The following is a 55,769-nucleotide window of genomic DNA, read 5'->3' as shown; positions in this document are numbered from 1 at the left end:
CCGTCATTTCGCCGATGCGGAGGCCCAGTACTCCTTCGAGGGCACCCGCGAGGTGAACACCCTGATCCTCGGGCGCGCCATCACCGGCATGCAGGCTTTCGTGTGACGGTGCGAGACTGGCGGCGTGAGACTCGTCCAGGTCGCCCAGCGGGCGATTGATCTCGACCGCGCGGAGGACTTCTACGCCCGGCTCATCGGGATGCGATCCATCGCCCGCTTCGACGAGGCCGGGCTGCTGTTCTTCGACCTCGCGGGCACGCGCCTCCTGCTCGACCGCAATGCCCCGTCGACCCTCGTGTACCTGCAGGTCGACAATGTGCACGAGGCGCTCGAGCGCGTCGGCGCCGAGGTCGTCTCGCCTCCGCACGTGATCTTCCACCACGACGACGACGCGCTCGGCCCCGTGGGGTACGACGAGTGGCAGGCGTTCATCCGCGACTCCGAGGGAAACACGATCGGCCTGATCGCGTTCCAGCGCCCCTGAGCGCCGGCGACAAGGCTGCGGGTGCGCCGCCGTCCGGGCGGCGCCGGAGACCGGCGCACGTCTGTCGGCGTCGGGTGTTCGCCGTGCGCGAAGAGAGGACGAAAGTCATTAGCACTCGGGGATGGAGAGTGCTAATCTCTCTCTAGTTGAGTCGAGAGGGCTCAACTTTCAGACCAGAGTCCGAAACAACCGACAGAAGGAGACGACCATGGCAACCTATGACCCGTTCCGCGACCTCGACCGACTGGCTTCGGGACTCTTCGACGCCCGCCGCGGCCCGCGCCGCATGCCGATGGACCTGTACCGCGACGGTGACCACTACGTCCTCACCGCCGACCTTCCGGGCATCGACCCCGGTTCGGTCGACATCGACGTCGACGGTCAGCTGCTGACGATCCGGGCCGAGCGCACGCTCACCACGGGCGAGGGAGTCAAGTGGATCACCCGCGAGCGCGAGGCGGCGAGCTTCATCCGCCAGCTGAACCTCGGCCAGGGCATCGACACCGACCGCATCGCCGCGACCTACAGCAACGGCGTGCTGAGCGTCACGATCCCGGTCAGCGAGAAGGCCAAGCCGCGCAAGATCGAGGTGTCCACCGAAGAGGGTGCGCCGGTGATCAAGGCTCACGAGTCGACCGAGGGGCCGCAGCCTGTCGACCAGTGATCGCACCGACGCCGTGAGAGGCTGCTCGCAGCGCAACCGGATGGCGCGCCCCTTCGCGTGAGGGGCGCGCCATCCGGCGCGTGGGAGCATGGGACGGATGCGGCATCGATGCCGCTCCGCGCCGACGAGTTCTGGGGAGGAAGCGGTGAACGCCGACGTTCTCGCGCACGCCGGCGCACGTGCACGCCTGGCGACGACGATCGGGATCCCGCTGTACACGGTGTTCGGCGGAATCGGCCTGTGGGCGGCGACCGCCCTGTGGAACCGCGTCGTGTGCGACGACGTGCTGGCACCGTCGGTCCTCGGCGGGCCGACCGCCGCGATCGGGGCGGCCAGTGCCGTCGCCGCCGTGGTCGGCATCGCGGGCGTGTCGTCGCTGTCGCGGAGCGTGTTCCCCCGCATCGGGACGACGCCGGTGCGCCGCGTCGCGCTCGGTGCCGCGCTGGGCGCCGCGGGCGCGCTCGTCCCCAGCATCCTCATCGTGATCGGATGCCTCCACCCGGCTGCCGGGATCGCCGCGACGATGCTCGGCCTCGTGCTCCCGGCCGCCCTCACGGGAGCGGTGGGGGGCGCGCTCGTCGGCCGGGTCGAGCACTCGAGCGTGCTCATCCGCCTGTTCGTCGCCGCGAAGTGGTTCGCCGTCGTCGTCGTCGGCCTGTGGGCGGTGCTGGCGTTCGCGCCCCTGGACCGCTGGACGCTGCTCGCCTGCGCCGTCGGCTGAGCTCCATAGGGCATGATGAGCAGGCACCCGGCGACCGAGGAGGACGCGATGAGCGAGCAGGCGGTGGCGGCCAGGACCGCATCGGGGTGGACGGCTGCGACGGTGGGCATCCCGCTCTACACCGTCTTCGGGGCGCTCGGCCTGTGGCTCGGCTCGCTGGCCTGGACCGCGATGGCCGCGGACGAGGTCGAGCATCCGACCGTGCTCGCCGGGACCATGGTCGCGACGGCGATCGTGTCGGTCGTGACGGCCGTGATCGGAGTCCCGGCCGTCGCGCTGATCCTTGCGCGGCCGCTCGCAGCATCGGCGCGGTACCCGCGCAGGGCCGCCGCCGTGTTCACCGTCGTCGGCGCGGCCGCCGCGGTCATTCCGGGCGTCTTCATCGCACTGGGCAGCGGCCACGTCGGTGCCGGCGCCACCTTCGCCCTGCTCGCGCTGATCCTCCCGGCGGCGCTGACCGGCCTGCTCGCGGCGTTCCTCCTGCCGGCCGTCGCGGCGTCCCGGGCGGTCGCGACGGTCTTCGCCGTGGCCGCGCTCGCGGCGGTCGCGCTCGTGGTCGTGTGGACCGTCGTCCAGCTCACCCCGATCGGCGGCTGACCCGCCGTCCGGACCGGCTCAGTCCCCGTCGTCGCGCAGCTTCGCCGTGAGGGTGTGCAGCTGCGACAGCTCGCCGTCGCTGAGCTTGGACATGCGCGCCGCGATCGAGCGGCCGTGCTGCGACGCCACCTTGCGGAACGCGACAGCGCCTTCCTCGGTCGCCGTGACGAGGGAGCCCCGACCGTCGCCCGGGTCGGCGCACTTGGTGAGCAGGCCCCGCGCCACCATGCGGTCGACCAGGCGCGACACGCTCGGCTGGCTGATCAGCATCCGCGCGGTGACATCGCGCAGCTTCGCGGTCATCTCGTCGGCGCGCGTCACCGTCAGCAGCACGTCGTATTCGCCCTGCGACAGCTCCGCTCCGTCGAAGTCGGCGCTGATCTCGGCGAACACCTCGTGCTGGGCGCGGAACAGGCTCTCCCACGCGTCGATGGCGAGGCGGCGGTCGGTCATGTCCACCAGAGTAGAGCGAACCGGCGGGTCATAGGCTCTTGCCATGGGGAGCTTGGTGGGGAATGCACGTCGTGCGGGCTTGTCGGCGGGGAAGCGGATGCCGGGACCGGCCCGCATCCTGATCGTGATCGCCGTCGCGGCCGGGTCGATCTTCGCCGGTACCGCGCCGGCTGTTGCCGCGCCGGCCCCCGAGTCGGTGCCGAACGCCATCGTCACCGCCGGGGTGGACGACTTCACGTTCGCGAGCATGGACGTGGAGTACACCCTCGGCCGGGCGGAGGACGGCGCGAGCACCCTCACCGTCGTCGAGACGTTCGTGGCGCAGTTCCCCGATTTCGACCAGAACCGCGGCATGCGCCGCAGCATCCCCGACTCGTACCTGGGCATCCCGCTGTTCCCGCATCTCGTGTCGATCACCGACGGCGAGGGCAACCCCCGGGCGTCCGAGGTCGACAGCTCCGACGGCTACTACTCGATGACCTCGCGCGCCGACGACTACGTGCTCGGGACGCAGACGTACGTCTTCACGTACACGCTCCAGAACGTCACCCGGTTCTTCTCCGACACCGGCGTCGACGAGTTCTACTGGGACGTCAACGGCGAGGAATGGCGCCAGCCGTTCGGCCGTGTCTCGGTCGCGCTCGTGGTGCCGCCCGACCTCGCGGCGGCGCTCACCGGCGACCGGGCCTGCTACGCCGGCTACACCGGCTCGACGGACACGTGCGACATCACGGCTGATGCCGCCGAGGACGGTTCCACCACCATCCGCGCGTCCGTGTCGGACGTCGGCCCGTACCAGACCCTGACGATCGCCGTCGCGTTCGAGGCCGGCACGTTCACGCCGTTCGACACGTCGTACTTCGCCTCGGTGTGGGGGTGGCTCCAGGCGATCGCCGCGGCGGGCGTGGTCGCCGTGCTCGCGATGACGATCTGGGTGCGCCGCCGGTTCCTGCGCGACGAGCCCGGTCGGCCGACGATCATCGCCGAGTACACGCCGCCGGCGGTGATCGACGCGCTCGAGAGCGCCGTGATGCTCGGCAAGACCAGCAAGGCGATCCCCGCCGAAGTGCTCGAGCAGGCCGTGGTCGGCAGCATCCGCATCATCGAAGGCCCGCCTCGCTGGTTCGGCAGCGCTCGCCTGAGCGCCGAGCTCATCGACCCGTCGCGGGCGGACGGCGACGGGCGGATGCTGCTGTCGGCGCTGTTCCCCTACGGGCGGCCGGGTGAGGTGTTCGAGTTCGGCAAGAGCGACAAGCGCCTGTCGTCGGCGGCCCAGCGGATCCTCGCCGCGGCCACCAAGGAGCTCAAGCGCCGCGGGCTGCGTCGCAGGGTTCCGGCCGGCGCACGGGCGTGGCCGATCCTCGGGATGATCGCGACCGGTGCGCTCGTGGCGTTCTTCGGCTTCATCGGCATGGAGAACGGCATGAGCGGGCTCGTCCCCTTCGCCGTCATCGTGGGCGCGGCGATCTCCGTGCTCGTGGTCATCACCCTCGTGTCGCGTCAGCCGCTGACGGCGAAGGGCGCCGAGACGCGCGACCACCTCGCGGGCCTGAAGGTCTTCATCGAATGGGCCGAGGCCGACCGCATCCGCATGTTGCAGTCCCCGAAGGGCGCCGAGCGGGTGCCGGTCGACGTCGACGATCCGCGGCAGATGCTGAAGATCTACGAGGCGCTGCTGCCGTACGCGGTCGTGTTCGGGCAGGAGAAGCAGTGGTCCGAGCAGCTGGCGGTGCTGTACGGCCCGAACAACGGCCCGAGCTGGTACGCGGGGCGCAGCGCCTTCAACGCCTACGCGTTCTCGCGCGGCATCTCGAGCCTGTCGGCGAGCACGTCATCGTCGGCCTCGACGTCGGGCGGTTCGGGCGGCGGCGGCTCGGCCGGAGGAGGAGGCGGCGGCGGAGGCGGCGGCGGGGTCTGAGCCCGGCTGCGCGCGGGCAAGAGTAAGGGCCGGTCGGAGAGGCTCCCGACCGGCCCTTGTCCCTTGCACCAAGAGTGTCCTGCAATCACATGCCGGTAGCTGCCACAGCAAAACAACTACCGTGCAAGCACTCTATAACGGATAGATAACGGCGGCAAGGGTTTGTCGTTATCTTTCTGTGATTCTTTTGCGGCTCATAGGAAGCGGTCAGACAACGGCCCGGTGTCGGCCCGTTTCGGTGGTCTGCGCCGTGGCGGAACGCGCCGAAGTCAGGGGCCGACAGCCGTGCCCGGGCGCGCGGACCGGATGCAAGACTCGTCGCATGACCCCGCTGCGCCTCGACATCGCCGGCCTCGCCAACGCGCGCGATCTCGGCGGGCTGGACCGGGCCGACGGGACGACGACGCCGACCGGGGTGTTCTTCCGATCCGAGGCCCTCGATCACGTGGACGACGGCGGGTGGGCCCGCCTGCGCGCTCGCGGAGTGGCGACGGTGATCGACCTGCGTCGGCCCGAGGAGCGCACCGACGATGTGCCCCCGGACCTCGACCGCATCACGGTGGACCTCGACGGCGGCATGAACCGCCGCTTCTGGGAGCCGATCGAAGCCGACGGGCGCTGGGGGACGCCGCTGTACTACCTCGACCATCTCGCTCAGCTGCCGGAGCGGATGCGTTCGGTGCTGGATGCCATCGCGAGCGCGCGCGACGGAGCGGTGCTCTTCCACTGCGGTGCGGGATGGGACCGCACCGGGTTCGTCTCGGCGGTGCTGCTGCGGGCGCTGGGCGTCACGACCGAGGCGGCCACGGCGGACTACCTGGAGTCGTTCGCGAACGCCGAGGCGATGGAGGCGCTGCGGGGGAGATCGTCCCATGTCGCCGAGCGCATGGCGGTGCTGGAGCGGTTCGGACACACGCCCGCATCCGCCTTCGTATCGATCTACGAGGGGATCGACGTGGACGCGTGGTTCGCGGCCGCGGAGGTCGCAGACCCTGCCCGCGCGGCGGTGCGCACGTGGCGCGGGGCGGCGGTGCAGACGACGTGACGACGGCCGACGCCGGGCCTATCGACGCGCGCGCCGGGCTGCAATAGGCTCGCGGCCAGGGGGAACGACGGCGCTGTCGGAACGGCCTTCGGGCCGCTGCCGACGCCTCATCGAAGGAGTGACGTCCATGGCTGAGAGTCCAGCTGCCGACATCGTCGAGAAGGTCGGCGGGGCCGGCAACATCCAGAGCCTGACGCACTGCGCGACCCGGCTGCGATTCCAGCTGATCGACGGATCCGCCGTCGACAAGGGGGCCGTCGAGGCGATCCCCGGCGTGATGGGAGCCGTGCCGCAGGCCGGCGACCGCTACCAGGTGGTCATCGGCGGCGGCGTGCAGAACGTCTACAACGACATCATGGCGCTGCCCGGCATGGGCGGCGGGGGCGGCGGCGAAGAGAGCGCGGCCGACATCAAGGCGCGCGAGCGGGCCAAGGGCCCCCGCGGCAAGGTCGCGTGGATCGACGGGCTGTTCGAGTTCCTGTCGGACTCCTTCCGCCCGATCCTGGGCGCCCTGCTCGGGGCGTCGTTCTTCATCACGTTCATGGCGCTGATGTCGACGCTCGGCGTCATCGGGAACTGGGCCGATCCGCGCACCGAGCTGCCGCCGTCATGGCAGTTCGTCAACCTCATGTGGCAGTCGGTGTTCTTCTTCCTGCCGCTGCTGGTCGCCTACAACGCCTCGAAGAAGGTCGGCGCCGACCCGTGGGTGGGCTTCGCCGTCATGGCCGTCGTCATGCTCCCGGGGTTCACGGCTCTGGCCAGCAACCCCGAGGCGAGCACCATCGTCGCCTTCGGCAGCGAGGTCATCGTCATCCCGATCTTCGGCGTTCCCCTGACGATCTTCGACTACGGCTCCCAGGTGTTCCCGCCGCTGCTGATGGCGGCCGCCCTCGGGCCCCTCTACAAGGGCCTGAAGAAGATCATTCCCGACAACCTGCAGCTGATCTTCGTGCCGTTCCTGGCGATGCTGGTGATGATCCCGCTCACGGCGTTCCTCATCGGCCCCATCGGCGTGTACGTCGGCGCGTGGCTCGCGCAGGGGCTGGCCGCCATCAACACGTGGTCGCCGTTCGTCTTCGCGATCCTCATCCCGCTGGCGTACCCGTTCATGGTTCCGCTCGGTCTGCACTGGCCGATCAACGCGATCATGCTGCTGAACATCCAGACGCTCGGGTACGACTTCATCCAGGGCCCCATGGGCGCGTGGAACTTCGCGTGCTTCGGCGCCACCGCCGGCGTCCTGGTGCTCGCCTGGCGCGAGCGCGACAAGCAGATGAGGCAGACGGCGACCGGTGCGCTCGCCGCGGGACTGTTCGGCGGCATCTCGGAACCGTCGCTCTACGGCATCCATCTGCGGTTCAAGCGCATCTATCCACGGATGCTGGTCGGCTGCGCCGTCGGCGGCATCATCATCGGCATCGGCGGTGGTGTGAAGACCCAGGCGTTCGTGTTCACGTCGCTGCTGACGATCCCCGCGTTCGACAACATCCTGCTCTACACGATCGCGATCGGCGCCGCATTCGCGACCTCGATGGTCCTCGTGATGCTGTCGGGCTACAAGCCCAAGGAGGCCAAGGAGGTCGCCGCCGCCGGCGTCACCGTCGCCGACATCGCCTCGCGTCAGGGCGGCGAGAGCTCGGACACGATCATCGCCGCGGCCGCTCCCCGCACCGTGAACCCCGCCGACGTCGCGCTCCACGTGCTGTCACCGCTCGAGGGCCGCGTGGTCCCGCTCTCGGACGTGCCCGATCCCGTCTTCGGCTCGGGCACGATGGGGCCGGGCGTCGCGATCGAGCCGACCGGCGACACCGTGTACGCGCCGGGAGTCGGCCTCGTGGCCGCCGCCCAGCCGACCGGTCACGCTTTCGGCCTCGTCCTCGACGGGGATGTGGAGCTGCTCATCCACGTCGGCATCGACACGGTCAACCTCAAGGGCGAGGGCTTCACCGTCCACGTCAAGAACGGCGACCGCATCGAGGAGGGGACCCCGCTCGTGACCTTCGACCGGAAGGTGATCGAGGACGCCGGCTACCCGCTCATCACGCCGGTGATCGTGCTCAACGCCGAGCAGTTCGGCGATGTGCGGCCGGCGATGTCGGGCAAGGTCACACCGGGCGCGCCGCTCATCGAGGTGATCGCCAAGCAGGAGGCGCCCAAGGTCTGAGCTCCGGGTCGGCCGGCACGCGGGGGCAGTGGCCGGCCGACCCGTCTCGGCTCAGTACCAGTCGGTGGCGACCGAGTGGCTCCACGCCGCGCACGGCGAGCCGTAGGCGGCGGCGATGTAGCCCAGGCCCCACGTGATCTGCGTGGTGGCGTTGGTCTGCCAGTCCGCGCCGGCGGTCGCCATCTTGCTGCCGGGCAGCGACTGGGGGATGCCCGTCGCGCCGCTCGAGGAGTTGTAGGCCTGGTAGTTCCAGCCGGACTCCTTGGTCCACAGCGAGTCCAGGCACGAGAACTGGTCGGCACCCCAGCCGTACTTCGACGCGGCGAGGCTGCGGGCGGTCGACTTGGCGCCCTCGACGGTGTTGCCGGCCGCGAGCGCCTTGGCGGCCTCCTCGGCCTTGCGCTTGGCCTCGGCGGCCTTGCGGGCGGCCTCCTCCTCGGCGGCCTTCTTCTCGCGGGCCTCCTCGAGGCGCTCGGCCAGGTCGGCGACGCGCGCCGTCACGACGGCGGTCTCGGCCTCGGCCTCGGCCGTCGCCTCCGGCAGCAGCAGCGCGGGCATGATGTCGAGGTCCGACAGGCCGGCGATCGTCGCGCGCAGCGATTCGGTGTCGATCGAGGTGTCCTCGACGCCGAGGTCGAGTCCCTCGGCGCGGATGTCCGACGCCAGCGCGGCTGCGGCCTCGACGGCTGCGCGTGCCGACGTGAGAGCGTCGTGCGCGTCGGTGGCGATGGTCTCCACGGCCTCGGGGGTCGCCGTGGCGACCGGCGAGGCGGTGAGCGTGAAGCCCGCCTGCGGTGCGTTGGTCGCGGCGGCGAGGGCGGGCGTCGCCGACACGAAGCCGGTGGTCAGGAGGATGCCGACGGCGGCGCCGCCGGCAACGAGCGCGGCGGAGACGCGGCGTCGCGGACGGCGGGCAGGCGTGAGCGTCTGAGTGGAGGGCACGATTCGGGGGATGTCCTTCGGTTGGATCGGCGTCGCGGACGCGCGACGCGTGCGCCCTCGGGAAGGACGCGAAGTCACGAGTCTCACCCGCCCGTCTGGACGAAATCCCCTGTTCCACTGGGTATTCGATCAAAGGAGACCGGGTGTCCCATGCGTGAATCCGCAGGATCTCCTGCCCGCCTAGGCTTGAGAAGGAGGTTCCGCATGCCCTTTCCCTCGCCCGACCTGAAGCTCATCGCCGTCGACATGGACGGCACACTCCTCGACGGCGAGGGGAACGTCCCGGCCTCGCTCTGGCCGCTTCTGCAGCGCCTGAGCGGGCGCGGCATCCTGTTCGTGCCCTCCAGCGGCCGCCAGCTCGCCACGCTGCGGCGGACCTTCGACGGGCACGATTCCGACATGGTGTTCATCGCCGAGAACGGCGCGTACGTCGTCCACGGCGACGCGGAGATCAGCACGGATGCCGTGGACCCGGCGTTCGCGGCATCCGTCGTGCGTCGCGTGCGCACCCTCGTCGCCGACGGCTCGGACCTGGGGCTCGTCGTGTGCGGCAAGCGTTCGGCGTACATCGAGCGCACCGACGACGCATTCCGCTCCGAGGCCGACCGCTACTACGCCGCGCTCGAGGAGACCCACGATCTGCTGACCGTCGACGACCAGATCCTCAAGCTCGCGATCTTCGACTTCGACGAGGCCGCGCGGACCGCCCCCGACCTCGAGGACTGGAAGGCCACGCACCAGGTCGTCGTGTCGGGCCACCACTGGATCGACGTCATGAACCAGGGCGTCAACAAGGGTCTCGCCCTCGAGCGGCTGCAGTCCGCCCTCGGCGTGACGCGCGACCAGACGGCCGCCTTCGGCGACTACCTCAACGATCTCGAGCTGCTCGAGGCGGCGGGGCTGTCGTTCGCGATGGCCAACGCGCACCCCGACGTGCTCGCCCGCGCGCGCTTCCGCGCGCCCGCCAACACCGAGAACGGCGTGGTCGCGACGGTGGAGCGGATGCTGGGCTGAGCCCGTTCCGGCGCCGGCGGAGCCCCACCGGCGCCGAGCGCCGTCACGTCCGGTCGGCGGCGACGATCGACTCGGGCGACAGATCGAGGCGGCGCAGCAGCTGGGCGTTGAGGGCCACCACGATCGTCGACAGCGACATCATGATCGCGCCGACCGACATCGGCAGGACGAACCCGATCGGGGCGAGGATGCCGGCGGCCAGGGGCACCGAGATGAGGTTGTAGCCGGCTGCCCACCATAGGTTCTGCGTCATCTTGCGGTACGACGCGCGCGACAGCTCGATCACCGACAGCACGGCGCGCGGGTCGGATCCGGCCAGGATCACGCCCGCCGACGCGATCGCGACGTCGGTGCCGGCGCCGATCGCGAGACCGACGTCCGCCTGCGCGAGAGCGGGTGCGTCGTTGACGCCGTCGCCCACCATCGCCACGCGGCGCCCCTCGTCCTGAAGCTCCGTGACCTTGGTCGCCTTGTCCTCGGGGCGCACGCCGGCGAAGTGGCGATCGATGCCGAGGTCGCGTGCGACGGACGCCGCGACCGCCTCGGCGTCGCCCGTGATCATCACGACCTGCACGCCGCGAGCGTGGAGTGCGTCCACGGCCTCGCGCGACTCGGGGCGGATCTCGTCGGCGAGCCGCAGCGCGCCGGCCACCGAGCCGTCGACGAGCACGTGGAGCACCGTCGCGCCCTCGTCGTGCCAGTCGGCGGCGACGGGGAGTTCGGCCGCGTCCTCCTCGGACAGCAGGTGAGGACCGCCCACGCGCACGGTGCGCGCGCCCACGCGCGCGGTCACGCCGACGGCGGGGGACGATGCGAAATCGGCGGAGGCCGGCACCTCGAGACCCCGCTCGGCGGCCGCCGCGACGATCGCCCGCGCGAGCGGGTGTTCGGAGTCGGACTCGGCGGCCGCGGCGAGCGCGAGCACCTCGTCGGCATCCCGGCCCTCCGCCGGCTCGACCCCGGTGACCGCCGGCGCACCCTTCGTGAGGGTGCCGGTCTTGTCGAACAGCACGGTGTCGACCGTGCGCATGCTCTCGAGCGCGAGGCGGTCCTTGACGAGCACGCCCGCCTTCGCCGCCCGCTCGGTCGCGATCGAGACGACGAGCGGGATCGCCAGCCCCAGCGCGTGGGGGCACGCGATCACGAGCACCGTGATCGTGCGGACGACCGCGTCGTCCGGCAGGCCGAGCGCGCTCCACGCGGCCGCCGTGATCGCGGCGCTGCCCAGCGCGAACCAGAAGAGCCACCCGGCGGCGCGGTCGGCCAGCCGCTGGGCGCGCGATGATGACGCCTGCGCGTCCGAGACCATGCGCTGGATGCCGGCGAGGGCGGTCTCGTCGCCGACCGCGGTGATGCGCACGCGCAGGCCGGAGTCGGTCGCGACGGTGCCGGCGACGACCGCGTCGCCCTCGGAGCGGCGGACGGGGCGGGACTCGCCCGTGATCATCGACTCGTCGACGCTCGCCGAGCCCTGCACCACGGTGCCGTCGGCCGGCACGCGACCCCCGGGCCGCACGACGACGACATCGTCGACCCCGAGGTCCGTCGGGGAGACCGTGACGGTCGTGTCACCCTCGACGCGCTCGGCTTCGTCGGGAAGCAGCGCGGCCAGCGAATCCAGCGCCGACGTCGTCTGCGCGAGCGACCGCATCTCGATCCAGTGCCCGAGCAGCATGATGACGATCAGGAGCGCGAGCTCCCACCAGAACTCGAGCTGCTCGTGCAGGATGCCGAGCGTCGCGCCCCACGACGCCAGGAACGCGACGGTGATCGCGAGTCCGACCAGCAGCATCATGCCGGGCTTGCGGCCGCGGATCTCGCTCACCGCGCCCGTCAGGAAGGGGCTGCCGCCCCACACGTACATGACGGTGCCGAGGACCGGCGCGATCCACGAGGCCCATGCCGCATCGGGAAGGGAGTAGCCCAGCAGCATCGCGAACATCGGCGAGAAGCCCACGACCGGCAGCGCGATGACGAGCATGATCCAGAACAGGCGCCGGAACCGGGCGACGTGGCCCATGTGGTCGTGGCCGCCGTGGCCGCCGTGCCCGCCGCCCGTGTGCCCGTCGTGTCCGGCGTGCTCGTCGTGCCCCGCGTGGGTGGAGTCGGGGTCATGCCCGCCCTGGTGCGCGTGGGCGTCGTGTCCGGCTGTGGCGGCGTCGCCCACGTCCGGCTGCTCCGAGGAGTGGTCGTGCGGGGCGGTCGGGCCCGCGTGCTCGTGGTGACCGTGTCCGGTGCTCATGGTGACTCGAACATACCCCTAGGGGGTATCTATTCCCGGGTCCGACACATGCCGGATGCCGTCGATGACGGCGCGGTGCGTGCTCGCCGACCCGAGCAGGCGGAAGTGCCCCGGCGAGGGCACCTCGATGTTCATCGCGCCCTCGAGGCGGCTGCCTTCGGGGATGTGCGGGTCGTAGGGGCCGAACACCGAGACGATGCGGGCGTTGACGGCCAGCTCGACACCGAGTGTGCGGATCGTGGCGTCGTCGGGGCGGAACTCGCGGATGCTGGGATCCAGCGGCAGCAGGCGCGCCATCCACGAGCCGGCGAACGGCGTCGCCACCGCGACGAGACCGCGCAGTCCGAGGTCCGCCGGCGCGGCCCCCCGACGCCCGCGCCCGGTCTCCGCGGGCAGGGCCGCCGCCGCGGCATCCGCGTCCAGGAGCGCCCGCTTGCCGATGAGACCGCCCTTGCTGTGCGCGACGAGCACGCGGCCCGCCGGCGGCACCGGATCCTTCGCGAGGGCGCGCGTGAGCCGCGCGGCGGTGTCGGGGACGCTCCGCCGGTTCATGCCGAGGCCGTGGATCACGCGCACGCGGTACCCGGCGTCGGCGATGGCGCTGCCGAGCGGGCGCAGGAACGTCCAGTGCTCGTACACGCCCGGCAGCAGCACGATCTCGGGCAGTCCGGGGTCGCCGGTCCGCCACGCCGGGGGCGTCGGACGCGGCAGGCCCACCGTCCACGGCAGGGAGAGCACCGCCAGCTGATGCCGCCCGGCGTACAGGTAGTCGGCGGCCCACCACAGCAGGCGCCGGATGGGGTTCACGCCGCCACCCTAGTGGTTCGGCCATCCGATCAGGCTTTTCGCGCCCGGTAGACTGACCGGCACGGCCTCTCGGCCGCCACACCCCACACCAGACCGAAGCCCCGACTTCGTGCGCACCGGTGCGCGCGGAGCCCGCCCGATCCCGGGCGGACCCGAGACCCCGGAGTGCTGCATGACCGCCGTCGTCCCCACCCAGGACCCCGCCGCCCGCTACCGCATCGAGCCCACGGTGCTCCAGGCGCTGCGGAGCCCCCGCATCCTCACGCGCGAGGTGCTCGCCGGCCTCGTCGTCGCGCTCGCCCTCATCCCCGAGGCGATCGCGTTCTCGATCATCGCGGGCGTCGACCCGCGTGTGGGCCTGTTCTCGTCGTTCGTGATGGCCGTGGCGATCGCGTTCGTCGGCGGACGCCCCGCCATGATCACCGCCGCCACGGGCGCCATCGCCCTCGTGGTCGCGCCGGTCGCACGCGAATACGGCATGGACTACCTCATCGCGACGGTGATCCTCGGCGGCATCCTGCAGATCGTGCTGGCCGCGCTCGGCGTCGCCAAGCTCATGCGCTTCATCCCGCGCAGCGTCATGGTCGGCTTCGTCAACGCTCTGGCGATCCTCATCTTCATGTCGCAGCTGCCGCAGCTGATCGACGTGCCGTGGCTGGTGTACCCGATGGTCGCCGTGGGTCTGGTCATCATCGTCTTCCTGCCGCGCCTGACCAAGATCGTCCCGGCGCCACTGGTGTCGATCGTGCTGGTCACCGCCGCCGCGGTCGTCTTCGGCCTGTCGGTGCCGACGGTCGGCGACCAGGGGGCCCTCCCCGAGAGCCTGCCGGAGCTGTTCATCCCGAACATCCCGTTCACGCTCGAGACGCTCGGCATCATCGCGCCGTTCGCCCTCGGGGTCGCCCTCGTCGGCCTCATCGAGTCGCTCCTGACCGCGAAGCTCGTCGACGACATCACCGACACCCACTCGCGCAAGTCGCGCGAGGCCTGGGGTCAGGGCGTCGCGAACGTCCTGTCGGGTGCGTTCGGCGGCATGGGCGGCTGCGCCATGATCGGCCAGACCATGATCAACGTGAAGGTGTCGGGAGCGCGCACGCGCATCTCGACGTTCCTCGCCGGCGTGTTCCTGCTGATCCTCGTGGTCGTGCTCGGCGACATCGTCGCGATCATCCCCATGGCCGCCCTCGTGGCCGTCATGATCATGGTCTCGGTCGCGACGTTCGACTGGCACAGCATCCGCCCCTCCACCCTCAAGCGGATGCCGTGGAGCGAGACCAGCGTCATGCTCGTCACCGTCATCGCGACCGTGTGGACGCACAACCTCGCGATCGGCGTCGTGCTCGGCGTCCTGACCGCGATGGTGCTGTTCGCGCGCCGCGTCGCCCACTTCACGTCGGTCAAGCGCGAGATCTCGAAGGACGGCGAGACGGCGCACTACACGGTGAACGGCGAGCTGTTCTTCGCCTCGAGCAACGACCTCACGACCCAGTTCGAGTACTCGCACGACCCCGACACGATCGTGATCGACATGTCGAACTCGCACATCTGGGACGCGTCGACCGTCGCGGCGCTCGACGCGATCGTCACCAAGTACGAGCACCGCGGCAAGAGCGTCGACATCCAGGGCATGAACGAGGCCACGATCGACTTCCACGGCCGCCTCTCGGGCAACCTCGGCGGCGGCCACTGACGCAGGGGCCCGGGCGAGTGCCGCGTCCCGGTGCCGAACGGCGGGTCTGCACGGCGACACGCCGTCGCGGACGGACGGGCGCGCGGCGTGTCGCGCGGGATCCCCGCCGTTTCGAACGGGGTCCCGGCGCCGCGGACCCGTCGGCTCAGGGGAGTTCGGGCGTGCGGGGCGGGACCGTGCGCCGCGGGCTCAGCGCCTCGAACGCCAGGGCCCACGTGAGCAGGTCGCGGTCGGCGTAGGCGGGACCGGCGAAGGTCAGCCCGACGGGCATCCCGATGTCGGCCATCGTGCCCATCGGCACCGTCACCGTGGGGATCCCCAGATGCCGGATCGCGAGGTTGCCGTTCGCGACCCACACGCCATTGGCCCACGCCGTGTCGGCGGACGCCTCGTTCACGTCGGCATCCGCCGGGCCCACATCGGCCATCGCCGGGAACACCACCGCATCCAGGCCGAGCTCGCCCATCCACTCCTCGAGGTCGAGGCGTCGCGTCTGTTCGAGCCCGCGCAGTCCCTCCTCGAGGTGCGGGATATCGGCGAACGAGCCGTACGGATGCTCGCGCACCTGCGCCGGGTAGGTCACGATGTCGTCGTCGAAGCCGGTGTAGCGGTCGGGCAGCGCGCCCTCGGGCTGCGGGAAGATCGTCGCGCCGTCCACGCCGTCCAGCCGGTCGAGGTGCGGGTCGCCGTTGGCCCGCAGGAAGTCGTCCCACGCCCACGCCGACAGGTCCACGATCTCGGAGTGCAGGAACTCCGGGCTCACGAGTCCGCGGGTCATGAGGGTGGGAGCCCCGGCCCGATCGCCCTCGTAGTTCGTCACGACGGGGAAGTCGACCTCGACCACCTCGGCGCCCGCGACCTCGAGGTCGCGGCGCGCCGCCTGCCACAGTTCGATCACGGACTCACGCGTGACGATGCGCTCGCCGGTCGAGCCGCCGATGGTCGTGCCGGTGCCGGCATCCGCATCGGCGTTGATGTACATGCGCGGAATGCCGAAGCGCTTGCCGCGCAGAGAACCGGATGCTGCATCCGCGAGCGCCGCGAAGGGCTGGTCGCGCATCGCCGACGCCGGGGGAAGCTCGATCCACGGCTGCGCGCGCCAGAAGTCGCCGCGCGTCTCGGGATCGTCGGCGACCATGACGTCGAGGATCTCGAGCATGTCGGCCATCGTGCGCGTGTGCGGCACGACGACGTCCATCGTCGGGACGAGCGGCCAGTTGCCGCGCACCGAGATGACGCCGCGCGAGGGCGTGTACGCGCACAGGGCGTTGCACGACGCGGGGGCGCGCCCGCTGGACCAGGTCTCCTCGCCGAGCCCGAAGGCCGCGAACGACGATGCCGTCGCCGTGCCCGAGCCGTTGGACGAGCCCGATCCGAACGCCGACGTCAGGTAGCCGGCGTTGTAGGGGCTCTCGGCGCGGCCGTATACCCCGCGCTGCATACCTCCGTTGGCCATGGGTGGCATGTTCGTGAGTCCGAGCAGGATGCAGCCAGCCGCGCGCAGCCGCGAGATCGAGAAGGCATCGTGCTGGGCGACGAGATCGGCGAAAGCGGGGGAGCCCGAGGCGACCGTGAGCCCCTCGGCCATGTACGAGTCCTTCGCCGTGTACGGAATGCCGTCGAGCGGGCCGAGCGCCTCGCCCGCGGCACGGCGGGCGTCGGAGGCCGCGGCCTCGGCGAGGGCCTCGGGGTTGCGCACGACGACGGCGTTCAGCGCCGTCCCGGTGCCGGGCGCGTCGTACGCGTCGATGCGGGCGAGGTACGCCTCGACGAGCCCCACGCTCGTGACCGCGCCCGACTCGAGCGCCGCCCGCAGGTCGGCGATGGTCGCCTCGACGACGGAGAAGCGCGCGCTCATCGGGCGACCGCCTCGGTCGACGCATCCGTCGTCCCACGCACGGAACGGCGGGGATCGTGCCGGACACGCCGGGTGACGGATGCCGGAACCCCGCGTGTCGCGCAGGATCCCCGCCGTTCGGTACCGGTGCGGCGCGCCGGCGGGACGCGGAAGCCGCCGCTCATCGCGCGCCCGCCGTCGGCTGCTGCTGCGTGATGCAGTGGATGCCGCCGCCCCGCGCGAGGATCGGGCGGGCGTCGATCGTCACGACGTCGCGCCCGTAGGCCTCGCGCAGGATCGCTGCGGCGCGCTCGTCGGCCTCGAGCTCGCCGTAGCCGCACGCGATGACGCCGTCGTTGACCACGACGTGGTTGACGTAGCTGTAGTCGACGAAGTTCTCCTCATCGCGAAGCGCGGCCGGGGCCGGCAGCTCGATGATCTCGAGCGAGCGGCCGGCGGCATCCGTGGCGTTCTCCAGCACGGAGCGGAGCTCGCGCGACACGGCGTAGTCGGGGTGGGCGGGGTCGTCCTGCCAGTGCAGCAGGACGGTGCCGGGCTTCGCGAACGTCGCGACCATGTCGACGTGTCCGCGCGTGCCCCAGCCGGCGTAGTCGCGCCACAGGCCCTTCGGCAGCCAGATCGCGTGCGTCGCGCCGATCGTGCGCTCGAGCTCCTGCTCGACGCGCTCCTTCGTCGCGTACGGGTTGCGACGCGGATCGAGCTGCACCGTCTCGGTCACCAGCACCGTGCCCTCGCCGTCGACGTGGATGCCGCCGCCCTCGTTCACGAGCGCCGACACCAGGTGGCGCGCACCGGCCCGCTCGCCGACGAACGACGCGATGCGGTCGTCGCGCGTCCAGGTCGCCCACGCGTTCGCGCCCCAGCCGTTGAAGGTCCAGTCGACCGCCCCGAGGCCGCCCGCCTCGTCGATCACGAACGTCGGGCCGATGTCGCGCATCCAGAAGTCGTCCAGCGGCGCCTCGACGAGCTCGACCTCGGAGGACAGGCGCGCGCGGGCCTCCCCGACCGCGGAGGGGTCGACGACCATCGTGACCGGCTCGAACCCGACGGCGGCGTTGGCGACGGCGGCCCACGTGTCGCGGGCCTCGTCGGCGGAGGCGGGATCGTCGCCGAGGGTCTGCCCCACGCGGGGGAAGGCCATCCACAGGCGGTCGTGCGGCGCCCACTCGGGCGGCATCATCCAGGTCATCGGGAGCTCCGGTCACGGGGTTCGAGGTCTATTGATCATGCGATCAATAACGACTACGGTAGTGACCGGAGGGGATCGATGTCAACCACTCGGGCGCGCACCCGCAAGACGCCGCACGAACGGTCCGCCGAGATCGTCGCGGCGGCCACCGGCCTCGCCCGCGAAGCGGGGCTGGGCGCCCTCACGCAGCGGGCCGTCGCACAGCGCGCGGGCGTCGCGACGGGGCTCGTCGCGCACTATCAGCCCATGGAGGACCTGGTCGCCCAGGTCTACCGCGACCTCGTCGACGTCGAGCTGCGCGAGGTCGCGGCGACGCTCGCGGGGGAGTCCGATCCCGCCGCGCGCCTGCGCCTGCTCATCGACACCCTCGTCGCCGGCGACCGGGACGACCTCACCGTCGTGTGGGTCGAGGGCTGGGCGATGGCGCGCCGGAGCCCCGTGCTCGCCGAGACCGTCCGCGCCGAGATGGCCCGCTGGCAGGACCTCGTCCAGGACCTCATCGCCGACGGATGCCGGACGGGCGCGTTCGCGACGCGCGAGCCCGGCGAGGTGGCATGGCAGCTGCTCGGCATGATCGACGGCATCAACGCCCAGTCGCTGGCGCGGGGAGCGGATGCGTCGGCTTTCGCGGGCCGCGTCGCGCGCGCCGCCGAAGCACTCGTCGAGGCCGAGCCGGGCGCGCTGCGCCGCACGACCTGACCTGCTCCCACCCCGCCGCAGCCGAGGACCGAGCGCGGGCGATGACGACCGATCAGCGCTCGCGGGTGGCGCACACCCGCCGCACTGGAATACAACAGTGAACGTGGAGGGCTGGGGACTCGTCATCATCCTGGGGGCGCTGATCGCGTTCGCGCCGTTCTCCAAGCGCCTCGCGGGAACGCCGATCACGCCCGCCATGGTGTTCACCGGCGTGGGGCTGCTGCTGGGGACAACGGCGCTCGGCGTGTGGGAGCCGTCGATCGGGTCGGCCGGTCTGCGGGTCATCGCCGAACTGTCGCTCACCCTCGTGCTGTTCTCGGACGCCGCCTCCATCGACTCCCGCCGCCTCATGCGGCAGACCTCCCTCCCGGCGCGCCTGCTGCTGATCGCGCTGCCGCTGACGATCCTGCTCGGGGCGCTGCTCGCGATGCCGCTGTTCCCCGAACTGTCGGTGTTCGCCGCCCTCGCCCTCGCGGTCATGCTCGCGCCGACCGATGCGGCGCTCGGGCAGACGGTGGTGTCGGACAAGCGCCTGCCCACGATGCTGCGCCAGGGGCTCAACGCCGAGAGCGGGCTCAACGACGGCATCTGCGTGCCGATCCTCGTCACGGCGGTCGCGTTCGCCGAGGTCGAGGAGGCTCCGGCGTTCGAGGGCCAGATCCTGCTCGATCTCGTGCGGGAGCTCTCGATCGCGCTCGCCGTGGGCGTGGTCCTCGGCCTCGCGGTGGTGGGGATCGTCCGCCTCGCCGACCGCCGTGGGTGGATGAGCGACGACTGGGCGATGATCGTCGCGGTCGCCGCAGCACTGCTCACCTACTCCGCGACGAACGAGCTGGGTGGCAGCGGGTTCATCGCGGCCTTCGTCGCCGGCATCGTCTACGGCCGCGGCGTCGGGCCTCGCGCGGTGACATGGATCCACCTCGACGAGCGCGTCGGCACGATGCTCAGCGCCGCGACCTTCCTGCTGTTCGGCGCGGTCATGGTGGGCCCGGCGCTCGCCGACCTCGACGTCTGGATCGCGCTCTACGCCGTGCTCAGCCTCACGGTCGTGCGGATGCTGCCGGTCGCCTTGTCGCTGCTGGGAAGCGGCGCGTCGGCGCCCACCACCCTGTTCGCCGGCTGGTTCGGTCCACGGGGGCTCGCGACCATCGTGTTCGCGTTGACGATCGTCGACGAATCGGGGCTCGCCGAGGCGCCCCTGATCACGGACGCCGCGACCGTCGTCGTCGTCCTCAGCATCATCGCGCACGGGCTGTCGGCCCCGTGGCTGACGGCTCGATACGCGCACTGGCTCGACGGCCACCGCGACGTCCTGGCCCACCGCGGCGAGGCGCAGCGCCCGGTCGACCCGTAGGGGCGGCGCGCACCGGGTCGGCTCGTGGGAGGCCGCACGCGGCGACGAGGGAGATCGGTAGCGGGATGCCGTCGCTCGCGCAATCCCGCCCCGCAGGGGAGGCGGCAGGGCCAGGATGGAGACATGCTGACGATCCCCACCGTGACCCTCAACGACGGCATCCGCTTCCCCGAGCTCGGGCTCGGCACCTACAACCTCCGCGGCGACGAGGGCGTCGCCGCCATCGTCGCCGCGATCGACTCGGGCTACCGGCTCCTCGACACCGCTGTGAACTACCAGAACGAGACCGAGGTCGGCGAGGCGGTCCGCCGCAGCGGCATCGACCGCGACGAGCTGCTGGTGACCTCGAAGATCCCCGGTCGCGAACACGGCTACGACGAGGCGATCACCAGCATCCGCGGCTCGCTCGAGCGGCTGGGCCTGGACCGCATCGACCTTCAGCTCATCCACTGGCCGAACCCGAGCGTCGGCAAGTGGGTCGACACGTGGCGCGGCATGATCGAGGCGCGCGACCAGGGCCTCGTCCGGTCGATCGGCGTGTCGAACTTCACCGAGGACATGATCACGCGACTCGAAGGCGAGACGGGCGTCGTGCCGGCGGTCAACCAGGTCGAGCTGCATCCGTACTTCCCGCAGGCGGCGCTGCGCGCCTTCCACGCCGCCCACGGCATCCGCACCGAGAGCTGGAGCCCGCTCGCACGCCGCAGCGAGCTGCTGAACGAGCCGCTCATCGCCGACCTCGCCGAGACCTACGGGGTGACGCCGACCCAGCTGGTGCTCCGCTGGCACGTGGAGCTCGGCACCACGCCGATCCCGAAGTCGGCCGACCCCGACCGCCAGCGCGAGAACGCCGACGTGTTCGACTTCTCGCTCACCCACGACCACATCACGGCGATCTCGCGCCTCGAGCGCGGCCGCCTGTGGGGCGCCGACCCGCTCACGCACGAGGAGATGTAGGCCCGGCCCCGGTCGGGGCTCTCACTCCCGCGCCGAGGAGGGCACGGGACCGCGCGAGCCCTCGGCCTGCGGCGGCAGCGCCGAGAGCCAGTCCGCGAACGCGGGCCCCGTGCGCTCGGCGGTGTCGTCGGGCAGCACGAGCCCGGCCCGCATCGCCCTCATCTGGCCGCCCGGAAGGCTCACGCCGGGCATCCAGCCGCGGTGGCCGATGTGCCGTGCGTAGGCGCGCACCATGTCGTCGAGCCTCTCCTCGCGCGGCCCTGCGACGTCGCGCACGCGTCCGGCGGCGGGGCCGGCGGCGAGCGCCGCCAGCCTCTCCGCGGCCGTCTCCGCCGCCACCGGCTGCACCCGCGCGCGCGGCGCGACGTGGAACGGGCCCGCCGATGCGGCCGCGAAGATCTGTCCGGCGAACTCGTGGAACTGCGTGAGCCGCTGGATCGTCCACGGCACGCCGGACTCGCGCACCGCCTTCTCGTGCGCGAGCTTGCCGACGTAGTAGCCGCGCGGAGCCCGGTCGATGCCGACGATCGACGGCACCACCAGATGGGCCACATCCTGCCGCCCTGCCGCGGCCGCGAGGTTCGCGGTCGTCGCCGCGAAGAAGCGCGTGGTCTCCTCGGCCGACAGGGTCATGACATTGACGGCGTCGATGACGGCGTCGACGCCGTCCAGGGCGGCATCCAGGCCCGCACCCGTGGTCAGGTCGACGCCCGTCGCCCGCGCGAGCACGACCGGATCGTCTCCGCGCGCCCGCACGGCCCGGACGATGTGGCGGCCGAGTGTGCCGGTGCCGCCGGTGATCGCGATCCTCATGATGGGTCCTTCCTCGTGTCCCGCGTCCTGCCTCATCGACGACGCGGCGCGGCAGAATGTGAGCAGGCTCACAATCGGGCCCCGATCGTCGTCGTCTCTGTGAGGGGGTGCCCGATGGAGGTTCTGTCCGATCTCGCCGGGGAGCGCAGCGGTCTGATGGCGCTGGCCTACCGCATGCTCGGAACGGTGGCCGATGCCGAGGACGCCGTGCAGGAGACCTACGTGCGCTGGTACCGGCTGTCCGAGGACGAGCGTGCCGCGGTCGAGAATCCGGCGGCCTGGCTGACGCGCGTCGCGAGCCGCGTGTGCCTCGACGTCCTCGGCAGCGCCCGCGTGCGACGCGAGCAGTACGTGGGGGAATGGCTCCCCGAACCGGTGCCGGCGGCGTCGCCGGTGGCGGCCGCAGCGCCGCCCGATCCGCTCGACCGCGTCACCCTCGACGACTCGGTGAGCACGGCACTGCTGATCGTGCTCGAGGCGCTCACGCCGGCGCAGCGGGTCGTGTTCGTGCTGCACGACGTGTTCGGGATGCCGTTCGACGAGGTCGCCGAGGCCGTCGGCCGGACGCCGGCGGCGTGCCGGCAGCTCGCCACCGCCGCGCGCCGGCACGTCCGGGACGGTCGCGCTCGTCGCGCGTCGAGAGCTCTGCACGATCAGCTGGTCGCGGCGTTCGCGGACGCGTGCGCGACGGGCGACCTGGACGCCCTCACGACGGTGCTCGCCCCCGACGTCGAGCTGCGCTCGGACGGCGGCGGCAAGGTGTCGGCGGCGCGCCGCCCGGTGCGCGGGGCCGACGACGTCGGCCGCTTCCTCCTCGGTCTCATCCGCCAGCGGCCCGAGGCGACGATGTCGCCGATCCAGACGGCCGACGGCCTCGGCTTCATCGTGCACGACGCCGGGATCGTCGAGGCCGTCATCACCGTCGGCGTGGCGGACGCGGCCGTCACCGACGTGTGGATCATGCGCAACCCCGACAAGCTCACCGCCTGGGAGTGACCGCGTCCCAGCGCGCGGCCACGCCGGGTTAGCGTGGAGGCCATGTCCGACACCCCCTTCGACTCGCTCGACGACTGCTTCGCCCTTCCCCGCGTCGAGGCGCTGGCGCTCTCACCCGACGGCTCCCGCGCCGTCCTCACCGTCGCCACCCTGAAGAAGGACGGCACCGGCTACGAGCGCGCACTGTGGACCGTCCCCGCCGACGGCTCGGGCGCACCCCGGCGCCTGACGCGATCGGCGAAGGGCGAGGCCGGCGCCGCGTTCACGCCGGCGGGCGACGTGCTGTTCGTGTCGGCGCGCGCGGATGCCGAGGGCGACGCCACGGACGAGTCGGCGCAGCTGTGGCAGCTCCCCGCCACCGGCGGCGAGGCACGCCCGGTGACGCGGCTTGCGGGCGGCGTGGACGGCATCGCGGCGGTCGCCGAGCAGAGCGGTCAGGTCGTCGTGGCGGCATCCCTGCTCCCGTCGGCCGACTCCGTCGAAGCCGACGCGGCGCTGCGCACGAAGCGCAAAGAGGCCAAGGTCGCCGCGATGCTGCACGAGACCTACCCCATCCGCTACTGGGACCACGACCTGGGTCCCGCGCAGCCGCATCTGCTGGGCCTCGACCTTGCCGGCTTCGCCGACACGATCCCCGCACCGGAGGACACGGCGACGGATGCCGGCGGCGAGGACGACTCCGCCGACCCGTCGCCCTACCCGCCGACGCTGCCGCGGCCGATCGACCTCACCCCCCAGCCGGGTCGCTCCGTCGACAACGCCGAGGCCGCCCTGACCCCGGACGGGCGAACGCTCATCGCCGCGATCACGCAACCCGAGGAGCGCGGCGGCCGCAGCGTGCTCGTCGCGATCGACACCGCCACCGGTGAGCGGACGACGCTGTTCGACGAACCGGGCTTCGACATCGGCTCGCCGGTCATCAGCCACGACGGCACGGTCCTGGCCTTCGGCCGTGCGGCCCGCAGCACCCCGGCCGGACCCTCCGACGAAGAGGTGTGGGTGTCCGCGCTCGACGGCGCCGGCGCTCGCCGCATCGCCCCGGCGTGGGACCGGTGGGCGACCTCGCTCGCGTTCGCCGCGGACGACACCGCCCTCATCGCGACCGCGGATCAGGACGGCCGCGGTCCGGTCTTCCGCCTGCCGCTGGACGGCGGCGAGCCCGAGCAGCTCACACACGACGACTTCACGTATACGCACGTCGGCGTCGACCGTGCCGGCGGCGGGTACGTCGCGCTCCGCTCCTCGTACATCGCGCCGCCCCATCCCGTGCGCATCGCGCCCGACGGCGCCGTCACGCCGCTGGCGAGCCCCGCGCCCCTGCCGGACGTCCCCGGCACCATCGTCGATGTCGAGGCGACGGCAGCCGACGGCGCGCGCGTGCGCGGTTGGCTGATGCTCCCCGAAGGCGCGTCCGCCGACATCCCCGCTCCGCTGCTGCTGTGGATCCACGGCGGCCCCGTCGCCAGCTGGAACGCGTGGAGCTGGCGCTGGAACCCCGCGCTCGCCGTCGCCCGCGGGTACGCGGTGCTGCTGCCCGACCCGGGCCTGTCGACCGGCTACGGCCTCGACCACATCGCGCGAGGCTGGAACGCGTGGGGCGCCGAGCCGTACACCGACCTCCTGGCGATCACGGATGCCGTCGAGGCTCGCCCCGACATCGACGAGACCCGCACCGCCGCGATGGGCGGCTCGTTCGGCGGCTACATGGCCAACTGGGTCGCCGGACACACGGACCGGTTCCGGGCGATCGTGACGCACGCGAGCCTGTGGGCGCTCGACCAGTTCCAGGGGACGACCGATCACTCCGTCTACTGGCAGCGCATCTTCACGCCCGAGGCGATGATCGAGCACTCGCCGCACCGCCACGTCGAGAGCATCCGCACCCCGCTCCTGGTCATCCACGGCGACAAGGACTACCGCGTGCCCGTCGGCGAGGCGCTGCGGCTGTGGAGCGACCTCGCCGAGCACCATGCGGCAGAGGACGGGACCATGGCGCACCGGTTCCTGTACTACCCGGACGAGAACCACTGGATCCTGAAGCCCCAGCACGCGAAGGTCTGGTACGAGACCGTGTTCGCCTTCCTCGACCAGCACGTGCTCGGCGCGGACTGGGTGCGTCCGCGGCTGCTCGGCTGAGCGCGCTCAGGCGCGGGCGGCGACGATGGCGTCCCAGAGGGCGTCGGCCACCTCGCGCTTCGACCCCGAGGCGCGGGCGACGACGGCATCGGCGGCGTCGATCACGACGAGGGTGTTGTCGGCGGTCTCGAAGCCGGTCGTCCAGCCGACTTCGTTGACGGCCAGCAGGTCGACGCCCTTGCGCCGGCGCTTGCGGATGCCGCGCTCGACGAGATCCTCGCCCTCGGCGGGGGTCTCGGCGGCGAAGCCGACGATCGTCTGTCCCGCGCGGCGGGCGTCGACGAGCCCCGCGAGGATGTCGTCGTTCTGGACGAGCTCGAGCGTCAGCCCGGGGCCGGCGGCATCCTCTTTGGCGAGCTTGCGGTCCGACACATCGGCGACGCGATAGTCGGCCACGGCGGCGGCCATGACGATGACGTCCGCGTCGGTCGAGGCGCCGGTCACGGCCGCACCCAGTTCGGCGGCCGTGCCCGCGGGCACGACGTCGATGAGCGGATGCCGCACGGCCGGGTCGCCGATGCCGCTGTCGAGATGCGCGGCCACGAGCGTGACCCGCGCGCCGCGGTCGGCGGCGGCGAGCGCCACCGCGACACCCTGCCGGCCGCTGGAGCGGTTGCCGAGGTAGCGCACCGGATCGATCGGCTCGCGCGTGCCGCCGGCGCTGACGACGACGCGCACGCCGGCGAGATCGCGCGGTCGCTCCACGAGGGCGAGGGCGCGCGCGAAGACGTCGTCGGGCTCGGTCATGCGGCCGGGTCCCACGTCACCGCCGGTGAGGGGCCCGTCCTCGGGGCCGATGATCTCGACGCCGCGGTCGCGCAGCGTCTGCACGTTCGCCTGCGTGGCGGGGTGCAGCCACATCTCGGTGTGCATCGCGGGCGCCACGGCGACCGGTGCCGTGGTGGCCAGTAGGGTGGTGCCCAGGAGGTCGTCGGCGAGACCTGCGGCCATCTTGGCGAGGGTGTTCGCCGTGGCCGGCGCCACGATGACCAGCTCGGCCGCCTGCCCCAGGGCGACGTGGCGGACCGTGGGGACGTCGTCGTGGACCGACGTCGTCACGGGGTTCCGGCTGATCGACTCCCATGTGGGCAGTCCGACGAACCGCACGGCATCGTCGGTGGGGACGACATGGACGTCGTGGCCGGCCTGGACGAGCAGCCTCACCAGCTGCACGGTCTTGTACGCGGCGATCCCGCCGCTGACTCCCACGACCACGAACACCCCACGATCTTCCCACGACCGCGCGACGACCAGGAGAGGAGCCCGACATGTGCACCGTGATCCTCCAGGTGCCCGACGGCGGCGGGCCGGTCAGGATGCTCGCGGTGCGCGACGAGGATCCGGCGCGCCCGTGGAACGCTCCGGGCCGGTGGTGGCCCGACACGCATCCGGAAGTCGTCGGCATCCGGGACGTGCGCGCCGGGGGAGCCTGGCTCGCCGCCGACCCCGCGCCGTCGCGCCTGGCGGTGCTGCTCAACCGCATCGACCTGTCGGATCGCGCGGACGACGAGGTCGTCTCGCGTGGGGGAGTGGTGCTCGACGCCGTCGCCGGCGTCGAACCCGCAGACCCTCCGCCGACGCGCGGCTTCAACCTCGTCCAGGTCGGCGCGGGCGGCAGTCGCGTCATCACGTGGGACGGGCTCGCCCGGCGCGACGTGCCGGTGCCGACGGGGATCCACATGATCGCGCACGACGACCTGGACGATCCGGGCACGGCGCGCATCGGCGCGTGGCTCGACGCGTTCCGTGCCGAGGCGCCCGACCCGGATGCGCCCGCGAGCGGTCCGGATGCGTGGTGGCGCCCGTGGATGCGGCTGCTCGACGAGCGCAGCCGCCGGATGAGTCCCGACGACGACCGGGCGATCATCCGCGACAATCGCGCGCACGGCTTCCCGACGCTGTCGCTGCTGGTGTGCGCGGCATCCGTCGGCGCCGGAGAGGTCGACCTCGCCTACGGCGAGCTCGCCGAGCCGGGACGCTGGAACACCCTCGTGCTGGAGTGACCAGCTGGAGTGACCCGGGCCCGCGTGTCAGTGGGGAGCGTGGTACTCCGTCTCGCCGCGCTTCCAGTAGCCGCGCACGGCGATGTGGTCGAGGTCGAGACCCCAGCGATCGAGCAGGAGCGCCCGGGCGGGCTTGACGATCGCGTGCTCGGCGGCGACGAAGCCGAAGACCGAGCCATCCGGCCGGTCGGCGGCGCCGAGGGTCTCGATCCGGTCGATGAGGGCGGCACCGGACGGTCGCATGTGGCGGTGCACCTGCTCGACCACCACGCCGGCCGGAGCCGCGATGAGCAGTTCGTGCGCCCGGTCGGGCACCTCGACGAGGACGCGGCCCACGGCGTCGGGATCCATCAGCCCCACCCACCGGCGGATCGCGGGGACCGCCGTCTCGTCGCCGGCGAGGAACCACGCGTCGGGCCGCCCGACGAGCACCTTCGAGCCTCGCGGGCCGCCGACGCCCGCGGGCGAGCCCAGCGGTGCGGTCGCCGCCCAGGGAGCGGCGACGCCTTCGTCGCCGTGGATCGCGAACTCGAGGTCGAGCCAGCCGTCGCCCCACTCCAGCGGCGTGTACTCGCGGCTCGGGGCGGCGCGCAGCTGCTCGACGGAGTCGACGTCGCCGTCGGGGAAGAACATGCGGATGTGGTCGTCGGCCCCGAGCGACTGGAAGCCGTGCAGCTCGTCGCCTTCGAGGCGGATGCGGACGTAGCCGGGTGTGAGGAACTCGCGCGCGGCGAGCCGGACACGGCGGAACCGCAGCTCGAGCATGCGCCGCTCGAGGCGGAAGTCGTCGTGGGTCGCGGCGGCGGTCGGCGTGGTCATGAAATGAGGTTAGCCTAACCTGACGCGGGTGGGCGCCTCGGGGCTACGCGGACGCGCTGTCCGCGTGCCGGATCTCGCAGTCGCTCCCGGGCGCCAGGATCGCCTCGTGGCCGTCGTCGTAGCGGACGACGAGCAGGGGCGGATCAGAGTCCTTCCGGATGCCGATGACCTCGCCGGTCTTCTCGGCGGCTCCGACGGTGCGGCCGTGGATGATCACGCGGTCGCCGACGCTGGCATGCATCATCCTCACCTCCTGATCGCCACCATACGACGCGGCCGGGCGGCGCGATAGGGCGAGGGCGGGTCAGAGCTGGGCGCCGTCGTCGTCGCGGTCGTAGATGCCGACGCTGCGGCCGCGGGACGACTCGTAGGCGATCAGCCAGCCGATCGAGACCGCGGCGGCGATGATGAGACCGAACCACACGTTGCCCCAGATCAGCCCGAACAGGATGCCGAGGGTGAACAGCAGCGCCGTGCCGAACGCCCAGCCCGTGTGCCCGCGGGTCCATCCGCCCTTCGAGTCGCTCATGGCACCAGCGTACGCGCCGTACCGCCCGCGCGTGCGGATCCGTAGGGTGGAGTCGAACCGCCGAGGGGAACCGCATGCTCATCGACCTCAGCCCGGTCACGCTGGGCACCTCCGCGCTCGGGCGGGGCACCGCGCCGGGAAGCCCGGAGGAGGCGGATGCCGTCGCCGGTGCGACCGCGCTCTTCGACAGCGGCCACGCGCTCATCGACACGTCGAACAACTACGCCGACGGGCGCAGCGAGCAGGTGCTCGGCCTCGCGATCGCCCAGCGCGGCGGGGACTCCGCACGCCGCGTCGTCACCAAGGTCGACCGCGACCCCGCCACCGGCGCCTTCGATCGCGACCGCGTGCTGCGCTCGCACGAGGAGAGCCTCGCGCGCCTCGGCATCGACCGCGTCGGGCTGCTGCACCTGCACGACCCGTACACCGTCTCGTTCGACGTGGCGGACGGGCCGGGCGGTGCGATCGAGGCGATGGTCGAACTGCGCGACTCGGGGGCGGTCGATGCGATCGGGATCGCCGCCGGGCCGGTGCCGATGGTCCGCCGGTACGTCGACACCGACGTCTTCGACGCCGTGCTGGTCCACAACCGCTACACGCTCGTGGATCGCTCGGCGGAGCCGCTGTTCGCCAACGCGCGCCGCCGGGGCATGCTCGTGTTCAACGCCGCCCCGTTCGGGTCGGGCCTGCTCGCGGCCGGAGCCACCGACGGCGCGATGTACCACTATCAGCCCGCCGCCGGCGACCTGCTCGAGTGGACCCGGCGGGCCGAGCGCGTGTGCGCCGAAGCCGGGGTGTCGCTCACGGCGGCGGCGCTGCACTTCTCGCTGCGCGGACCGTTCATCGACTCCACGATCGTGGGCGTCACCAACGCGCGCCGGGTCGCCGAGCTCGACGCTCTGCTCGCGACCGAGATCCCGGTGGAGCTGTGGCACGAACTCGAGGACCTCGGCCCCGCGCCGTCGCCGATCGACGACAGCGAGTTCGAGTGACGACCGTCCGGGGGCGCTGACCGCGCCGGCCGGTGGGCTCAGTCCTCCGCGGGTCCGGCCGCGGCCCAGTCGATGGCGTCGCGCTCGCCGCTGGTGGGGAAGAACCGCACCTCGCCCGGGAAGAGGAACGCGAGGCCGTGCACGATCTCGGCGATGAGCGCATGGTCGGTCACGAGGGCGATCCGTCCCCATGCCTGGCGCGGCTCGCGCTCGAGCTCGGCGTCCTGCCACATGCCCCCGAGCGTGTACCGCTCGAAGTCGTCGCCGAGGACGAACACGATGTTGACCTTGCCGTCCGCGGCCACGACGGCGTCGATCGCGGGATCCATCACCTGGCGGTAGTCGTCCGACGTGACCTCGCCGACGGCGCGGAATCCGAGAACGCCATCGGGCAGGTCCGGAAGCTGCTCGATCATGGGGCCATCCTGGCGCGCCGGGGGTCGGGCGTCCAGCCCTTCGCCTGCGTGTCAGCGGTCGCGGTGGTCCTCGGGGTGCAGTCGCGGCGCGCGTCGGGGCTCGCTCACGCCGCTCGCGCCGATGAGCCGGATGACGCGCTGCCGGTGCCCCGCCCACGGTGCGAGCAGCTCCAGCATCCCGTCGTCGTCGGTGCGGGAGCCGGTCAGGGCGTACCCGACCTCGTGGGCGAGGTGGAAGTCGCCGACGCTCACCGCGTCCGGGTCGCCGAGGGCGCGGATGCGCGTCTCGGCCGACGTCCACGGGCCGACACCGGGCTGGCTGATGAGCGCGCGGTCGACGGCTTCGCCGTCCTGGGCGCGGTGGACGGCCCGCACGAGCGAGGCGCCGCGGGCAGCCGCCCGCACGACGGTCTTCGCCTGCGGCGGCTCGAGCCCCGCGCGATGCCACACCCACGACGGGATGCGCCGCCAGCCGTCGACCGTGGGCGGCGCGAACAGCGGCACGGGCGTCGGGCCGGGTGCGCGCTCGCCGTGCCACGTGACGATGCGTCGCCACGCGGCGAACGCCTGCATGCCCGTGATCTTCTGCTCGAATATCGCCACGGCGAGGGCATCGAAGACGAGGCCCGTGCGGCTGAGCCGCAGCCCCGGATGGCGTCGGTGCGCGTCGGCGATGAGCGGATGCCGGTCGGCCTCGAACCCGGCCGGATCGTCGGCCGAGCCGCACAGGGCCGGCAGCTGGTCCAGCGCCCACTCGGCGCCCGGCCCCCACGCCGCGCCGCGGACCACGCCGGGGTGCGTCTCGCGCAGCGCGAGCGTCGCCACGCCGTGCGGAGTGCGGCTCGCGCGCCAGATCACCGACGCGGTCGCCGCCATCGTCGGGTCGTTCCGCCCCCGCCGCTGGAACAGCACGGTGCGCCGCAGGTCGAGCGGGCGCCGCGGGCGGTATTCCGTCTCGAGCGGCCGCCCGTGATCCGGTCGCGGGTCGCGCGCGACATCCGTCCTCGTCCCCTCGGGCGCCCTCAGGCGCTGCGCGACCTCCATGCGCTCACCCTACGCGCGCGCCGCGACATCCGTCCCTCATGCTCCGCGGTCCGCGATTCCCGCCGGGAAGGGGGGAGGGGTCAGAAGCGGTCGGGGGAGGGGGTGCCGTGGCCGTAGCGGATCTGCACGTCGGCGTGACGGTCGAAGCGGTAGCCGACGCCGCGCACGGTACGGACGATGTCCTCGTAGCGGCCGAGCTTGGCGCGCAGGCGCCGCACGTGCACGTCGATCGTGCGCTCGCCCGGGACCTCCTCGTCGGTGGCGCCCTGCCACAGCGATCCGACCAGCTCGGTGCGCTCGATCGTGCGGCCCTCGCGCAGGACGAGGTACTGCAGCAGCTCGAACTCCTTGTAGGTCAGCGCGGCGGACTCGCTGTCGATGAGGACGCGCTTGCGCGAGATGTCGACGATGACGCCGCGCGGTGCGCGGTCCTCGTCCTCGGGCTCGTCCTCCTTCGCGCGGGCGATCGTGGACGGCTCGTGCAGCGCGCGGCGGACGACGTCGACGTCGCGGCCGCCGGCGCCGACGGGCGCGAGGGCGACGGTGGCGTAGGTCTCGGCCTCGGGCGCGAGCTCGGCGATCGTGCGGCGGAGCGCGTCGACGAGGACGCCCAGCGAGACGCCCGCGGCGGCGGCCTTGGCCTCGTCGAGGCCGACGTACAGTCCGAAGCCGCGCGGGGCGGTGCCCGGGGGCAGCGCGTTGGCGGAGCGGGGGACGTCGGCGGCGGGAGCCTGGGGCGCCGGGGCTTCGGCGGGCGCGGCCGGCTGCGGCACAGCGCGGAGGGTCGGCGCCGGGGCGGCCACGGCGCGGAGGTGGTTGGGGCGCTCGAGGAGGGCGGTGTTCGACATGATGATGGTCCTAGTGGGAGTGTGAACCCTGGCCTTCTCGGCCCGGAAAGGGTTCGGGAGGTGCTGCTTTCTGGCCCCGGTCTCACGGGGCGGGCTCGAAGGGAGCGGGCGAGCGTGGTCGACGCGCGGATCCGGTTCTTCGGGGGACTCGCTCAGGTGGACGCTCGGGCTGATCAGCCTCTGCGCACGAGTCCGGCGGGGGTCACCGTGCTAGTGGCACATTCGACAACACATGACAACGCGGCCGGCCATCATCATGCCGGCAGTCCCGTTCGCCTCCCAGGCGGACAGAGAACGCGCGATTTTCGTCATGCGGCCGATTATGACGGACTGCGTCGCAGTGAGTCAAATCGCTCGATCCGGCGGTTCGGCGCGTGACGGAATGTGACAGATTGCTCAATCGGATCGACTGAGACCCGGTATCGCGCGCCCTGCGCCCGCGTGCCGCTCCCTGAGCGATCTCCCACAGCGTGGGCGCGGCGGCCCGCGCCGGGTCGCGCCGGGGTTAGCCTGTCGACGTGGCCGAATTCACGCTCGTGCACGAACCCGATGCATCCCGCTATGCGCTGATGCACGGCGACGCGCGCGTCAGCATCCTGGACTACCGCGACGACGGCCGCTCCCTCGCCCTCACGCGGGCGTACACGGTGCCGACGTTCCGCGGCCACGGCTACGCCGGCGAACTCGTCGGGCGCGTCATCGCCGAGCTCGAGGAGCGCGGCGACCGCACCGTGATCCCGGTGTGCTGGTACGTCGCCGACTGGTTCGCGGCGAACCCGGGCCACGAGACGCTGCTGCACCGCCGCCGGAGCGCGTAGGCGGCAGGCGATGGCGATGGGCGGCGCGAAGCGCGCGTGGCTCGCCTTCGTCAATCACTCGCTCAACCACGTCACGCGCGCTCTCGCCCGGTGGGGGCACGGCCCCTTCTCGATCATCCGCACGATCGGGCGAAAGAGCGGCCGCACCTTCGAAGCCCCGCTGATCCTGGCGCGAGCGCCCGGGGGCTTCGTCGCCGAGCTCACCTACGGACCGGAGGTGAACTGGTACCGCAACACCCTCCACGGCGGGAGCGTCGTGCTGCACCGCCGGCGTGAGTACCGCGTCGTCGAGGTCGGCCCGTGCTCGGTCGACCAAGGGCTGCGTGCGTTCGGCCCGCCGGCGTCGGTCATCCTGAAGCTCCTGCGGCGCCGGGAGTTCCGGATGCTGACGACCGACCCGGCCCCGGACTAGCCTGGCGTCGTGGACATGGAGGACGCCTTCACCGCCGTCGCGATCGGCTTCGAGGCCGTCGGGGCGCTCGCGATGGTCGTGGGCTTCGTGATCGCCGTCATCCTCTCCCTTCGCTCGCTCAGCCGGGGGGACGGGGGAGGGGAGGCGTTCGTGGTGCTGCGCACCACACTCGGGGCGGGGATCCTGCTGGGGCTCGAAGTGCTCGTCGCGGCCGATCTGATCCGCACGATCACCTCGAAGCCCTCGATCGAGGATGCCGTCATCCTGGGCATCATCGTCCTGATACGGACCATCCTGTCGATGTCGATCCAGATCGAGATCAGCGGCGTGGTGCCGTGGAAGCGCGCGCTGCTGACGAGCGGAGGCCAGATGCTCGGCGAGGCCGTCGCGCGCGATCGGCGCGCGTCTCAGAGAGACGGGGAGTCGGCCGCGCGCGGTTGAGGCGGTCCGCGGCCAGCCTCGGACGCGATGTCGCAGGGCCCGCCTACCGTGAAGGCATGCGGATCCTGCACACCTCGGACTGGCACATCGGGCGGTCGTTCCACGGCCATTCCACGCTCCATGCGCTGTCTGGCGTGCTCGACGAGCTGGTTCGCCAGGTGCGCGACCACGCCGTCGACGTCGTGGTGGTCGCGGGCGACGTGTTCGACTCGGCGGCCCCGTCGGCGGCCTGCTATCCCGTGCTCACCGGCGCGCTGCGCGCGATGGCGGATGCCGGCGCCCAGGTCATCGTCACCAGCGGCAACCACGACAACGCCGCCCGCCTCGGCTTCCAGGCCGACCTGCTGCGCGAGGGCGTGCACGTCGTGACCGATCCGCTCACCGTGGGCACGCCCATCACGATCACGGACGCACACGGGCCCGTCCACTTCTACCCGCTGCCGTACCTCGAGCCGGCCCTCGTGCGTCACCTGTGGGAGGACGTGCCGCTGCGCACGCAGCACCAGGTGATCGAGCACGCGATGGGGCTCGTGCGCGCCGATCTCGCCGAGCGCGGCGGCCGATCGGTCGCGGTGTCGCACTGCTTCGCCGCCGGCGTCGAGGCGACGCCGGGCGTCGAGCGCGAGATCCGCCAGGGCACGCTCGACGTCGTCCCGCTGTCGGCGTTCGACGGCCCCGACTACGTCGCCCTCGGCCACATCCACGGGCGCCAGCGGCTGTCCGACCGCGTGCGGTACGCCGGGGCGCCGCTGCACTACAGCTTCGGCGAGGCCGACAAGCCGCGCGGATCCTGGCTGGTCGATCTCGACGCCGAGGGGCTGGCGGCGGTGGAGTGGCTGGATCTTCCGATTCCGCGCGCGCTCACGACCGTCCGCGGCACGCTCGACGAGCTGCTCGCCGACGCGCGCTTCGAGTCCGCCGAGGGCGAGTGGGTGTGCGCCCAGTACACCGATCCGACGCCGCAGCCCGACCCGATGCGGCGTCTGCTGGTGCGCTTCCCTCACTGCGCCACCGTGATGCACCAGCCCGAGGGCGCCCGTGCCGGGGACGGTCTGAGCTACGCGCGTCGCGTGCGCGCCGCGCGGTCCGATGCCGAGCTGATCGACTCGTTCCTCGTTCACGTGCGCGACGGCGAGGGGGCGACCGACCGCGAGGCCGAGATCATCCGCGACGTGATCGGCGAGCGCGTGGTCGCGGAGGCGAAGGCATGAGGCTGCACCGGCTCACCCTCGAGGGATTCGGCCCGTTCCGGTCCCGCCAGGAGGTCGACTTCGATGCGTTCGCCGACGACGGGATCTTCCTGATCGCCGGCCGCACCGGGGCCGGCAAGTCGAGCGTGCTCGACGGCGTCTGCTTCGCACTGTACGGCGGGGTCCCGCGCTACGACGGGTCCGAGAAACGGCTGCGCAGCGACCACTGCACCCCCGACGAGCCGACCGAGGTGTCGGTCGAGTTCACCACCGGCGGACGCCGGTGGCGGGTCACGCGTTCGCCCGAGTACGACCGCGCCAAGCGCCGCGGCACCGGCACGACCACGGTCGCCGCCGAGGCGCAGCTCGACGAGCGCGTCGACGGCGTCTGGATCGGTCGCGCGAGCGGCGCGCGTGCCGTGGGGCTCGAGCTCGACGATGTGCTCGGGCTGAACCAGCAGCAGTTCCTGCAGGTGATCCTGCTCGCCCAGAACCGGTTCGCCCAGTTCCTGCTCGCCCGCAGCGACGAGCGTCAGAAGCTGCTGCGGCGCCTGTTCGGCACGCGCACCTACGAGGACTATCAGAGCGCCCTCGACGAGCGCCGTCGGGAGTCCGAGCGCTCCCTCGAGGCCGCCGGCGAGGGGGTCGCGCTTCTGCTCGACGAGGTCGAGCGGGCGCTCGGGGCCGACGGCCTCGGCGCGCCGCAGGAGGTCGCCGAAGCCGACGAGGCCGCGGCGGACGCGCCGACCCGACTCGCGGCCGCCCGCGTCGGCGCGCAGCGTGCCGCGTATCGGGCCGAGACGCTCGCGCGCGAGCGCGACCACGCCGATGCCGCTCACCGCACCGCCGACGACGCGCACGCGAAGGCGAAGGAGCTGCACGAGCGCCAGCTGCGGCGGATCCGGTCACGCGAGACGCTCGACGCGCTCGAATCCCGCGCCGAGGACATCGAGCGGGACCGCATCGTGTTCGCCCGCGCCGGCGCCGCCGAGGTCCTGCGCGCGCCGATCGAGGCGGCGGAGCGCGCGGATGCCGACGTCCGCGCGGCGATCCGGCGCGTCGACCGCGCACGCGAGGACTTCGCGCTGCTCGACGACGAGCCCGTCGCCGATCCCGACGACGTCGAGACCCTGCGGTCGCGGGTGGACGAGCTCACCGGGCACCTCGCCCTGTGGACGAGCATGCTCGACCGCGAGAAGGACCTGGCTCGGCTCCAGAACGACATCGACGCCACGGCGCGATCGATCGCCGAGCACGAGACGGGACTGGCGGCGATCGCCGCAGCGGTGGCCGAGGTCCCGGCCAAGCGCGACACCCTGGACGAGCGCCTGACGGCGGCGCGCGCCGCCGCTGTGGCCGGTGAGGGGCTGATCGCCCAGCGTGACGACCTCACCGCGCGACGTGAGGCGGCGCGACAGGCAGCGGCGCTCGCCGCGCGGACGCAGGCGGCCGAGGCCGCCTATCTGGAAGCCTCGACGCGTCACGACGCGGCGCGCAGCGCCGTGACCGAGCTGCTGCGACGGCGACTCGCCGGCTTCGCGGGGGAGCTCGCCGAGAACCTCGCCGATGGCGAGCCGTGTCCGGTGTGCGGCGCCGCCGAGCATCCGCATCCCGCGGTCCGCTCCGACGACGCGGTCGGCGACGACGAGGTGGCCGCCGCCGAAGCGGCGCGCGATGCCGCCGCCGCGGCGGAGCAGACCGCCGGCGACTCCGCGCGCAGCGCACGCGAGGAGCACGCGACGGCCCGCGCTCGCGCGGGCGACCTGTCCGAGGGCGAACTCGCGGAACGGCTCGCGGCCGTCGTGCAGGCCGTCGAGGACGCCGACAGCGCCGCCCGCACCGTGGAGCGGCTGACCGCGGAACGAGCCGAGCTGGTCGCGCTCGAGGCGACGGCCCGCGACGAGCGCGAGCGCGTCATGGACGAGCTCCAGCGACTGCGGGAGTCGCTCGCGGTGAGCACGGCCCGGGCCGAACGCGACCGCCGAGCCGTCGACGAGGCGCGCGGCCCCTTCGCCACCGTCGCCGACCGGATCGCTGACGCCGAGCGTCGTCGCGCCGCCTCGCTGGCTCTCGCCGACGCCGTCGCCGCGCGCATCGCGGCCGAGGGTGCGGCGCTCGCGGCGGCGCGAGACCGCGACGCCCGCATCGCCGACACCGACTTCGCCGATGCCGCCGCCGCGACGGCGGCGCTGCGCGACGCCGCGGCCCGCGCGGCGCTGGATCAGGGCATTCGCGAGTACGAGGCGGCGGTGCGCGCCGAGCGCGACCGGCTGCGCGAACTCGAACTCGAACTCGCCGGCGAATCCGACGCGCCGATCGACCTGACGGCGACGCGGGAGGCTCTGGCGGCGGCCCGCGACGCGTGGAGCAGCGCCGTCGACGCCGCCGCGCACGCGACCCAGGTCGCCGGGACGGTCGCGGGGCTCGTCGCACGTGCCGACCGCGCTCACGAGAAGGTCGGCGCCCTCGCCGAGGACGCCGCGATCATCGCGCGGCTGGCCAACACCGTCGCGGGACGCGCACCGAACACGCACCGCATGACGCTGGAGTCGTTCGTGCTGGCCGCCGAGCTCGAAGAGATCGTCGAGGCCGCGAACGTGCGCCTGTCGGACATGTCGGCCGGCCGGTACAGCCTGCAGCACACCGACGCGCTCGCCGCACGTGGAGCCGCCTCCGGTCTCGGGCTCGAGATCATGGACGCGCACACCGGTCACGCGCGCCCCGCGCAGTCGCTGTCGGGCGGCGAGACGTTCTTGGCCTCGCTCGCGCTCGCCCTGGGCCTCGCCGAGGTCGTGACTGCCCGCGCGGGCGGCGTGCGCCTCGACACGCTCTTCATCGACGAGGGCTTCGGATCGCTCGACGAGGACACCCTCGACCTCGCGATGCGCACCCTCGACGAGCTTCGCGCGGGCGGCCGCACGGTCGGACTCATCAGCCATGTCGCCGCGATGAAGGAGCAGCTCCCCGCTCAGCTGCTCGTCGAAGCCACGCCTGAGGGTCCGAGCGTCATCCGCCACGACGCCCCCGCCTACGTGTGAGCGGGCAGGGCACCGGTCCCGCGCTCCGATGACGGGCCGCGACGGCCCGGCCCCTCGGCGACCGCGTACGCTGGAGCAATGACCAAGAGCACTCTGTGGACCGTCCTGGCCGTCGCCCTGGCGATCGTGATCGCGTGGGTGCTGGTCGACGTGATCTTCTCGGTGCTGTGGTTCGTCGTGAAGCTCGCGGTCGTCGCCGCGGTCGCCCTCGGCGTCTATCTGCTGCTGCGCAGCGCTTTCTCGCGTTCCGAGAACTGAGGTCCGCTGAGCGTCAGACGCCGTAGTCGACGCGCACGCGCTCGCGCAGTTGTGCCGAGCACAGCTCGACCATCTCGTGCCACGTGGCGTGGGCGTCGTCCTGCGCGCGGTCCGACACCGACTTGAGCACGCGGATCGGGATGCCGAACTCCTGCGCGACCCAGATGTACGCGTACGTCTCCATGTCGACCAGGCCCGCCCCCAGCGGCAGGATGATCGAGACGGCCTCGGCATCGTCGACGAAGTGATCACCCGTGGCGATCGTGACCTCGCCCGCTCCGAGCTCGACACGGGCGGGCAGTGACACGTGCTGGCCGACGATGCCGTCGATGTCGGTGACATCGTGCTGGATCGCCGCAGCCACCTCGTAGACCTCGTGACCGAGGCGTCGGTCGATCGCGCCGGCCGTGCCGACCACGAGCACCTCGTCATAGGAGCCGGCCTCGAGGGCGCGGGTGAGCGCGTACGTCGCCTGCAGCTTCCCGGGTCCGGTAACGAGCCGGTCGAACCCCGGCAGGTCTGCGGGGAAGGCGGCGAGTTCGGATTCGAGGGCGGCGACGAGGAGTTTCACCGTCCTATTCTGCCGGTGTCCGCCTGAGTCACTGCTGGAGGTGCGCCGGACGGATGATGACGCGGCGCCGGTCGCGCACCCACCGCACGCCGTCGCGGCGACGCTCCTCGCGCGTGGCGAAGCGGTAGCGGTATGCGAGAGCGCGCACGAAGCGCGGCCGGGTGCCGGCGAACGGATCGCGAGCGAGCAGCCGGAGCGTCGCCGGGTCGGCCTCGAGGAGCTTGCCGAGCAGCGGCACGAACCACTCGTCGAGGGGCTGGCCGAGCGGCAGGAACCACATCAGCCAGTCCAGGCGCAGGTGGTAGGGCGCGAACCAGCGCGGAATGCGCCGCACGTCTCCCGGCTTGCCCTTGAACCCGTACTCCTCCCACGTCGCCTGCTCCGGGTCGGCATCGCGCGTGCCCTCGACGACGATCTCGATGCGCTCCTTGGTCACCGTGCCGAAAGCCCCGTACGCGTTGGCGAGCTGCCACCGGTTGAAGGCGGCGTTCATGAGCTGGCGGTGCGCGAAGAGGTTCTTCAGCGGTGCCCAGCTGAGCGCGACGAACAGCAGCGAGACGGCCGATGTGACCACCAGCCACCACAGCGGGAGCCCGTCGATGATCCACGGCGGTTCGCTTGCGGGGCCGGTCGCCGCCGCGCCGACGCCGGGGATTCCGATGGCCGAGAACGCGAGCACGATCGTGGCCCAGTTCAGCCAGGCGAAATTCCCCGTCAGGACGAGCCACAGCTGCGTGCCGATGATCACGGCGGCCGCGGCCGCGCCGACGATCGCCGGCCACGGACCCGGGATCCACAGCCCCAGGAGCGGGGCGAACAGGAACCACGGCACGACCAGCTGCGCGAAATGGTTGCCGACGACCTCGGAGCGATGGAACCAGCGGGGGAGCAGGTGCGCCTGGCGGCTGAGGGGCCCCGGCATGGGCTGCGTCTCGTGGTGGTACATCAGCGCCGTGAGGTCGCGCCACTCGCGCCCGCCGCGGATCTTGATCATGCCCGCGCCGAATTCGAGCCGGAACAGCAGCCACCAGAACAGCACGATGACGGCGGTGGCGGGCGGCTGTCCGTTCGAGCCGAGGAACGCCGCGAGGAATCCGGCCTCGAGCAGCAGCATCTCCCAGCCGAAGCCGTAGAACGTCTGCCCGATCGACGAGATCGACATGTAGCCGAGCCACAGTGCCAGGAAGCACAGCATCGGCACCCACGGCGGCCCGAGCTGGGGGATGCCGGCCACCAGCGCCGCCGCCACGACGATGCCGCCGATGCACAGCGCCCGCAGGCGGGCGTCGGAGTACCGGATCCGGGCGAAGACCGTCGGGCGCAGCATCCGCTTTGTCCGCTTGGACCGCGTCGCCCACGCGAGCAGCTCGGGGGCCGGCAGCAGGCCCCGTTCGCCCAGGAGCGCCGGGAACTGGTTCAGCGTCGAGACGAGCGCGACGAGATAGAGCGCCGCGATGCCCCGCTGCAGCACCTGCCGCGCGAACTCGAAGTCGACCGCCCCGAAGCCGTCCATGTCATCACTCCAGGAAGATGTCCTCCAGATCCACCTGCACCCCGGCGAGATCGGCGAGGGCGAGCCGCGCGGCGTGCCAGCCGGGCATGCCGGTCACGCCGGGCCCGGGCGGCGTCGACGCCGACGCCAGGTAGACGCCGTGGGCGGGCGTGCGCCACGGCTCCGCCGAGACGACGGGGCGTCGCACCGCCTGCAGCAGCGTGAATGCGCCGCCGAGGATGTCGCCGCCGATGTCGGCGGGGTTGTAGGCCGACCGCTGCGCCGCCGTCATCGCCGCCGAAGCCAGGACGCGGTCACGGAAACCCGGAGCGAAGCGCTCGATCTGACGGGTGACAAGCTCGGTGGGGTCGAGGGTCGATGAGGGCGGGACGTGGATGTACGCCCACAGCGTCTGCGAGCCCTCGGGTGCGCGCGAGTCGTCGAAGATGCTCGGCTGCACGACGAGGACGTAGGGCCGCTCGCTCACGCGCCCGGCGGCGACGGCGTTCTCGCTGGCCGCGACCTGCTCCCACGTGCCGCCGAGGTGCACCGTGGGCGCCTCGCCGACGGCCGGGTTCTCCCACGGCACCGGCCCGTCGAGGGCGAAGTCGACCTTGGCCGAGGCGGTGCCGTACCGGTACGAGGCGACGGCGCGGATGTAGCGGGTGGGCAGCTCCGGGAGCGTCAGCAGCAGCCGCGGCGAGGTGTCGAGCATGAGCAGATCACCGGCCTCGGGGTCGCCCCAGTCCAGCTGGTCGAGCCGGTCGATGCGGCGCCCGGTCTCGATCTCACCGCCGTGGGCGACGAGATCGTCGATGAGCGCATCGGCGATCCTCGAGGCGCCGCGGCGGGGGTACGCCCACCCGTCGGCGGTGTGGCCGTGGGCGGCGAGGAACAGTCCGGACGCCGCGGATGCCATCGTCGGCAGGGCGGTGCCCGCGTGCGCGAAGACGCCGGCGAGGAGAGCCGCCGCCTCCTCGGTCGCGAACGTCGGGCGCGCGAGGCGCGTGCCGAGCTGAAGCATCCGCGCCGCGAAGCGCGCCATGACCAGCGGATGCCGCGGCACGCGCAGCAGCTGGTGCCCGGTCATGTCGACGACGGCGTCGAGGTTCTCCGACAGCGGCTGCACGACCGCGCGCCAGGTCCGCGCGTCCCGTCCGAGTTCCTCGGCCGTCCGGTCGAGGTCGCGCCACGCGATCGCGGCGCGTCCGTCGTCGAGCGGCTGCGCGTACGAAGCGTCGGGGACGATCCAGTCGACGCGCCGGCGCATGCCGAACGCACGGAAGAACGGCGAGCTCAGCGCGGCGGGATGGACCGCCGAGCACACGTCGTGGCGGAACCCGGGGAGGGTCAGCTCGGCGGTGCGCACGCCGCCGCCGGGAGTGTCGGCGGCTTCGAGCACCTGCACGTCGTAGCCGGCGCGCGCCAAGGTGACGGCGGCGGTCAGTCCGTTGGGTCCGCTGCCGACGACGGTCGCGCGCCTGGCCATGCGCCCATCCTGCCCGGTGGCCCCGGCGCGGGGAAGACGGCTCACCGGGCTCGCCGCGCGTGCGCTTCCGCCTCGACCGGGTGTCGGCCAGGATTGGAGTGCGGAGACCGTCCGCAGGAAGAGGGCTGACATGCAATCGGTGCTGCTGGAGACCCCCGACGGAATCGCCGCCAAGCTCGGCTGGGACCCCAAGATGAGCGAGCACGATCGCAAGCGGGTGCTCGCCCGCGAACTGGTCGCCGCGCACCTGAAGCGCGAGCTCAAGGAGGTGCGCGTCGAGCGTGAGTCGCCCGCGCAGTTCGGCTTCCACACCGAGCTGTTCGCCGAGGTCGACGGCGAGGAGGTGCCGCTGAAGATCAAGAACGCCAGCTTCCGCGGCGCGACCGTCGTCGCCGTCGCCGATCCCGCTGTCCCCCTCGGCATCGACCTGCGCGACGCGCACCCCGACGAGGCCCTGCTGCGCGAGATGCGCCGCCACTCGCATCTGTTCGACGAGAGCAACGTCGACACGCTGCTGGCCCACTGGACCCGCGTGCAGGCCGTGCGCGAGGCCGACGGCCGCGGCGCCCGCGTCAAGCCCGACCACGTGCGGCTGGACGCTCCGCTGACGAAGGGCTGGATCCCCGACCGTCGTGTCTACTACCAGCTCGCCGATCTGTCGCGCGAGGGGTGGATCATCACGCTGGCGTACGGCGCCGAGCCGCGCTGATCCGAATCGCCGCGAATCCTTCACGCGGCCGAAACAGGCTCAGCCGTACCCTGGAGCATGGCGCACATGGCATCGGGGGACTGGCTCACACCCGCCGGAACGGTCGTCGCGATCGTCGGCGACGGCGCCGCCGACGCGCTGACGGCGCTCGACGGCATCCGCGATGTCGAGACGATTCCGCTCGGCGACGACGACCCGTCGCTGGGCGCTCGCCGCATCGCCGCCGCCCGTTCGCCGTGGGTGGTGCACGACGCCGACCCGCTGGGACACGTCGCGTCGGCGTGGGTCGAGCTGTTCCAGGAGCGCTCGACGCTGGGGGTCCTCGAGGTCGAGGTGGATGCCGCGCTGTCGCGCTTCGAGGCCGGCGAGGCCATCATGCCCGACTACTACATCGTGCTCGAGCCGTCCGCGGCCGAGGACACGTGGCGGCACTGGTGGTGCGGGGCGCTCGGGCATCGTGCGCCGCGGCGCGTGCTGCCGGTCGATGCGCCGGCGACCTCCCCCGCCGACGCCGTCCGGCGCCTGCTGACGGCGCTGCCGTCGTCGCGGCCGTGGCCGGAGCCGTCCACGTGGCTGCCGAGCCTCAAGTTCGACATCCCCGACCGGGTCGGCGTTCGCGACACGGGTCTGTGACGGGCGTCACTCCTCGACGAGTTCGGGCAGCGCCGCCTTCAGTTCGGCCAGCCACGCCGTGGCGTTGCCGTCTGACGGGGCACGCCAGTCGCCGCGCGGCGAGAGCGACCCGGCGGGCGACACCTTCGGTCCGTTGGGGATCGCCGACCGCTTGAACTGCGCGAACGCGAAGTAGCGGCGCAGGAACACCTGCAGCCACGTCACGACGGTCGCCAGGTCGTAGCCGTAGCGGTCGACGTCGGGGAAGCCGGGCGGCCAGGCGCCGGCATCCGGATCGCGCCACGCGTGCTCGGCGAGGAACGCGATCTTCGACGGGCGCATGCCGTAGCGGAGCACATGGAACAGGGCGAAGTCGTGCAGCGCGTACGGGCCGATGCGGTCTTCGGTGGACTGCATCTTGCCGTCCTGCCCTGCGGGCACCAGCTCGGGCGAGATCTCGGTGTCGAGCACCGACTGCAGCACATCGCGCGCGTGATCGGACAGCCGGGCGGCGCCTTCGCCGCCGCGGTGGGCGATGACCCAGCGAATGAGGTGCTGGATGAGGGTCTTCGGCACGCCGGTGTTGACCGCGTAGTGGCTCATCTGGTCGCCGACGCCGTACGTCGCCCAGCCCAGGGCCAGCTCCGACAGGTCGGAGGTGCCGATGACGATTCCGCCGTGGTGGTTGGCGAGGCGGAACAGGAAGTCGGTGCGGATGCCGGCCTGCACGTTCTCGAAGGTGACGTCGTGCACCGGCTCGCCGTCGGCGAACGGGTGCGAGATGCCCTGCAGGATCTCGAGCGCGGCCGGGCGGATATCGATCGTCTCGATGCTCGCGCCGATGGCCTCGGCCAGTGCGATCGCGTTCGACTTGGTGTGGTCGCTGGTGGCGAAGCCGGGCATCGTGAACGCGCGGATGTCGCTGCGGGGGAGCCCCATCCGGTCCATCGCCCGCGCGACCACCAGCAGCGCGTGCGTGGAGTCGAGGCCGCCGCTCAGACCGATCACGGGCTTGGGGCGTCCGATCGCCTCGAGGCGCTGCACGAGACCCGACACCTGGATGTTGAACGCCTCGTAGCAGTCCTGCGCCAGCCGTTCGGGGTCGGCCGGGACGAAGGGGAACCGGTCGAGCGAGCGGCGCAGGCCGATGTCGCCGGTCGGCGGGTCGAGCTCGAAGTGGACGGTGCGGAACTCGCGCGCGCCCAGCGGCGCCTGCGTCGTGCGGCGGTTGTCGTCGAACGTGCCCTGGCGGAGGCGGTCCTGGCGGAGCCGATCGAGGTCGACGTCGGCGATCGAGGCGCGCGGGCCGGCGGGGAAGCGCTCGGTCTCGTCCAGCAGCAGCCCGCCCTCGTAGATCATGGTCTGCCCGTCCCACGAGAGGTCGTTCGTGGATTCGCCCGCACCGGCGGCGGCATACGCGTAGGCGGCGAGGCAGCGCAGCGACTGCGACTGGCACAGGTCCTTGCGGTCCTCGGCGCGCGCGATCGTGATGGGGCTGCCGCTGAGATTCAGGAGCACCGTCGCGCCGGCGAGCGCGGCCTGCGATGACGGCGGGATGGGCACCCAGACGTCCTCGCACACCTCGGCGTGGACCACGAGGCCCGGCACGTCCAGTGCCTCGAACAGCAGATCGGGCCCGAACGGGGCTTCGAACGCCCCGACGCGGATGTCCTGATCGTCCTGATCGTCGCCCGGGGCGTACCAGCGGCGCTCGTAGAACTCGCGGTACGTGGGCAGATACGACTTGGGCGCGACCCCGAGCAGTTCGCCGCGGTGGATCACGACGGCGCAGTTGTACAGCCTGCTGCGGTGCCGCAGCGGCGCGCCGACCACGAGGACCGGCATGAGATCGTCGGATGCCTCGACGAGGCGCTCGATCTGGGCGACCACGGCGTCGAGCACCGGATCCTGCATCACGAGGTCGTCGATGGCGTAGCCGCTCAGGCACAGCTCGGGGAAGACCGCCACCGCCACCGCGTCGTCGTGGCACTGCCGCGCCGACGCGAGCACGGCATCGGCGTTCGCGGCCGGGTCGGCGATCCGCACCGGGATGGTGCACGCGGCGATCCGGGCGAATCCGTGGCGGTAGGCGCTCTCGAAGTCGAGACGGCTCGTGCTCATGGATCCCAGTCTGTCAGGTGGGGCTCGCCGCGGGCGAGGCGCCGGTGTCGCCGGCCCTCGGTACTGTCGGGGAGGAAAGGGTGGGGCTTTGCGATACATACCTGACGAGGCACGGCTCGTGTGGAGCGCCAGCGACCTGAAGGCGGCCGCCGAGTGCGAGTTCGCGTGGCTGCGCGCGATCGACGCGAAGCTCGGGCGTGTGCCGGCCGTCGAGGAACCCGAGGACCTCACTCTCGAGCGCGCGGGGCGGCTCGGGCTGGTGCACGAGAAGCGCGTGCTCGCGGGCTACGTCGAGCGGTTCGGGGACCGTGTCGTCGAGATCCCCGAGACCCGTTCGTCGGATGCCGAGGGGCTGGCGTCGGCGGTCGCGCGCACCCGTGCGGCGCTCGAATCCGACGCGCTCGTGATCTATCAGGCCGCGTTCGCGTCCGACGGCTTCGTCGGGTTCGCGGACTTCCTCGTGCGCGACGGAGCGCATGCCGGCGGTGCGTGGGTCGTGCAGGACACGAAGCTGGCGCGTCGTGCGCGCGTCACCGCCCTCATGCAGCTGGCGGCATACGTCGACCAGCTCGACCGGATCGGGGTACCCCGCGCCGACCGCGTCGAGCTGCTGCTGGGCGACGGCTCGGTCAGCGAGCACCGCGTCACCGACCTCATGCCCGTCTTCGGTCTGCGCCGCGCGCGGCTCGAGGCGCTCATCGCCGATCGGCGCCTGGACGAGGGTGCGGCGGGGGAGCCGGTCGCGTGGGGCGACCCGCGCGGCGACCTCGGCGTGCTCGCGTGCGGCCGCTGCGCGACGTGCGAGATCGAGGTCACGGCGACCCGCGATCTGCTGCTGGTCGCGGGCATGCGGCCCGTGCAGCGCGAGCGGCTGCGCGACGCCGGCATCGTCACGATCGACGATCTGGCGTCGGCGCGGTCGGGCCCCGAGGGCATGCGGCACGAGGTGTTCTCGATGCTGCGGACGCAGGCGCGCCTGCAGCTCGAGAGCCCCGCGGGGGTGCCGCAGCCTTCGGCGTCGGAGGCGGCATCCGCGGCGGAGGCCGGCGGGTCCGGAACAGCCGCCGTCGCCGCGACGGCCACTGCCGTCGCCCCGGCGCCCGTGCCGGTGTTCGAGGTCGTCGCGCCCAAGGCGCTCGCCGCTCTGCCGCGGCCCGACCTCGGCGACCTGTTCTTCGATTTCGAGGGCGACCCGCTCTACACCGAGTCGCCGGCCGCGGGGGAGTCCGCGACGTGGGGGATCGACTACCTGTTCGGGTGGGTCGACATGCGAGAGGAGTACGGCGCGCTGTGGGCGCACTCGTTCGCCGATGAGAAGCAGGCGCTCGAGGACTTCCTCGACATGGTGGCGCTGCGCCGCGAGCAGCACCCCGGCATGCACATCTACCACTACGCTCCGTATGAGCCGACGCATCTGCTGGCGATGGCCGCGCGCTACGGGGCGCGCGAGGCCGACGTCGACCGCCTGCTGCGCGACGGCGTGTTCGTGGACCTGTACCCGATCGTGCGGCGCGCGCTGAGGGTGGGGTCGCGGTCGTACTCGATCAAGAAGCTCGAACCGCTGTACATGGGCGACGAGGTCCGCACGAGCGACGTGCAGAAGGGCGACGACTCGATCGTGCAGTACGTCGAGGCCCGCGGCCTGCGTGACGACGGGCACGAGGCCGAGGCGGCGGCCATCCTCGCCGACCTCGCCGACTACAACCGCTACGACTGCGTCTCGACCCGGCGCCTGCGCGACTGGCTGGTGGATCGCGCTCGCGAGGCGGGTCTGCGCCCGTCGCCGAATCCCGAGCCCGCCGAGGCCGCGTACGAGCCGTCTCTGCGCGCACTCACGCTCGATGCGCTGGCGCTGCGCCACACGCCCGACTCGCCCGAGGCGCGAGCGCTGCGGCTGGGCGCCGCGGCGATCGACTACTACCCGCGCGAGGCCAAGTCGTTCTGGGCGACGCACTTCCTGCGGCTGCGCGAGCCCGTCTCGGTGTGGGACGAGACGCGGGACGTCATCGTGCTGGACCCCGACCGCTGCCGCGTCCGCGAGGACTGGCACCGAGCGGAGGGCCGGCGGGCCGATCATCGCGTGCTCGAGTTGCGCGGCGAGCTCGCTCCCGGCACGCGCCTGAGCGAGGGCGGCACGCCGTTCGCCCTGTACGAGCTGCCGGTGTCGTTCCCCTTCGATGCGCACGCGCGGTGGATCCACGGTGATCACCGGGTCACCGTCGTCGAGGTCCTCGACGACGGCGTCGTGGTCGAGGAGGCCGCGATCGAGGGCTTCACGTGGTCGGAGCTGCCGCTCGCGATCACCCCGGCCGCCCCGCCCCGTGCGCTGAGCCAGCAGCTGGCGATCGACGAGTGGGCCGATGCGCTCATCTCGGCCGATCCGGCGCTGCCGGAGGATCCCGCGACCGACATCCTGTGCCGGCGGGCGCCTCGCACCGTCACCGGCGGGCTGCCGCGTCGGGACGGCGACGACGTCGACACGATCACGCGAGCCGTCGCCGACCTCGACCGCAGCTACCTCGCGGTGCAGGGTCCGCCCGGGACCGGCAAGACGTACGTCGGCTCCCACGTGATCGCCCGACTCGTGAGCGAGCGCCGCTACAGGATCGGCATCGTCGCGCAGTCGCACGCCGTCGTCGAGAACATGCTCGACCGGGTGGTCGCCGCCGGCGTCCCGGCCGAACAGGTGGCGAAGGCGCCCAAGGACCGCGACGCGCCGGTGTCGTTCACCGTCATCGAGAAGAACGGCGTGGCCGGGTTCGCCGAGGAGCACGCCGACGACGGCTTCGTCGTGGGCGGCACGGCCTGGGACTTCAGCAACGAGCGGCGCTTCCCCCGGGGGAGCCTCGACCTGCTCGTGATCGACGAGGCCGGACAGTTCTCGCTCGCCTCGACGATCGCCGTCTCCCTCGCCGCCCCGCGTCTGCTCCTGCTCGGCGACCCGCAGCAGCTGCCTCAGGTGAGCCAGGGCACGCATCCCGAGCCGGTCGACACGTCCGCGCTGGGGTGGGTCATGGACGGTGCCGACGTCATCCCCGCCGACCGGGGCTACTTCCTCGCCCGCACGTGGCGCATGCATCCCGAGGTCGCAGCCCCCGTCTCGGCGCTGTCGTACGACGGGGAGCTCGCGGCTCATCCGTCGACCGCTCTCCGCCGCATCGACGGCGTCGCGCCCGGTCTGATCCCGGTCTCGCTCCGGCACCACGGTCGTGCCACCCACGCGCCCGAAGAGGCCGACGCCGTCGTCGGGATCGTGCGCGATCTCGTCGGCCGGGGGTGGCACGACGTCGAGGTCGACGACGCGGGTTCGCCCGTGGCCCTGCCAGTGCGGCCTCTGACGCAGGACGACATCATCGTCGTCACGCCCTACAACGCCCAGCAGGTCGAGGTCGAACGAGCTCTCGCCGAGGCGGGCTTCGGCGCGGTGCCGGTCGGCACGGTGGACCGGTTCCAGGGTCAGGAGGCCGCGGTCGCGATCGTGTCGCTCGCCGCGTCGTCGGGGCGCGACGCCCCGCGCGGCCTGGAGTTCCTGCTGCTGCGCAACCGCCTGAACGTCGCCGTCTCGCGCGCCGAGCACACCGCCTACCTGGTCCACTCGCCGGGTCTGCTCGACGACCTGCCGTACACGCCCGAGGGCGTCGGCCGCCTGAGTGCGTTCGCCCATCTCGTGGGGGCGGGTGCGTAGATCGGCCGTCGTGGCTCCCGCGCCGGGTGCATGCGAGGGAATGCAATCGCGCCGTCCGGGGTTGGCGTATCTCATGAGCGAGTCCCGTCCCCCGGTCAAGGTCGACATCTGGTCCGATGTGCAGTGCCCCTGGTGCTACATCGGCAAGCGACGCTTCGAGAAGGCCGTGGCGTCGTCCGGCGTCGATGTGGAGGTCGAGTACCACTCGTTCGAGCTGTCGCCCGACACCCCGGTCGGCTACGACGGCACTCCCGCGGACTACCTCATGGAGCGCCGCGGCCTGGCCCGACCGCAGGTCGACCAGATGCTCGCGCGCGTGACGCAGCTCGCCGCCGAGGAGGGGCTCGCCTACGACTTCGATCACACCCACCAGACGAACACCGTGAAGGCGCACGAGCTCCTGCACTACGCGAAGGCGCGCGGCCGCCAGGCCGAGATGAAGGAGGCACTCCTCCAGGCGTACTTCGTCGACGGCGGGCACGTGGGCCGGGTTCCCGACCTCGCCGACCTCGCCGCGTCGCTGGGCTTCGACCGCGACGACGTCGTGCGGTCGCTGGAGTCGCAGGAGCACCTGCCGGCTGTGAAGGCGGACGTCCGCCAGGCCGGCGCGCTGGGTATCCAGGGCGTGCCCTTCTACGTGTTCGACGGCAGGTACGGCGTCTCGGGCGCCCAGCCGAGCGAGATGTTCGCCGAGGTGCTCACCAAGGTCGCGGCCGAGGAACAGGTCGCATGAGCGCGGGGCCGACCGCCCACACTCCTGGCGAGCCCCGCCCGCTCACTCTGCTCGGCGCAGGGGAGTACGTGTGCGAGGGTGACTTCTGCGCCCTGCCCGCCCCGGCTCCCGCACGCGCGGCCATCCGCGGAACCGGGGCCTCGGGACCTATGTCCCCCCACAGCGGCTGAGATGCGACGTAGCCTGGAGATGCTCTCGGATACCCGCCGGGGGTATCCGAGAGTCGCGTGACGGCACGCCATGACCGGAAGGGTGATTCGCATGATGTGGGACGACGACGGCGGCAGCTACGGCATGGGCTTCGGCATGGGCTGGGGGTGGGGCTGGGTGTGGGCCATCCTCGTGCTCGTCGGGATCGGGCTCCTGGTGTACGTCGCGATCCGGCTCAGCCTGCGGCCGAAGGAGCCGCGGGAACCGACCCCGCCGGTGGGGACCGGACCGGCAGCCGGCGCGACGACCGGCTCGGCGCAGCAGATCCTCGAGGAGCGATACGCGCGGGGAGAGATCGACACGGATGAGTTCACCGAACGCATGCGAGTGCTGAGAGGCGGTTGAGCGGCAGGATGCCGCTGGCCGCCGTCACAGGCGAGGTTCACGGATCGGGCAGCCCGGGCCGCGAGGCTACGATGGCCGGGAGCCGAGAGGACCAGCGAATGGACGTGTCGTCGAACGCGGCAGGGCGCGTTCGCGCCGATCGCCGGTGGTTCGCCGTCCTCGTGGCTGTGCTGCTGCTGGCAGGACTCGTCGGCATGCACTCGCTGGGGAGCGGGACATCGTCCCCGCACGCCGACACGGTCGGCTCCGCGGTCGTCGCCGAGGCGGCCGCTCCCGGTCACGCGACCGACGGCGCCGCGATGCCCTCGGTGCTCTCGCAGGACGTCGGCGCCGACTGTGCGGGATGTGCTCTCGCGGGTGAGCATGACGCGGTGACCATGTGCGTCATCGCGCTGCTCGTGATCGCCCTTCTCGCCGCCCGGACGGTGCCTCGAGAGATCCGGACTGCGGGTGCGGGCAGCGTCTTGTTCCTGCGCCCGGTCGCGCCGCGAGCGCGCCCCGATCGACCCGACCTGAGGACGCTCTCGATCAGTCGCACGTGATGGGGACGCCCGGACCCCGGGCATCCCTGGTCCTGCCGCTTCGGCACCACCCCATCACCCGTGATCGAGAGAAACCATGCACTTCCGCCTTCCCGCGGCGGTGGCCGCCGCCGCCGCCGCTGCCATCCTCACCGCCTGCACCGCCCAGACGGCCGCGACGGACGACGACCACGCGTCCGCATCGTCCACCCACGTCCATGCGATCATCACCGACCCCGCCACGGGCGGCACGATCCTCGGCACTCACGAGGGGCTCCTTCCCGTCGGCTCCGACGGCGCCATCGGGGAGCCCATCGGCGGGTACGAGTTCGACGCGATGGGTCTCGCCGTCGTGGGTGACGCGTTCGTCGCCTCCGGCCACCCGGGCGCGAACACGCCGTCGGAATGGGGTTCGCCGCACCTCGGCATCATCCGCAGCGACGACGCCGGCCGGTCATGGGAGCCGATGGCCTACTCCGGCACGAAGGACTTCCACGCTCTCGCCGCCGGTCCCGACGGCATCTTGTACGGCCTCGCCACCGACGATCCCGCTCTGCTGACCAGTGCCGACGGCGGTGCCACCTGGGGCCCGGCAGGTGCCGACCTCTCGGCGTATGCCCTCGCGGTCGACAGCACCCGCACGGTGTACGCGACCACGCCCGATGGCGTGATGTTCAGCGTGAACGAGGGAACGACCTTCGCCCCCGTGCCCGATTCCCCGGCGCTGTACCTCCTGTCCGCCTCGCCCGACCGTGCGACGCTCGTCGGCGCGGACACCTCCGGGACGATCTGGGTCAGTGCGGATGCCGCCGCGTCCTGGACGGAGGCGGGTGTCGCAGAGGGCCAGGCGCAGGCGGTCGCGCTCACGTCGACGGGAGAGATCGCCGTGGTCGACGAGGCGGGTCTCCGGTTCCTGCCCGGGGGCGAGCGATGACGCGGACGACGAGGATGCCGCTATGACCCGCACGTCGACGTCGTCGTGGGCGTCGTATCGGGAATCGATCGGCGACCGGTCGCCGATGTTCGCGGCGATCGCCGATGCGTGGGACGTCGCTGACGCGCTGTACCCCGGGTGCTACCTCGACCTGTCACCGTCCACCGCGATCCGCTCCGTGACCTATGTCGACACCGATCGGCGCGCGGCGCGCTACTTCGCCGACTCCGGTCTCGTCGAGGCGGAGCTCGCCGGCACGCGGACCGGCTCGGCCGACGGCATCCGGTTCCTGCACGCGGACTACACGACGCCGCTTCCCGTCCCGGACGAGGCGTTCGATCTGCTCATCTCGCTGTACGCGGGCCCCGTGTGGGAGCACTGCCGACGGTACCTGCGACCCGGCGGACTGCTCGTGGCGAACACGAGCCACGGGGATGCCAGCCTCGCCGCCCTCGATCCCGACCTGACGCTCGTGGCCGCCGTGCAGCACCGTGGCGGTCGCTACCGCCTGGACACGACGGGTCTGGACCGGTACCTCGTCCCTCGGAAGCCGTCCGAGGCGGACCCCGATCGCATCCGCGACCGCGGCCGCGGGATCTCCTACACGCGTTCGGCGTTCGCGTACGTGTTCCTGCGGACATAGGGCTCGGGGGCGCGGAGGCCGCGGATGCTGGTACACAATGTCGGCATGGGGGCGGGCGCAGACGACCGGGGGAAGCCGAGCGCGTGCACGGCCGTGGTCGGCGTCGCGGCAGTCGGCCCCCGCGCACGGTGGGCGGCCGGGGAATGAGCGCGTCCGCACCGGAGCGACTCGGACGGCAGGCGGTCGTCACGCTCATCGCGCTGTCGATGGGCGTCTTCGTCGTCGCGAACGACTTCACCGCGCTGAGCGTCGCGGTGCCCAGCATCCAGAGCGATCTCGACACGACGCTCAACCGCGTGCAGTGGGTCATCAACGGCTACACGGTCGTGTTCGGCGTGCTGATCGTCACCGGCGGGCGCCTCGCCGACCTGCTGGGGCGGCGGCGCGTGTTCCTCATCGGCGCCGCGATCTTCGGGACGTTCTCCCTGCTGGGAGGGCTGGCGCCGAACATCGGCCTGCTCATCGCGGCCCGGGCCCTCATGGGCATCGGCGGCGCGATGATGTGGCCGTCGGTCCTCGGCATGACCTACGACATCGTCCCGAAGAACCGCAGCGGGCTGGCGGGCGGACTGGTGATCGGGGTCGCGGGCCTGGGGAACTCGATCGGTCCGCTGCTGGGAGGCGTCCTCACGGATCTGCTCGACTGGCGCTGGATCTTCTTCGTGAACGTGCCGGTGGCGCTCGTCACGATGCTGGTGGTCCGACGCAACGTGCCCGAGTCGTCGGCCGGTGCGCGCGCCCGCGTCGACTATCTCGGGATCGCCTCGCTGTCGGCGGCGGTGGTGATGATCCTCGTCGCCCTCGACATCGGCACGGCACAGAGCTTCGGATCGCCGTCCGTCGTCACGATGATGGTGATCGGCGTGGTGCTGCTGCCGCTGTTCGTGCTCGTGGAGCGGCGGCAGGGCGACGATGCGCTGGTGCCGCCCCGCGTCGTGGCGAGCCGGGACTTCGCGGGGGCGCTGGTGTCGATCCCGCTGCTGGGATCGGTGTTCTTCGGCATCCTCGTCTACGTGCCGCAGTACCTGGAGAACGAGCTGGACTGGAGCGCGTTCGCGGCAGGGGCGGGCCTCCTCCCGATGATGCTCGTCTTCGGCGGGGTCTCGTTCCTCGCCGGCCCGCTCTACCATCGCGTCGGAGGGCGCCGGGTGGTGATCGCCGGGGCGAGCTGTCTTGCCGTCGGAGCCACGCTCCTCGCGGTGCTCATGGGAAACGGCTACGGGCCGCTCGTGCCGGGGCTGGTGCTGTGCGGCGTGGGCGTGGGCCTGTACTTCTCGGCGATCACCACCGTGGCCGTGACCTCGGTCGGTCCCGCCGATTCGAGTCTCGCCGGCGGGATCGTCTACATGGCGAACGTCGCGGGCGGGTCGGTCGGGCTGGGGATCAACACCGCGGTCGTGCTCGCCGCGGCGGCGGTGACGACCGGCATCCGGAACGCGTTCATCCTCGACGCGGCGCTGGCGGTGGCGGCGACCATCGTCGTGGCGCTGATGATCCGCGATCGGCCGGCGCACGCGACGACCCGATGACACCGAGTTCGGCGTCCGGCTGCCGTCAGCGCGCCGACGCCCGCGTGTAGCAGGGGCCGGTGTGGTCGCACGGTCCGCCGACGGAGTGCCCGGCGCACGCCTTGTCGTGGGTCGTCAATGCTGATGCCAGGTCGCCGTCGTTGTAGAGATCCTGGGTGACGATGTCATTGCACCAGGTGCAGCTCACAGCAGTCATGGGCGTGCCTCGTCCCTCGGGTCGAACGTGTCGAACGCTGCGGCGAGTGTACGACGCGGAAGCCCGCTCCGGAAGCGTTCGATCGAATTCACAGGACGCGCCTGAGCGACGTCAGCCGTTGCGATTGCCGTTTCCGCGGTTGTTCCCGCCGCTGTTGTTGCCGGCGGGTTCTGCGTCATCGTCGGAGTCCTGCGCGGGTGGAGCCACATAGGGCCGTCTGAGGAACTCGGCCGGGGCAGCGGGGAACGACCCGCCGCCGTAGTGCCTGTTGGCGACGGTCTGGATGTCGCGGGCTATCGAGTAGCGGGCGCTCGACAGCAGCGCCCCGTTGTGCCACGTGCGGAAGAGGTCGGCCGTGCCGATCGTGTTCCCTACCCACGCGGCCGTGGTGACCCGAGTGCTCGACTCCACCAGCCACGTCTGGAACGCCTCGTGCGTGCCGGTCTTGCCGAGCATCGGCGTGCCGTCGTTCGGGTTTCCCTGATAGCCGGTGCCGCCGGGGTTCATGACGCCCTGCAGGGCGAACGCCGCCGCCGCTGCGATGTCCTGATCGAGCACGCGCGAGCACTGCTTGCCCGGCACCGGGATCTCCTGGCCGTCGGCGTTCACGACACGTTCGATCGCGCGCGGCACGCAGTAGACGCCCTTGTTCGCGACGGTGGCGTACGCCGCCGCCATCGCGACCGGCGCGATGTTGTTCGTGCCGATGATCGCGGCGGCGCCGTTCACATCGACACGCGCGCCGCTGCCCTGCGTCACGCCCATGCGCGTCGCGACGTCCTCGATGTCGCACAGGTCGAGCTTCTCGGCCATGCCGAGGTAGCCGCTGTTGAGAGACTGGGCGGTGAACTGCATCGGGGTGCCGACGTAGCCCTTCGCCTTGGCGAAGTTGAGGACGACGGCCTTCTCGACGTTGACCCACGGGCCGTCGCAGCGGTCGGCGAGCCGCGGGATGACGCGCACGTTGCCGTTGACGCTCTCGTACAGCGAGTGACCCTGCTCGAGCCAGTCGATCAGGGTGAAGAGCTTGAAGGTCGATCCCGTGGGGAAGCCGATCGACGAGCCGTGAACGGTGTCTCCGGCGTACACGAGCGATGTGTACGCGCGCGAGGACGAGGTCAGCTCGGCGTCCTCGGAGAACTTGTTGTTCTGGCTGATGGCGAGGATGCGCCCCGTGGTCGCCTCGATGCTGACCGACGCCGCCCCGAACCGCATCCCGGGGACGGTGGCGGGGGTGTAGCGGCTCACGGCGGACTGCGACGCGTTCTGGAGGCGCCAGTCGAGCGTCGTGTAGATCTTCAGGCCCTCGCGCGTCAGCGACCGCTGGCGGTCCTGGGCCGTCTCGCCGAACGCGGCGGCGTACGCCGGGTCCGAGCGCACCGTGTTGACCACGTACTGGCAGAAGAAGGGCGCCTTCGTCGCGACGCAGCCGGTGTGCGGGGGCGTGATCTTCGGCGAGATGGGCTCGATCGCCGCGGCGAGGAACTGGTCTTCGGTGATGCGACCGTCCTCGCGCATCCGGTCGAGCACGTAGAGCTGGCGGCCCTTCGTCGCGCTGTACGCGTCGCCCGCGGCCAGGTACTGCTCGTCGGTGATGGTGCCCGCTGCCAGCAGCGTGTCGAGGGCGGCCAGCGTGCCGCGGTCGACGTCGTCGACGGAGCCGTCGGCGGCCTTGTTGAACGTGGCCCCGTCGGTGCTGAAGATCGAGCCGCCGGGCCTGTCGATGCGGTAGGTGTTGGGGTTCTGCACGATCCCGGCGAGCACGGCGGCCTGACCGATCGAGAGCTTGGCGGCGGACGCGCCGAAGTAGTAGCGCGCGGCCGCCTCGATCCCGTACGTCGTGCCGCCGAAGTTGGCGATGTTCAGGTAGCCGAGGAGGATCTCGGCCTTCGAGTAGTTCTGCTCGAGTTCGATGGCGTAGCGGATCTCCTGCAGCTTCCGCTGGTATCCGTCGGAGCCGGACGCGTTGGTGGCGGCCAGCCAGCATGCCTGAAGCACCTCGTCGCGCGTCTGCGTGTCGCTCGCGGCGGCATCCCGTTCGCATCGCTGCACGAGCACGTTCTTGACGTACTGCTGGCTGATCGACGAGCCGCCCTGCGTCGCGCCGCCCTGCGCGTTGGAGATGAGGGCCCGCGTCGTGCCGAAGATGTCGATGCCGCCGTGCTCGTAGTAGCGCGGATCCTCCGACGACAGGACCGCGTCGAACATGATCGGCGCGACCTCGTCGAACTCGACCGGCACGCGGTTCTGGTCGTAGAACGTGGTGAGTTCGACGTCCTTCCCCGTGCTGGAGTCCTTCGCGTAGATCGTGGTCGGCAGCATCAGCCTGTCGATCTCGAGGTAGCCCGGCAGGCCGTCGAACAGCGACACGGCCTTGTACCCCGCGTTGCCCGCGATCACGAGGCCCGGAACGAACGGCGTGACGATG

At 72.1% G+C, this 55,769-nt stretch carries 52 protein-coding genes (2 of these 52 cut by a window edge); 32 read left to right on the top strand and 20 right to left on the bottom strand.

Annotation, left to right across the window (positions count from 1 at the left end):
- The 5 genes from HD594_RS16905 to HD594_RS16885 form a co-directional block, all read left to right on the top strand.
- Positions 1-106, top strand: partial view of an acyl-CoA dehydrogenase family protein gene (locus HD594_RS16905; protein ID WP_184752998.1) — the 3' end only. It extends 1,058 nt beyond the left edge of the window; 106 of the gene's 1,164 nt are visible here — the last part of the coding sequence; its start codon lies beyond the left edge, outside the window; the stop codon is at positions 104-106.
- Between the two features lie 18 nt (positions 107-124).
- The gene (locus HD594_RS16900) at positions 125-484 is read left to right on the top strand and encodes a VOC family protein (RefSeq protein WP_184752302.1); all 360 of its coding nucleotides are present in this window, start codon (positions 125-127) and stop codon (positions 482-484) included.
- 208 nt (positions 485-692) lie between these two features.
- Complete coding sequence (locus tag HD594_RS16895) at positions 693-1,148, top strand: Hsp20/alpha crystallin family protein (RefSeq protein ID WP_184752300.1); 456 nt, start codon at positions 693-695, stop codon at positions 1,146-1,148.
- A 145-nt stretch (positions 1,149-1,293) separates the two neighbouring features.
- Positions 1,294-1,869 (top strand): hypothetical protein, encoded by a 576-nt coding sequence (locus tag HD594_RS16890; protein ID WP_184752298.1) that lies wholly within the window; start codon positions 1,294-1,296, stop codon positions 1,867-1,869.
- A gap of 48 nt (positions 1,870-1,917) precedes the next feature.
- Complete coding sequence (locus tag HD594_RS16885; RefSeq protein ID WP_184752296.1) at positions 1,918-2,466, top strand: hypothetical protein; 549 nt, start codon at positions 1,918-1,920, stop codon at positions 2,464-2,466.
- 18 nt (positions 2,467-2,484) lie between these two features.
- Here HD594_RS16885 and HD594_RS16880 read toward each other — a convergent pair whose 3' ends face one another.
- Positions 2,485-2,919: a MarR family winged helix-turn-helix transcriptional regulator gene (locus tag HD594_RS16880; RefSeq protein ID WP_184752294.1), complete on the bottom strand. Its 435-nt coding sequence runs from the start codon at positions 2,917-2,919 to the stop codon at positions 2,485-2,487.
- Positions 2,920-3,016: 97 nt separating this feature from the next.
- Between HD594_RS16880 and HD594_RS16875 the strand changes: the two genes are divergently transcribed.
- The 3 genes from HD594_RS16875 to HD594_RS16865 all read left to right on the top strand — a co-directional run bounded on the left by HD594_RS16875 (position 3,017) and on the right by HD594_RS16865 (position 8,046).
- Complete coding sequence (locus HD594_RS16875) at positions 3,017-4,837, top strand: DUF2207 domain-containing protein (RefSeq protein ID WP_184752292.1); 1,821 nt, start codon at positions 3,017-3,019, stop codon at positions 4,835-4,837.
- Between the two features lie 322 nt (positions 4,838-5,159).
- A complete protein-coding gene (locus tag HD594_RS16870) occupies positions 5,160-5,882 on the top strand; it encodes a tyrosine-protein phosphatase (RefSeq protein ID WP_184752290.1) in 723 nt (240 codons plus the stop codon).
- Positions 5,883-6,009: 127 nt separating this feature from the next.
- Positions 6,010-8,046 carry a glucose PTS transporter subunit IIA gene (locus HD594_RS16865; RefSeq protein ID WP_184752288.1) on the top strand — a complete coding sequence of 679 codons (2,037 nt, stop codon included), beginning with the start codon at positions 6,010-6,012 and terminating at the stop codon, positions 8,044-8,046.
- A 51-nt stretch (positions 8,047-8,097) separates the two neighbouring features.
- Here HD594_RS16865 and HD594_RS16860 read toward each other — a convergent pair whose 3' ends face one another.
- Positions 8,098-8,988 (bottom strand): aggregation-promoting factor C-terminal-like domain-containing protein, encoded by an 891-nt coding sequence (locus tag HD594_RS16860; RefSeq protein ID WP_184752286.1) that lies wholly within the window; start codon positions 8,986-8,988, stop codon positions 8,098-8,100.
- 204 nt (positions 8,989-9,192) lie between these two features.
- Between HD594_RS16860 and HD594_RS16855 the strand changes: the two genes are divergently transcribed.
- Positions 9,193-10,002 carry a Cof-type HAD-IIB family hydrolase gene (locus HD594_RS16855; RefSeq protein ID WP_184752284.1) on the top strand — a complete coding sequence of 270 codons (810 nt, stop codon included), beginning with the start codon at positions 9,193-9,195 and terminating at the stop codon, positions 10,000-10,002.
- A 43-nt stretch (positions 10,003-10,045) separates the two neighbouring features.
- Here the strand turns inward: HD594_RS16855 and HD594_RS16850 are convergent, their stop codons facing one another.
- Positions 10,046-12,244: a heavy metal translocating P-type ATPase gene (locus HD594_RS16850; protein WP_184752282.1), complete on the bottom strand. Its 2,199-nt coding sequence runs from the start codon at positions 12,242-12,244 to the stop codon at positions 10,046-10,048.
- A gap of 18 nt (positions 12,245-12,262) precedes the next feature.
- The gene (locus HD594_RS16845; protein ID WP_184752280.1) at positions 12,263-13,051 is read right to left on the bottom strand and encodes an esterase/lipase family protein; all 789 of its coding nucleotides are present in this window, start codon (positions 13,049-13,051) and stop codon (positions 12,263-12,265) included.
- 172 nt (positions 13,052-13,223) lie between these two features.
- On the opposite strand from HD594_RS16845, the gene HD594_RS16840 reads away from it, so the two are divergent.
- A complete protein-coding gene (locus HD594_RS16840) occupies positions 13,224-14,741 on the top strand; it encodes a SulP family inorganic anion transporter (RefSeq protein ID WP_184752278.1) in 1,518 nt (505 codons plus the stop codon).
- 145 nt (positions 14,742-14,886) lie between these two features.
- On the opposite strand, the gene HD594_RS16835 is transcribed toward HD594_RS16840, so the two are convergent.
- Both HD594_RS16835 and HD594_RS16830 read right to left on the bottom strand, forming a co-directional pair.
- Entirely contained in the window at positions 14,887-16,599 is a 1,713-nt protein-coding gene (locus tag HD594_RS16835) for an amidase (protein WP_184752276.1), read from the bottom strand.
- 160 nt (positions 16,600-16,759) lie between these two features.
- Positions 16,760-17,788 carry an agmatine deiminase family protein gene (locus tag HD594_RS16830; RefSeq protein WP_184752274.1) on the bottom strand — a complete coding sequence of 343 codons (1,029 nt, stop codon included), beginning with the start codon at positions 17,786-17,788 and terminating at the stop codon, positions 16,760-16,762.
- A gap of 78 nt (positions 17,789-17,866) precedes the next feature.
- Between HD594_RS16830 and HD594_RS16825 the strand changes: the two genes are divergently transcribed.
- From HD594_RS16825 to HD594_RS16815, 3 genes are all read left to right on the top strand, one after another.
- Complete coding sequence (locus HD594_RS16825) at positions 17,867-18,487, top strand: TetR/AcrR family transcriptional regulator (protein WP_184752272.1); 621 nt, start codon at positions 17,867-17,869, stop codon at positions 18,485-18,487.
- A gap of 97 nt (positions 18,488-18,584) precedes the next feature.
- Positions 18,585-19,841 carry a cation:proton antiporter gene (locus HD594_RS16820; RefSeq protein WP_221446655.1) on the top strand — a complete coding sequence of 419 codons (1,257 nt, stop codon included), beginning with the start codon at positions 18,585-18,587 and terminating at the stop codon, positions 19,839-19,841.
- A gap of 123 nt (positions 19,842-19,964) precedes the next feature.
- Positions 19,965-20,798: an aldo/keto reductase gene (locus HD594_RS16815; protein WP_184752268.1), complete on the top strand. Its 834-nt coding sequence runs from the start codon at positions 19,965-19,967 to the stop codon at positions 20,796-20,798.
- Between the two features lie 21 nt (positions 20,799-20,819).
- On the opposite strand, the gene HD594_RS16810 is transcribed toward HD594_RS16815, so the two are convergent.
- Positions 20,820-21,611: an SDR family oxidoreductase gene (locus HD594_RS16810; protein WP_184752266.1), complete on the bottom strand. Its 792-nt coding sequence runs from the start codon at positions 21,609-21,611 to the stop codon at positions 20,820-20,822.
- A 114-nt stretch (positions 21,612-21,725) separates the two neighbouring features.
- On the opposite strand from HD594_RS16810, the gene sigJ reads away from it, so the two are divergent.
- Complete coding sequence (gene sigJ / locus HD594_RS16805; protein WP_184752264.1) at positions 21,726-22,607, top strand: RNA polymerase sigma factor SigJ; 882 nt, start codon at positions 21,726-21,728, stop codon at positions 22,605-22,607.
- 42 nt (positions 22,608-22,649) lie between these two features.
- Positions 22,650-24,743 carry a S9 family peptidase gene (locus HD594_RS16800; protein ID WP_184752262.1) on the top strand — a complete coding sequence of 698 codons (2,094 nt, stop codon included), beginning with the start codon at positions 22,650-22,652 and terminating at the stop codon, positions 24,741-24,743.
- A 6-nt stretch (positions 24,744-24,749) separates the two neighbouring features.
- Here the strand turns inward: HD594_RS16800 and coaBC are convergent, their stop codons facing one another.
- Entirely contained in the window at positions 24,750-25,964 is a 1,215-nt protein-coding gene (gene coaBC / locus HD594_RS16795; RefSeq protein ID WP_184752261.1) for a bifunctional phosphopantothenoylcysteine decarboxylase/phosphopantothenate--cysteine ligase CoaBC, read from the bottom strand.
- Positions 25,965-26,011: 47 nt separating this feature from the next.
- Here coaBC and HD594_RS16790 point away from each other — a divergent pair, with 47 nt between their 5' ends.
- Positions 26,012-26,746 (top strand): NRDE family protein, encoded by a 735-nt coding sequence (locus tag HD594_RS16790; protein WP_184752259.1) that lies wholly within the window; start codon positions 26,012-26,014, stop codon positions 26,744-26,746.
- 27 nt (positions 26,747-26,773) lie between these two features.
- On the opposite strand, the gene HD594_RS16785 is transcribed toward HD594_RS16790, so the two are convergent.
- Genes HD594_RS16785 through HD594_RS16775 form a run of 3 tightly spaced genes read right to left on the bottom strand, consistent with a single transcriptional unit; the run spans position 26,774 to position 28,094 of the window.
- Positions 26,774-27,565 carry a siderophore-interacting protein gene (locus tag HD594_RS16785; RefSeq protein WP_184752257.1) on the bottom strand — a complete coding sequence of 264 codons (792 nt, stop codon included), beginning with the start codon at positions 27,563-27,565 and terminating at the stop codon, positions 26,774-26,776.
- Positions 27,566-27,608: 43 nt separating this feature from the next.
- On the bottom strand, positions 27,609-27,809 hold the full coding sequence (locus HD594_RS16780; protein ID WP_309297720.1) for a DUF1918 domain-containing protein: 201 nt from the start codon (positions 27,807-27,809) through the stop codon (positions 27,609-27,611).
- Positions 27,810-27,869: 60 nt separating this feature from the next.
- Positions 27,870-28,094 carry a hypothetical protein gene (locus tag HD594_RS16775; protein WP_184752255.1) on the bottom strand — a complete coding sequence of 75 codons (225 nt, stop codon included), beginning with the start codon at positions 28,092-28,094 and terminating at the stop codon, positions 27,870-27,872.
- A gap of 74 nt (positions 28,095-28,168) precedes the next feature.
- Between HD594_RS16775 and HD594_RS16770 the strand changes: the two genes are divergently transcribed.
- A complete protein-coding gene (locus HD594_RS16770) occupies positions 28,169-29,086 on the top strand; it encodes an aldo/keto reductase (protein ID WP_184752253.1) in 918 nt (305 codons plus the stop codon).
- A 38-nt stretch (positions 29,087-29,124) separates the two neighbouring features.
- Here the strand turns inward: HD594_RS16770 and HD594_RS16765 are convergent, their stop codons facing one another.
- The 3 genes from HD594_RS16765 to HD594_RS16755 form a co-directional block, all read right to left on the bottom strand.
- Positions 29,125-29,502, bottom strand: a complete 378-nt coding sequence (locus tag HD594_RS16765) for a SpoIIAA family protein (protein WP_184752251.1) — start codon at positions 29,500-29,502, stop codon at positions 29,125-29,127.
- 51 nt (positions 29,503-29,553) lie between these two features.
- Positions 29,554-30,546: a DNA-3-methyladenine glycosylase family protein gene (locus tag HD594_RS16760; RefSeq protein ID WP_184752249.1), complete on the bottom strand. Its 993-nt coding sequence runs from the start codon at positions 30,544-30,546 to the stop codon at positions 29,554-29,556.
- A gap of 80 nt (positions 30,547-30,626) precedes the next feature.
- The gene (locus HD594_RS16755) at positions 30,627-31,394 is read right to left on the bottom strand and encodes a winged helix-turn-helix domain-containing protein (RefSeq protein ID WP_184752247.1); all 768 of its coding nucleotides are present in this window, start codon (positions 31,392-31,394) and stop codon (positions 30,627-30,629) included.
- Positions 31,395-31,963: 569 nt separating this feature from the next.
- Here HD594_RS16755 and HD594_RS16750 point away from each other — a divergent pair.
- The 6 genes from HD594_RS16750 (at position 31,964) to HD594_RS16725 (ending at position 37,551) form a co-directional block, all read left to right on the top strand.
- On the top strand, positions 31,964-32,212 hold the full coding sequence (locus tag HD594_RS16750; protein WP_184752994.1) for a GNAT family N-acetyltransferase: 249 nt from the start codon (positions 31,964-31,966) through the stop codon (positions 32,210-32,212).
- Between the two features lie 10 nt (positions 32,213-32,222).
- Complete coding sequence (locus HD594_RS16745; protein ID WP_184752246.1) at positions 32,223-32,624, top strand: PNPOx family protein; 402 nt, start codon at positions 32,223-32,225, stop codon at positions 32,622-32,624.
- 15 nt (positions 32,625-32,639) lie between these two features.
- Positions 32,640-33,065 (top strand): DUF1622 domain-containing protein, encoded by a 426-nt coding sequence (locus HD594_RS16740; RefSeq protein ID WP_221447089.1) that lies wholly within the window; start codon positions 32,640-32,642, stop codon positions 33,063-33,065.
- 56 nt (positions 33,066-33,121) lie between these two features.
- Positions 33,122-34,276, top strand: a complete 1,155-nt coding sequence (locus HD594_RS16735) for an exonuclease SbcCD subunit D (protein WP_184752242.1) — start codon at positions 33,122-33,124, stop codon at positions 34,274-34,276.
- Positions 34,273-37,293 (top strand): AAA family ATPase, encoded by a 3,021-nt coding sequence (locus HD594_RS16730; protein WP_184752240.1) that lies wholly within the window; start codon positions 34,273-34,275, stop codon positions 37,291-37,293. The genes HD594_RS16735 and HD594_RS16730 overlap by 4 nt, the downstream gene beginning before the upstream one ends.
- A 78-nt stretch (positions 37,294-37,371) precedes the next feature.
- Positions 37,372-37,551 (top strand): hypothetical protein, encoded by a 180-nt coding sequence (locus tag HD594_RS16725; RefSeq protein ID WP_184752238.1) that lies wholly within the window; start codon positions 37,372-37,374, stop codon positions 37,549-37,551.
- A gap of 13 nt (positions 37,552-37,564) precedes the next feature.
- On the opposite strand, the gene HD594_RS16720 is transcribed toward HD594_RS16725, so the two are convergent.
- From HD594_RS16720 to HD594_RS16710, 3 genes are read right to left on the bottom strand one after another with little or no spacing between them, the layout of a single operon-like run.
- On the bottom strand, positions 37,565-38,122 hold the full coding sequence (locus tag HD594_RS16720; RefSeq protein WP_184752236.1) for a phosphorylase family protein: 558 nt from the start codon (positions 38,120-38,122) through the stop codon (positions 37,565-37,567).
- A gap of 28 nt (positions 38,123-38,150) precedes the next feature.
- On the bottom strand, positions 38,151-39,635 hold the full coding sequence (locus HD594_RS16715; protein WP_184752234.1) for a lipase maturation factor family protein: 1,485 nt from the start codon (positions 39,633-39,635) through the stop codon (positions 38,151-38,153).
- 4 nt (positions 39,636-39,639) lie between these two features.
- Complete coding sequence (locus tag HD594_RS16710; RefSeq protein ID WP_184752232.1) at positions 39,640-41,103, bottom strand: phytoene desaturase family protein; 1,464 nt, start codon at positions 41,101-41,103, stop codon at positions 39,640-39,642.
- Between the two features lie 130 nt (positions 41,104-41,233).
- Between HD594_RS16710 and HD594_RS16705 the strand changes: the two genes are divergently transcribed.
- Together HD594_RS16705 and HD594_RS16700 are read left to right on the top strand one after the other, a co-directional pair.
- Positions 41,234-41,812, top strand: coding sequence for a hypothetical protein (locus tag HD594_RS16705; protein WP_184752230.1), 579 nt, complete (start codon positions 41,234-41,236; stop codon positions 41,810-41,812).
- A gap of 66 nt (positions 41,813-41,878) precedes the next feature.
- A complete protein-coding gene (locus HD594_RS16700; protein WP_184752228.1) occupies positions 41,879-42,445 on the top strand; it encodes a hypothetical protein in 567 nt (188 codons plus the stop codon).
- 6 nt (positions 42,446-42,451) lie between these two features.
- Here HD594_RS16700 and HD594_RS16695 read toward each other — a convergent pair whose 3' ends face one another.
- Positions 42,452-44,545: an NAD(+) synthase gene (locus tag HD594_RS16695; RefSeq protein WP_184752226.1), complete on the bottom strand. Its 2,094-nt coding sequence runs from the start codon at positions 44,543-44,545 to the stop codon at positions 42,452-42,454.
- Positions 44,546-44,633: 88 nt separating this feature from the next.
- Between HD594_RS16695 and HD594_RS16690 the strand changes: the two genes are divergently transcribed.
- The 7 genes from HD594_RS16690 (at position 44,634) to HD594_RS16660 (ending at position 53,145) form a co-directional block, all read left to right on the top strand.
- A complete protein-coding gene (locus HD594_RS16690; RefSeq protein ID WP_184752224.1) occupies positions 44,634-48,230 on the top strand; it encodes a TM0106 family RecB-like putative nuclease in 3,597 nt (1,198 codons plus the stop codon).
- A 73-nt stretch (positions 48,231-48,303) separates the two neighbouring features.
- The gene (locus HD594_RS16685; protein ID WP_184752222.1) at positions 48,304-48,963 is read left to right on the top strand and encodes a DsbA family oxidoreductase; all 660 of its coding nucleotides are present in this window, start codon (positions 48,304-48,306) and stop codon (positions 48,961-48,963) included.
- A 261-nt stretch (positions 48,964-49,224) separates the two neighbouring features.
- Positions 49,225-49,518, top strand: a complete 294-nt coding sequence (locus HD594_RS16680; protein WP_221446654.1) for an SHOCT domain-containing protein — start codon at positions 49,225-49,227, stop codon at positions 49,516-49,518.
- Positions 49,519-49,616: 98 nt separating this feature from the next.
- The gene (locus tag HD594_RS16675; protein WP_184752220.1) at positions 49,617-50,060 is read left to right on the top strand and encodes a DUF6153 family protein; all 444 of its coding nucleotides are present in this window, start codon (positions 49,617-49,619) and stop codon (positions 50,058-50,060) included.
- A 76-nt stretch (positions 50,061-50,136) separates the two neighbouring features.
- Positions 50,137-50,973 carry a F510_1955 family glycosylhydrolase gene (locus HD594_RS16670; protein WP_246414084.1) on the top strand — a complete coding sequence of 279 codons (837 nt, stop codon included), beginning with the start codon at positions 50,137-50,139 and terminating at the stop codon, positions 50,971-50,973.
- 22 nt (positions 50,974-50,995) lie between these two features.
- Positions 50,996-51,616 (top strand): class I SAM-dependent methyltransferase, encoded by a 621-nt coding sequence (locus HD594_RS16665; protein WP_184752218.1) that lies wholly within the window; start codon positions 50,996-50,998, stop codon positions 51,614-51,616.
- 143 nt (positions 51,617-51,759) lie between these two features.
- Positions 51,760-53,145 carry a DHA2 family efflux MFS transporter permease subunit gene (locus HD594_RS16660; RefSeq protein ID WP_184752216.1) on the top strand — a complete coding sequence of 462 codons (1,386 nt, stop codon included), beginning with the start codon at positions 51,760-51,762 and terminating at the stop codon, positions 53,143-53,145.
- Positions 53,146-53,170: 25 nt separating this feature from the next.
- Here HD594_RS16660 and HD594_RS16655 read toward each other — a convergent pair whose 3' ends face one another.
- Together HD594_RS16655 and HD594_RS16650 are read right to left on the bottom strand one after the other, a co-directional pair.
- A complete protein-coding gene (locus HD594_RS16655) occupies positions 53,171-53,341 on the bottom strand; it encodes a hypothetical protein (RefSeq protein ID WP_184752214.1) in 171 nt (56 codons plus the stop codon).
- 111 nt (positions 53,342-53,452) lie between these two features.
- Positions 53,453-55,769: the 3' portion of a transglycosylase domain-containing protein gene (locus tag HD594_RS16650; RefSeq protein ID WP_184752213.1), read on the bottom strand. It continues 83 nt past the right edge of the window; only the last 2,317 of its 2,400 coding nucleotides appear in the window; its start codon lies off the right edge, out of view; the stop codon is at positions 53,453-53,455.

This window comes from Microbacterium thalassium (genome assembly GCF_014208045.1).
Lineage (GTDB): Bacteria > Actinomycetota > Actinomycetes > Actinomycetales > Microbacteriaceae > Microbacterium > Microbacterium thalassium.
This window is presented reverse-complemented; position numbering and strand designations above follow the sequence as displayed.

What these genes read in the sequence shown, in the direction of transcription:
- sigJ (WP_184752264.1), top strand. Translation starts at nt 21,726, where the DNA reads ATGGAGGTTCTGTCCGATCTCGCCGGGGAGCGCAGCGGTCTGATGGCG.
- HD594_RS16775 (WP_184752255.1), bottom strand. Translation starts at nt 28,094, where the DNA reads ATGAGCGACTCGAAGGGCGGATGGACCCGCGGGCACACGGGCTGGGCG.
- HD594_RS16850 (WP_184752282.1), bottom strand. Translation starts at nt 12,244, where the DNA reads ATGAGCACCGGACACGGTCACCACGAGCACGCGGGCCCGACCGCCCCG.
- HD594_RS16785 (WP_184752257.1), bottom strand. Translation starts at nt 27,565, where the DNA reads ATGACCACGCCGACCGCCGCCGCGACCCACGACGACTTCCGCCTCGAG.
- HD594_RS16705 (WP_184752230.1), top strand. Translation starts at nt 41,234, where the DNA reads ATGCAATCGGTGCTGCTGGAGACCCCCGACGGAATCGCCGCCAAGCTC.
- HD594_RS16750 (WP_184752994.1), top strand. Translation starts at nt 31,964, where the DNA reads ATGCACGGCGACGCGCGCGTCAGCATCCTGGACTACCGCGACGACGGC.
- HD594_RS16780 (WP_309297720.1), bottom strand. Translation starts at nt 27,809, where the DNA reads ATGATGCATGCCAGCGTCGGCGACCGCGTGATCATCCACGGCCGCACC.
- HD594_RS16800 (WP_184752262.1), top strand. Translation starts at nt 22,650, where the DNA reads ATGTCCGACACCCCCTTCGACTCGCTCGACGACTGCTTCGCCCTTCCC.
- HD594_RS16680 (WP_221446654.1), top strand. Translation starts at nt 49,225, where the DNA reads ATGATGTGGGACGACGACGGCGGCAGCTACGGCATGGGCTTCGGCATG.
- HD594_RS16810 (WP_184752266.1), bottom strand. Translation starts at nt 21,611, where the DNA reads ATGAGGATCGCGATCACCGGCGGCACCGGCACACTCGGCCGCCACATC.
- HD594_RS16790 (WP_184752259.1), top strand. Translation starts at nt 26,012, where the DNA reads ATGTGCACCGTGATCCTCCAGGTGCCCGACGGCGGCGGGCCGGTCAGG.
- HD594_RS16685 (WP_184752222.1), top strand. Translation starts at nt 48,304, where the DNA reads ATGAGCGAGTCCCGTCCCCCGGTCAAGGTCGACATCTGGTCCGATGTG.
- HD594_RS16855 (WP_184752284.1), top strand. Translation starts at nt 9,193, where the DNA reads ATGCCCTTTCCCTCGCCCGACCTGAAGCTCATCGCCGTCGACATGGAC.
- HD594_RS16745 (WP_184752246.1), top strand. Translation starts at nt 32,223, where the DNA reads ATGGCGATGGGCGGCGCGAAGCGCGCGTGGCTCGCCTTCGTCAATCAC.
- HD594_RS16665 (WP_184752218.1), top strand. Translation starts at nt 50,996, where the DNA reads ATGACCCGCACGTCGACGTCGTCGTGGGCGTCGTATCGGGAATCGATC.
- HD594_RS16885 (WP_184752296.1), top strand. Translation starts at nt 1,918, where the DNA reads ATGAGCGAGCAGGCGGTGGCGGCCAGGACCGCATCGGGGTGGACGGCT.
- HD594_RS16735 (WP_184752242.1), top strand. Translation starts at nt 33,122, where the DNA reads ATGCGGATCCTGCACACCTCGGACTGGCACATCGGGCGGTCGTTCCAC.
- HD594_RS16835 (WP_184752276.1), bottom strand. Translation starts at nt 16,599, where the DNA reads ATGAGCGCGCGCTTCTCCGTCGTCGAGGCGACCATCGCCGACCTGCGG.
- HD594_RS16870 (WP_184752290.1), top strand. Translation starts at nt 5,160, where the DNA reads ATGACCCCGCTGCGCCTCGACATCGCCGGCCTCGCCAACGCGCGCGAT.
- HD594_RS16865 (WP_184752288.1), top strand. Translation starts at nt 6,010, where the DNA reads ATGGCTGAGAGTCCAGCTGCCGACATCGTCGAGAAGGTCGGCGGGGCC.
- HD594_RS16770 (WP_184752253.1), top strand. Translation starts at nt 28,169, where the DNA reads ATGCTCATCGACCTCAGCCCGGTCACGCTGGGCACCTCCGCGCTCGGG.
- HD594_RS16695 (WP_184752226.1), bottom strand. Translation starts at nt 44,545, where the DNA reads ATGAGCACGAGCCGTCTCGACTTCGAGAGCGCCTACCGCCACGGATTC.
- HD594_RS16725 (WP_184752238.1), top strand. Translation starts at nt 37,372, where the DNA reads ATGACCAAGAGCACTCTGTGGACCGTCCTGGCCGTCGCCCTGGCGATC.
- HD594_RS16755 (WP_184752247.1), bottom strand. Translation starts at nt 31,394, where the DNA reads ATGTCGAACACCGCCCTCCTCGAGCGCCCCAACCACCTCCGCGCCGTG.
- HD594_RS16875 (WP_184752292.1), top strand. Translation starts at nt 3,017, where the DNA reads ATGCCGGGACCGGCCCGCATCCTGATCGTGATCGCCGTCGCGGCCGGG.
- HD594_RS16655 (WP_184752214.1), bottom strand. Translation starts at nt 53,341, where the DNA reads ATGACTGCTGTGAGCTGCACCTGGTGCAATGACATCGTCACCCAGGAT.
- HD594_RS16715 (WP_184752234.1), bottom strand. Translation starts at nt 39,635, where the DNA reads ATGGACGGCTTCGGGGCGGTCGACTTCGAGTTCGCGCGGCAGGTGCTG.
- HD594_RS16830 (WP_184752274.1), bottom strand. Translation starts at nt 17,788, where the DNA reads ATGACCTGGATGATGCCGCCCGAGTGGGCGCCGCACGACCGCCTGTGG.
- HD594_RS16815 (WP_184752268.1), top strand. Translation starts at nt 19,965, where the DNA reads ATGCTGACGATCCCCACCGTGACCCTCAACGACGGCATCCGCTTCCCC.
- HD594_RS16880 (WP_184752294.1), bottom strand. Translation starts at nt 2,919, where the DNA reads ATGACCGACCGCCGCCTCGCCATCGACGCGTGGGAGAGCCTGTTCCGC.
- HD594_RS16825 (WP_184752272.1), top strand. Translation starts at nt 17,867, where the DNA reads ATGTCAACCACTCGGGCGCGCACCCGCAAGACGCCGCACGAACGGTCC.
- HD594_RS16895 (WP_184752300.1), top strand. Translation starts at nt 693, where the DNA reads ATGGCAACCTATGACCCGTTCCGCGACCTCGACCGACTGGCTTCGGGA.
- HD594_RS16700 (WP_184752228.1), top strand. Translation starts at nt 41,879, where the DNA reads ATGGCATCGGGGGACTGGCTCACACCCGCCGGAACGGTCGTCGCGATC.
- HD594_RS16765 (WP_184752251.1), bottom strand. Translation starts at nt 29,502, where the DNA reads ATGATCGAGCAGCTTCCGGACCTGCCCGATGGCGTTCTCGGATTCCGC.
- HD594_RS16760 (WP_184752249.1), bottom strand. Translation starts at nt 30,546, where the DNA reads ATGGAGGTCGCGCAGCGCCTGAGGGCGCCCGAGGGGACGAGGACGGAT.
- HD594_RS16660 (WP_184752216.1), top strand. Translation starts at nt 51,760, where the DNA reads ATGAGCGCGTCCGCACCGGAGCGACTCGGACGGCAGGCGGTCGTCACG.
- HD594_RS16840 (WP_184752278.1), top strand. Translation starts at nt 13,224, where the DNA reads ATGACCGCCGTCGTCCCCACCCAGGACCCCGCCGCCCGCTACCGCATC.
- HD594_RS16675 (WP_184752220.1), top strand. Translation starts at nt 49,617, where the DNA reads ATGGACGTGTCGTCGAACGCGGCAGGGCGCGTTCGCGCCGATCGCCGG.
- HD594_RS16710 (WP_184752232.1), bottom strand. Translation starts at nt 41,103, where the DNA reads ATGGCCAGGCGCGCGACCGTCGTCGGCAGCGGACCCAACGGACTGACC.
- HD594_RS16670 (WP_246414084.1), top strand. Translation starts at nt 50,137, where the DNA reads ATGCACTTCCGCCTTCCCGCGGCGGTGGCCGCCGCCGCCGCCGCTGCC.
- HD594_RS16740 (WP_221447089.1), top strand. Translation starts at nt 32,640, where the DNA reads ATGGAGGACGCCTTCACCGCCGTCGCGATCGGCTTCGAGGCCGTCGGG.
- HD594_RS16730 (WP_184752240.1), top strand. Translation starts at nt 34,273, where the DNA reads ATGAGGCTGCACCGGCTCACCCTCGAGGGATTCGGCCCGTTCCGGTCC.